The sequence below is a fragment of the Mitsuaria sp. GD03876 genome, assembly GCF_029840635.1.
Taxonomy (GTDB): Bacteria; Pseudomonadota; Gammaproteobacteria; order Burkholderiales; family Burkholderiaceae_C; genus Roseateles.
In genome coordinates this window covers 55,683-107,727 of record NZ_JAOCCU010000022.1, presented here as the reverse complement: position 1 = coordinate 107,727, position 52,045 = coordinate 55,683, and the positions used below count along the sequence as shown (strand labels likewise).

The 52,045-nt window shown below is 69.4% G+C and carries 40 protein-coding genes (1 of these 40 running past the window's edge); 17 read left to right on the top strand and 23 right to left on the bottom strand.

Annotation, left to right across the window (positions count from 1 at the left end):
* Positions 1-1,314: sensor histidine kinase (locus N5D62_RS15505; RefSeq protein ID WP_279758746.1), on the top strand; the 1,314-nt coding region annotated here is incomplete at its 5' end.
* Between the two features lie 201 nt (positions 1,315-1,515).
* Positions 1,516-3,735, top strand: coding sequence for a LamG-like jellyroll fold domain-containing protein (locus tag N5D62_RS15500; protein WP_279758745.1), 2,220 nt, complete (start codon positions 1,516-1,518; stop codon positions 3,733-3,735).
* Positions 3,736-3,769: 34 nt separating this feature from the next.
* On the opposite strand, the gene N5D62_RS15495 is transcribed toward N5D62_RS15500, so the two are convergent.
* Complete coding sequence (locus N5D62_RS15495) at positions 3,770-6,646, bottom strand: diguanylate cyclase (RefSeq protein ID WP_279758744.1); 2,877 nt, start codon at positions 6,644-6,646, stop codon at positions 3,770-3,772.
* A 792-nt stretch (positions 6,647-7,438) separates the two neighbouring features.
* On the opposite strand from N5D62_RS15495, the gene N5D62_RS15490 reads away from it, so the two are divergent.
* The 7 genes from N5D62_RS15490 (at position 7,439) to yhbY (ending at position 15,646) form a co-directional block, all read left to right on the top strand.
* Positions 7,439-7,777: a hypothetical protein gene (locus N5D62_RS15490; protein ID WP_279758749.1), complete on the top strand. Its 339-nt coding sequence runs from the start codon at positions 7,439-7,441 to the stop codon at positions 7,775-7,777.
* A gap of 4 nt (positions 7,778-7,781) precedes the next feature.
* A complete protein-coding gene (locus tag N5D62_RS15485) occupies positions 7,782-8,924 on the top strand; it encodes an ABC transporter substrate-binding protein (RefSeq protein WP_279758742.1) in 1,143 nt (380 codons plus the stop codon).
* 2 nt (positions 8,925-8,926) lie between these two features.
* On the top strand, positions 8,927-10,039 hold the full coding sequence (locus N5D62_RS15480; RefSeq protein ID WP_279758741.1) for an ABC transporter substrate-binding protein: 1,113 nt from the start codon (positions 8,927-8,929) through the stop codon (positions 10,037-10,039).
* A 125-nt stretch (positions 10,040-10,164) separates the two neighbouring features.
* Positions 10,165-10,578: a winged helix-turn-helix domain-containing protein gene (locus tag N5D62_RS15475; RefSeq protein ID WP_279758740.1), complete on the top strand. Its 414-nt coding sequence runs from the start codon at positions 10,165-10,167 to the stop codon at positions 10,576-10,578.
* 35 nt (positions 10,579-10,613) lie between these two features.
* The gene (locus tag N5D62_RS15470) at positions 10,614-13,709 is read left to right on the top strand and encodes a sensor histidine kinase (RefSeq protein ID WP_279758739.1); all 3,096 of its coding nucleotides are present in this window, start codon (positions 10,614-10,616) and stop codon (positions 13,707-13,709) included.
* Complete coding sequence (locus N5D62_RS15465) at positions 13,706-15,109, top strand: ATP-binding protein (RefSeq protein ID WP_279758738.1); 1,404 nt, start codon at positions 13,706-13,708, stop codon at positions 15,107-15,109. Before N5D62_RS15470 ends, N5D62_RS15465 begins: the two co-directional genes overlap by 4 nt.
* 60 nt (positions 15,110-15,169) lie before the next feature.
* On the top strand, positions 15,170-15,646 hold the full coding sequence (gene yhbY / locus N5D62_RS15460) for a ribosome assembly RNA-binding protein YhbY (protein WP_279758737.1): 477 nt from the start codon (positions 15,170-15,172) through the stop codon (positions 15,644-15,646).
* Positions 15,647-15,733: 87 nt separating this feature from the next.
* On the opposite strand, the gene N5D62_RS15455 is transcribed toward yhbY, so the two are convergent.
* The 8 genes from N5D62_RS15455 to N5D62_RS15420 form a co-directional block, all read right to left on the bottom strand.
* A complete protein-coding gene (locus N5D62_RS15455; RefSeq protein WP_279758736.1) occupies positions 15,734-16,171 on the bottom strand; it encodes a DUF4149 domain-containing protein in 438 nt (145 codons plus the stop codon).
* Between the two features lie 11 nt (positions 16,172-16,182).
* Positions 16,183-16,659: a transcription elongation factor GreA gene (greA, locus tag N5D62_RS15450; RefSeq protein WP_279758735.1), complete on the bottom strand. Its 477-nt coding sequence runs from the start codon at positions 16,657-16,659 to the stop codon at positions 16,183-16,185.
* A gap of 84 nt (positions 16,660-16,743) precedes the next feature.
* Positions 16,744-20,010: a carbamoyl-phosphate synthase large subunit gene (carB, locus tag N5D62_RS15445; protein ID WP_279758734.1), complete on the bottom strand. Its 3,267-nt coding sequence runs from the start codon at positions 20,008-20,010 to the stop codon at positions 16,744-16,746.
* Between the two features lie 18 nt (positions 20,011-20,028).
* Positions 20,029-21,189, bottom strand: a complete 1,161-nt coding sequence (gene carA, locus N5D62_RS15440; protein ID WP_279758733.1) for a glutamine-hydrolyzing carbamoyl-phosphate synthase small subunit — start codon at positions 21,187-21,189, stop codon at positions 20,029-20,031.
* 303 nt (positions 21,190-21,492) lie between these two features.
* A complete protein-coding gene (gene parC / locus N5D62_RS15435) occupies positions 21,493-23,844 on the bottom strand; it encodes a DNA topoisomerase IV subunit A (protein ID WP_279758732.1) in 2,352 nt (783 codons plus the stop codon).
* An 82-nt stretch (positions 23,845-23,926) separates the two neighbouring features.
* The gene (locus N5D62_RS15430; protein ID WP_279758731.1) at positions 23,927-24,658 is read right to left on the bottom strand and encodes a lytic transglycosylase domain-containing protein; all 732 of its coding nucleotides are present in this window, start codon (positions 24,656-24,658) and stop codon (positions 23,927-23,929) included.
* Positions 24,655-25,206 (bottom strand): GNAT family protein, encoded by a 552-nt coding sequence (locus tag N5D62_RS15425; RefSeq protein WP_279758730.1) that lies wholly within the window; start codon positions 25,204-25,206, stop codon positions 24,655-24,657. Before N5D62_RS15425 ends, N5D62_RS15430 begins: the two co-directional genes overlap by 4 nt.
* Positions 25,207-25,210: 4 nt before the next feature.
* On the bottom strand, positions 25,211-27,199 hold the full coding sequence (locus N5D62_RS15420; protein ID WP_279758729.1) for a DNA topoisomerase IV subunit B: 1,989 nt from the start codon (positions 27,197-27,199) through the stop codon (positions 25,211-25,213).
* A gap of 279 nt (positions 27,200-27,478) precedes the next feature.
* Here N5D62_RS15420 and N5D62_RS15415 point away from each other — a divergent pair, with 279 nt between their 5' ends.
* The 7 genes from N5D62_RS15415 to bamC all read left to right on the top strand — a co-directional run bounded on the left by N5D62_RS15415 (position 27,479) and on the right by bamC (position 34,028).
* Positions 27,479-28,897 (top strand): amidohydrolase family protein, encoded by a 1,419-nt coding sequence (locus N5D62_RS15415; protein WP_279758727.1) that lies wholly within the window; start codon positions 27,479-27,481, stop codon positions 28,895-28,897.
* 19 nt (positions 28,898-28,916) lie between these two features.
* Positions 28,917-30,161: an MFS transporter gene (locus tag N5D62_RS15410; protein WP_279758726.1), complete on the top strand. Its 1,245-nt coding sequence runs from the start codon at positions 28,917-28,919 to the stop codon at positions 30,159-30,161.
* A gap of 31 nt (positions 30,162-30,192) precedes the next feature.
* Entirely contained in the window at positions 30,193-30,321 is a 129-nt protein-coding gene (locus N5D62_RS15405; protein WP_279758725.1) for a hypothetical protein, read from the top strand.
* A gap of 45 nt (positions 30,322-30,366) precedes the next feature.
* Positions 30,367-31,170 (top strand): SDR family oxidoreductase, encoded by an 804-nt coding sequence (locus tag N5D62_RS15400; RefSeq protein ID WP_279758724.1) that lies wholly within the window; start codon positions 30,367-30,369, stop codon positions 31,168-31,170.
* An 8-nt stretch (positions 31,171-31,178) separates the two neighbouring features.
* The gene (locus tag N5D62_RS15395; RefSeq protein WP_279758723.1) at positions 31,179-31,835 is read left to right on the top strand and encodes a class I SAM-dependent methyltransferase; all 657 of its coding nucleotides are present in this window, start codon (positions 31,179-31,181) and stop codon (positions 31,833-31,835) included.
* A gap of 62 nt (positions 31,836-31,897) precedes the next feature.
* Positions 31,898-32,779: a 4-hydroxy-tetrahydrodipicolinate synthase gene (gene dapA, locus N5D62_RS15390; RefSeq protein WP_279758722.1), complete on the top strand. Its 882-nt coding sequence runs from the start codon at positions 31,898-31,900 to the stop codon at positions 32,777-32,779.
* Between the two features lie 88 nt (positions 32,780-32,867).
* Positions 32,868-34,028 (top strand): outer membrane protein assembly factor BamC, encoded by a 1,161-nt coding sequence (gene bamC, locus N5D62_RS15385; protein WP_279758721.1) that lies wholly within the window; start codon positions 32,868-32,870, stop codon positions 34,026-34,028.
* Positions 34,029-34,243: 215 nt separating this feature from the next.
* On the opposite strand, the gene N5D62_RS15380 is transcribed toward bamC, so the two are convergent.
* From N5D62_RS15380 to N5D62_RS15370, 3 genes are all read right to left on the bottom strand, one after another.
* A complete protein-coding gene (locus tag N5D62_RS15380; RefSeq protein ID WP_279758720.1) occupies positions 34,244-34,444 on the bottom strand; it encodes a hypothetical protein in 201 nt (66 codons plus the stop codon).
* Positions 34,445-34,601: 157 nt separating this feature from the next.
* Entirely contained in the window at positions 34,602-35,126 is a 525-nt protein-coding gene (locus N5D62_RS15375) for a hypothetical protein (RefSeq protein ID WP_279758719.1), read from the bottom strand.
* Between the two features lie 51 nt (positions 35,127-35,177).
* Positions 35,178-36,251 (bottom strand): cupin domain-containing protein, encoded by a 1,074-nt coding sequence (locus N5D62_RS15370; RefSeq protein ID WP_279758748.1) that lies wholly within the window; start codon positions 36,249-36,251, stop codon positions 35,178-35,180.
* 146 nt (positions 36,252-36,397) lie between these two features.
* Between N5D62_RS15370 and N5D62_RS15365 the strand changes: the two genes are divergently transcribed.
* The gene (locus tag N5D62_RS15365) at positions 36,398-36,919 is read left to right on the top strand and encodes a peptidylprolyl isomerase (protein ID WP_279758718.1); all 522 of its coding nucleotides are present in this window, start codon (positions 36,398-36,400) and stop codon (positions 36,917-36,919) included.
* Between the two features lie 89 nt (positions 36,920-37,008).
* Here the strand turns inward: N5D62_RS15365 and N5D62_RS15360 are convergent, their stop codons facing one another.
* From N5D62_RS15360 to N5D62_RS15310, 11 genes are all read right to left on the bottom strand, one after another.
* Positions 37,009-37,293 carry a hypothetical protein gene (locus N5D62_RS15360; protein WP_279758717.1) on the bottom strand — a complete coding sequence of 95 codons (285 nt, stop codon included), beginning with the start codon at positions 37,291-37,293 and terminating at the stop codon, positions 37,009-37,011.
* A gap of 56 nt (positions 37,294-37,349) precedes the next feature.
* Positions 37,350-37,640, bottom strand: coding sequence for a hypothetical protein (locus tag N5D62_RS15355; protein ID WP_279758716.1), 291 nt, complete (start codon positions 37,638-37,640; stop codon positions 37,350-37,352).
* Between the two features lie 158 nt (positions 37,641-37,798).
* Positions 37,799-38,395: a hypothetical protein gene (locus tag N5D62_RS15350; RefSeq protein WP_279758715.1), complete on the bottom strand. Its 597-nt coding sequence runs from the start codon at positions 38,393-38,395 to the stop codon at positions 37,799-37,801.
* A gap of 134 nt (positions 38,396-38,529) precedes the next feature.
* Positions 38,530-42,519: an RHS repeat-associated core domain-containing protein gene (locus N5D62_RS15345; RefSeq protein ID WP_279758714.1), complete on the bottom strand. Its 3,990-nt coding sequence runs from the start codon at positions 42,517-42,519 to the stop codon at positions 38,530-38,532.
* A gap of 1 nt (position 42,520) precedes the next feature.
* Positions 42,521-44,953: a VCBS repeat-containing protein gene (locus N5D62_RS15340; RefSeq protein ID WP_279758713.1), complete on the bottom strand. Its 2,433-nt coding sequence runs from the start codon at positions 44,951-44,953 to the stop codon at positions 42,521-42,523.
* 59 nt (positions 44,954-45,012) lie between these two features.
* Complete coding sequence (locus N5D62_RS15335; protein WP_279758712.1) at positions 45,013-46,182, bottom strand: SpvB/TcaC N-terminal domain-containing protein; 1,170 nt, start codon at positions 46,180-46,182, stop codon at positions 45,013-45,015.
* Between the two features lie 289 nt (positions 46,183-46,471).
* A complete protein-coding gene (locus N5D62_RS15330; protein ID WP_279758711.1) occupies positions 46,472-47,596 on the bottom strand; it encodes a hypothetical protein in 1,125 nt (374 codons plus the stop codon).
* 80 nt (positions 47,597-47,676) lie between these two features.
* Complete coding sequence (locus N5D62_RS15325) at positions 47,677-49,767, bottom strand: hypothetical protein (RefSeq protein WP_279758710.1); 2,091 nt, start codon at positions 49,765-49,767, stop codon at positions 47,677-47,679.
* The gene (locus N5D62_RS15320; RefSeq protein ID WP_279758709.1) at positions 49,760-50,428 is read right to left on the bottom strand and encodes a response regulator transcription factor; all 669 of its coding nucleotides are present in this window, start codon (positions 50,426-50,428) and stop codon (positions 49,760-49,762) included. The genes N5D62_RS15325 and N5D62_RS15320 overlap by 8 nt, the downstream gene beginning before the upstream one ends.
* A gap of 106 nt (positions 50,429-50,534) precedes the next feature.
* A complete protein-coding gene (locus tag N5D62_RS15315; RefSeq protein WP_279758708.1) occupies positions 50,535-50,813 on the bottom strand; it encodes a hypothetical protein in 279 nt (92 codons plus the stop codon).
* A 352-nt stretch (positions 50,814-51,165) separates the two neighbouring features.
* Positions 51,166-52,045 carry the 3' portion of an ABC transporter substrate-binding protein gene (locus N5D62_RS15310; protein WP_279758707.1) on the bottom strand. It continues 269 nt past the right edge of the window, so 880 of the gene's 1,149 nt are visible here — the last part of the coding sequence; its start codon lies off the right edge, out of view — the gene reads right to left on this strand; the stop codon is at positions 51,166-51,168.

Genomic DNA, 52,045 nt, shown 5'->3' with positions numbered 1-52,045 from the left:
GACCGGGGCGTCTTCATGCTGGACGGCGCCGGCGCCTGGCGCGGCCTGCTGGACCGGACCTCCGGGCTGGTCTGGAACGACACCAACAACGACAGCTTCCTGCTCGACGCGTCCGGCGACGCCTGGATCGGCACCAGCGCCGGCCTGACGCGCGTGCGCGCCGCCCGGCCCGTGTCGCCCGCCCCGGCCACGCTGCGCGCGGACCTGCTCGAGTTCGGCACGCTGCGGTTCCACGCGCCGCCCCGCGACCCCGTGCCCTGGGCCGCCCGGCAGCTCCGCGTCACGCTGGGCACGCCGGGCGTGTCGCTCGCCCGTTCGCTGCGGATCGAGTACCGGCTGTCCGCCGACGTTCCCTGGCGCCCCGGCGAAGGGGCGTCGATCGACATCGGCGCGCTGGAGGCCGGCAGCCATGTCCTCGAGGCGCGCGTGGCCGGCCGGGTGCCGCTGGAGCCGCCCGGACCGGTCCTGCGCCTGCCCTTCGAGGTGGCGCCGCCCTGGTGGCGCTCGACCGGCGCGCGGCTGGGATTCGCGGCCGCCCTCGCGCTGCTGTACTGGCTGCTGGCGCTGTGGACGCAACGGCGCGCCCGCGCGCGCCGGCGCGAACTGGAGCGGGCCATCGAGGAACGGACCGCCGAGCTGGAAGCCTCGCAGGCCGCGCTGCACCGCCTGAGCGGCTACAACGCGATGGCGCTCGAGGACGAGCGCAAGCGGGTGTCGCGCGAGCTGCACGACGAGCTCGGCCAGCAACTGGCGGCCTTGCGCCTGGAGATCTCCGTCCTGCGGGCGCGGGCGGCCAAGGCCGCGCTGCCGGACGTGACGCAACTGGACCTGCTGCACGAGCGGGTCGACCGCCTGATCGCCGCCGTGCGCGGCGTGGTCTCGCAGTTGCGGCCGCCGGCGCTGGACGGCGGCTTGACGGCGGCCCTGCGCTGGCTGGCCTCGGAGTTCAGCCGCGACACCGGCGTGCCCTGCGCCGTCACGGTGCCGGCCGAGGCCAACGAACTCGGTGCCGACGCCGCGACGTTGATGTTCCGCATCGCGCAGGAGTCGCTCAACAACGTGCGCCGGCACGCGGCGGCTTCCCATGTCGAGCTCGGGCTCACGCGCCGCGACGCGCAATGGACGCTGACCGTCCGCGACGACGGCCGCGGCTTCGACCCGGCCGCGCGGACCGGCGGCCACGGCGTGCTGGGCATGCGGGAACGCGCGCGGCTGATGGGCGGCACGCTGGACATCGTCTCCGCGCCGGGCGCGGGCACGACGGTCGAATTGCGCGTGGTGCCCGGGACCCCGCATCCGCCGCCCACGTCCTGAGGGGCCGGATCCCGCCTGTCGCGTGGGTCGACGCAGGTTTCGACGATCAAGTCCTCACCAGCTGTGGCGCGCCTCCGACGAGAGTGGTCACAGAGTGAAACGGGGCCCGGGCTGACAACGATGTCGGGACAAGATGCGCGGCTCGCGCCGTGGCGCGGTTCCCCTCCTCTTCTCCCCTTGCGACACCGGGACCCCATCGTGATGGACTTCGACCTTGACGCGTGGCTCGCGTCGACCAGTACCCGCCGCCAATGGATGCGCCGGACCCTCGTGGCCGGGGGCAGCGTCCTCGGGCTGGCGGCCTGCGGATCCGGAGGCGGCGACGCGCCCACCGATGCCCAGGCCGCCCCCGACAACGGCGCCGGCAGCGGCAGCGGCACCGGCGCGGCGACGGGCGGCGCCCCGGCGGCGCCCGCGGGGCCCCGGGTCTTCAAGCATCCGGGCCTGCTGCACACCGAGGCCGACTTCACCCGCATGCGGGCGCAGCTCGCGGCCGGGCGCGAGCCCTGGGCCTCGGGCCTGCGGGCGCTGACCTCGAGCAGCCGCGCGCAGCTGGGCCGCGACCCGCAGCCGGTCGTCACCGCGATCCGCGGCGGCGACGGCGAGAACTTCCGCGCGATGGTCGAGGACGTGCAGCGCGCCTATCAGCTGGCGCTGCGCTGGAAGGTCACCAACGACGCCGCCTACGCGGCGCAGGCGGTGCGCTACGTCAACGCCTGGGTGTCCACGATGACGACGCTTACCGGCAACAACGACCGCGTCCTCGCCGCCGGCATCTACGGCTACCAATGGGCCAACGCGGCGGAGATCCTGCGCACCTACGACGGCTGGAGCGCCGCCGACCGGACCGCCTGCCAGCAATGGCTGCTGACCCACTTCTATCCGCTGCAGAGCGCCTTCCTGAAGGACCACAACGGCTCCAACATCACCAACTACTGGGCCAACTGGGACCTGGTGACCCTGGTGGGCATGCTGGCCATCGGCGTCTTCGCCGACCGGCCCGACGTGTACCAGGAGGCGATCGACTACTTCAACGGCGGGCGCGGCAACGGCGCGTCGCGCCACATGGTCTACGCGCGCCATCCCGGACACGTGGGGCAATGGCAGGAAAGCGGCCGCGACCAGGGCCACGCGACCTTGAGCCTGGGCATGGCCGGCTACCTGTGCGAGATGGCCTGGAACCAGGGCGACGACCTCTACGGCATGGACGACAACCGGCTGCTGGCCGGCGCCGAGTACGTCGCCAAGTCCAACCTGAAGGACGCGACGGGCGCGTTCCACACGCTGCCGTTCTACGTCTACAGCAACCGGCAGGGCACCTTCACCGCCGTGTCCGACGGCGGCCGCCCGAACGGCCGTCCCTGCTGGGAAGTCCTCTTCAACCATTACGTCAAGCGCAAGGGCCTCGCCGCGCCGTGGGTCGGCGCGCTGGCCGCGCAGTTGCGCCCCGAAGGCAACACCTGGGGCGGCGACGACCTGAGCTTCGGCACGCTGACCTTCTCGCGCGACGCCGAGGTCTCGCGCGTCGCGCCCTCGGGCGTGCAGGCGATCGTGCGCGGCGGCGCGGCCCAGCTGTCGTGGTGGGGCAGCGCGGAGGCCAGCGCCCATGCGGTGCTGCGCGCGCCGGCCGGGTCGAGCGCGTTCGCCGAGCTTGGCCGCATCGCCGCGGGCGACCTGAACACCTGGACCGACAGCACGGCGGCGCAGGGCCGCTGGCAGTACCAGATCCGCGCCCTCGACGGCGCGGGCGCGGTGCTGTCGAGCTCGGCCACGGCGACGGTCGACCTGGACGCGCCGCTGCTGCTGAACCTGCCGCTGGACGACGGCCAGGGCACGGTGGCGCGCGACGTCGGCGCGGGCAAGCTGGCGGGCGCGCTCAAGGGCGGCGCGTCGTGGGGCGATGGGCGCAAGGCGGGGACGCGCGCGCTGGCGCTGGACGGCACGTCCGGCCATCTCGAGCTGCCCGCGGGCGTGCTGGCCGGCGTCGGCGACGTCACGATCACCGCCTGGGTCTGGTGGAACGGCGTGGGCAAGGGCAACGCGCGCGTCTTCGACTTCGGCTCCTCCGACATCACCTACCTGTCGCTGCTGGTGAGCGCCGACGCGACGCGGGTCAGCGTGACCAACACCAGCTACTTCGGCGAGCAGACGGTGTCGACCGGTCCGCTGCCCAAGGGGCGCTGGGTGCACCTGGCGATGACGCTCAAGGACCGGACCTGCACGCTGTTCGTCGACGGCGCGACGGCGGCCTCGATCGCCACGATGGACCTGGCGCCCTACCAGCTCGGCGCGACGACGCAGAACTGGCTGGGACGCGCGCGGTACGGGCAGGACCCGTACTTCAACGGCCGGATGCAGGACCTGCGGATCCACGGCGGCGCGCTCACGCCGGCGCAGGTGCAGGCGCTGGCGAGCGCTTGACCCGTCCCGGGCGCAGGCGTCGCGTGCCGGCCCGTCAAGCCGGCACGGCGTCGTCGAACGCGACCTGGTCGCGCCCGCCGTGCTTGGCCCGATAGAGCGCCCGGTCCGCGGCCTCCAGCAGCCGCTCGTCGTCGCAGGCCGCCTCGCTCAGCATGGCCGCGCCGAAGGAGCTGGTCACGCGGCCGATCGCGGTCGGTTCCGCGCTGACCTCGCGCTGCATCCGGCACAGCCGCTCGCGGTCCTGCGGCTCGTTCAGGTCCAGGCCCGGCAGGACGAGGACGAACTCCTCGCCCCCCAGGCGCCCCACCGCGTCGTACGGCCGCACGGTGCCGGCGAGCCGGCCCGCGAAGGTCTTCAGCACGGCGTCGCCCGCGGGATGGCCATGGGTGTCGTTGACCCGTTTGAAATGGTCGATGTCGATGATCGCGACCGTCAGCGGCTGGCCCTCGCGGCGCGCCCGGACGATCTCCCGCCGCAGGATCTCCGTCAGCGCGCGCCGGTTCCACAGGCCGGTCAGCGCGTCGCGGCTGGCGAGCTCCTCCAGCTGCGCCCGCGAGGCCTCCAGGTCGCGCGTGCGCTCGGACACGAGGCGCTCCAGCCGGGTCTGCCGCTCGCGCCATTGGCGGCGGCGCCAGCGATACCACCCAAAGGCCGTGCCGAGCAGCGCGACGACCCCCAGCGTCATCGCCCACGCCGTCTGCCACCAGGGCGGCCGGAGCGTGAAGCCGAAGGTGATCGACTCGGAATGCCGGCCGGTGTCCGGATCCACGAGCCGGACCTCCACCTGGAACGGGCCCGGCGCCAGTTCCGCCAGCTCGATGTCCGCGTTCTTCGCGACGGACCAGCCGTCGTCCCGGCCGGCGATGCGGTACTCGAGCTGCAGCGCGCGATCGGCGAACTGCAGCGAGGCCAGCCGGAGATGGATCCGGTCCCGCGTCCAGGCCAGCGTCTCGCCGTCGCGGACCAGCCGCCGGTCGGTGCCCCGCGTGGCCGACAGCAGCAGCGGACGGGGCATCGGGCTCGCGAAGACGGCGGCGGGATCGATCAGGCGCGACACCCCCCGGCTGGTGCCCACCCACAGCGACCGGTCGCGGTCCTCGTAGAGCGCGGAGCCCGAGGTGTCGTTCCAGATCAGGCCCTGGGACCGGTCCACGAGCTTCCAGCGGGTCCCGTCGTGCACCACCAGGCCGGCATCCGTGCCGATCCACAACCAGCCCCGGCTGTCCCTCAGCAGCGCCACGATCAGCCGCCCCTTGAGCACCGGGCTCTCCAGCGCGTCCAGGGACGGCATGTCGGCATGGGGATCCCGGACCCGCCAGGCGCGGCCGGACTCGCTGGCCGCGAAGACGCTGCCGTCCGCGCCGCAGGCCAGGTACTCCACGCCGCCCTCGACCGCGAGGGGCGGCAGCCAGCGGCCCGCGTGCATGCGGGCCAGCGTGTGACGGCCCGCGAACCAGAGCGTGCCGTCGGATCCCTCGCAGGCATCGGCGAAGGCCTCCTCCGCGCCGCCCGGCGGGGGCTTCACGGGTTGTCCCTCGCCACGGCCATGGTCGGGCCAGCGCCGGATCTCGGTCGGCGTCAGGACCCACAGGGCGCCGTCCCGGGCCGTCAACGCCCGGCTGAATCCGTCGGCGCGGCCGCTCGGCGCGGCAACGGCGCCGGGCACCTCGCGTCCGCCGCGGAACCGGTGAAGCGTGGCGACGTCCGTGGCGGCCCAGATCCCGTCGCCGCCATCCGGCAACACCTGCATCACGTCGCTGCGATGCGCGATGGGCACGGAGCGGAACGTGCCCTTGCCGGGCTCGAACACCGCCAGCCCCCGCCCGGTGCCGACATGCAGCCGGCCGTCGTGTCCCCGGGCGCGCTGGATGGACCAGACGACGCTGCTGGGCAGGCCGTCCTCGTCGGTCCAGCTCTCCCAGCGGCCGTAGCCGCGCCACTGCAGCAGGCCCGTCCCGTTCAGGCCCAGCCAGAGACCGCCCTCGCGGTCGCTCAGCAGCGCGTGGACGCGACCGTCCCCGGGCAGCCCCTGCCGCTTTCCGAAGAGCCGCCAGTGCTGGTCCTGCCAGCGCAGCACGCCGTGCTGCGACGCGGTGAGGATCCGGTGCGCGGCGTCCTCGATCAGCGGGTAGCGATGCATCGGGTCCCCGCGATCGCCCGGGGCCGTCCGGTCGACGAAGGCGGCCGCGCCCTCGTCCAGCGCCAGCACCGCCTCGGTCGACCGCGCCCACAGGCTGCCGTCGGCGGCCTGCAGCAGCGCGTGCCAGGGCTGGCGCGCGACGCCCGCGCGCTCGTCCCAGCGCTGGAGCTGGCCGTCGCGCCAACGACAGATCGCCAGGTCGCATCCCACCCACACGGCGCCGTCGCGGGCCACCATGACGCTGACGATCTGCTTCATCTCCGGATGGCGCGCGAGCTGCTCCGGCGACAGCAGCGCGTCGGCGGACCAGCCGCCGGTCGCCGGATCGACCACGACGCGCTGCACGCCGGCCGTGGTGATGAACCAGGCCTCGTCGCCGCGGGCGGCCAGTGCCGCGGGCGAGTCCGCGAACAGCTGCACGCCCCGCGGCAGCACGTGCTGGAGCTTGCCCGAGCGCCACAGCCAGGCGCCCGAATCCGCCACGATCCACAGGTTCTCGCCCGCGGCGGACAGCGCGAACACCCGCCGCAGTTCCTGCGTGGCGATGCGGTCGATCCGCTGCCCGTCATGGCGGTACAGGCCGTTGTCCGTGCCGATCCACAGGAAGCCGCGCGGGTCCTGCTGCAGCGCGTGGAGCGCGAGGTTGCCCAGGCCCTCGGCCTGCCCGAACTCCAGGAGGTTCATGCGTTCGCCGCGGCCGGTCGACGGCGCGAGGATCGACGCGAGCAGCACCGCCCCGCCCACGATCGCGCGGATCCATCCAGTCGACATGCCATCTCCTCCGGGCCTTGTCCGGGCCTCTTCCGGCGCCGAGCTTAGCCGCTCGCCCCCTGCCGCGGCCACGCGCCGCGCGACGCCGCGCGCCCGTTTCCGCAAGGTTGCACGCCCCGGTCCCCGGTTCGTTCGCGGTGACGGATCAGTGAAGGCTTTTGGCCGGCGAGACGGAAGAATGCCGTCCCGGTCGCCGTGGGATCCGGCGCGACCGATCGCCCCGCGGCGCGCGTCCGACGCGCGCGCCCTCCTGCCCCGATCCGCACTCCGACCTCAGCGATGACCAGACCGGCGATCCGCATCATTGACCTCACGACGCGCCTGGGCGAGCAGGCGCTCAGCCAATGCCGGACGACGCGCGCGGACACCGATCCGGACCGGTCCCTGTGCGTGAGCTTCGCGCCCGGGCTGCCCGCCATCGACTGGGTGCGGCCGCCCCGCCACGCCGACGACCTCTCGCCCGGCGCCGGTCCCGCGGTGCTGTTCCTCCTGGTGGGCCCGGGCTCGGTGCGGACGGCGCAGGCGGTGCTGCTGCGCGCCATCGCCGCGCAGGTGCCCCGCGTGCGCGTGCTGCTCATGCCCAACGCGCTCGTCGAGGAGTCGGCGCTGCAATTGATGCTGCGTCCGGACGACGAGGCGCGGCGCCTGTACCGCCTGCCCGACAGCAGCCCGGAAACGCTGTGGTTCGTGCTGGGCGAGGAATTCAACAAGCTGTCGGGCCAGGTGGGCCCGGCGTTCTCCACCACGGCGCAAAGCCAGAAGGTTCCCATGAGCAACAACCTGCAGCAGTCGATGACCTCGGCCATGACGATCGACGGCGCCGTGACCGCCGCCCTGGTGGATTACCGCAGCGGCATGTGCCTCGCGCAGGCGGGCACCGGCATCAACCTGGACCTGGCTGCCGCGGGCAACACGCAGGTGGTGCGCGCGAAGCTGCAGACGATGGAGACGCTCGGGCTGCGCAAGGGCATCGAGGACATCCTGATCACGCTGACGGACCAGTACCACCTGATCCGGCTGGTGCCCAACAACGTCGGCCTGTTCCTCTACCTGGTCCTGGACCGGGCCAAGGGCAACCTGGCCCTGGCGCGCTACAAGCTGACCGAGATCGAACGCGCCCTGAAGGTCTGAGCCGATGCGATCGCCTGCCCTGCTCCTTGCGCTCCTGGGCGCCGCCGCCCTGGCCCTCGCGCCCGCATCCGCGTCCGCGGCGGACACGCCCGTCACCGGCACCATCCTGCTGGGCCAGGTCGCGCCCTTCAGCGGTCCCTCGGTCAAGCTGGCAGAGGAATTCAACCTCGGCGCCCGCACCTACTTCCAGGCGCTCAACGAGCACGGCGGCGTCAACGGCCACCGCGTCGAGCTGCGCACCCGGGACGACCGCTACGTCCCCGCGGAGACCGCCCGGCTCGCCCGCGAACTGATCGCGCAGGACGGCGTCTTCGCGCTGTTCGGCACTGTCGGCACCGGGACCACGCTGGCGGCGCTGCCGGTGGCGACCGCCGAGGGCGTGCCGCTGTTCGCCCCGTCCACCGGGGCCGAGGCGCTGCGCACGCCCTTCAACCGGTGGGTGTTCCACATCCGCGCCGGCTACCACGAGGAGGCCGACTACATCGTCGAGCAACTGGCCGTCGGCAACCTGCGCCAGATCGCGGTGTTCCACCAGGACGACGCCTATGGCAAGGCCGGCCTGGAGGCGGTGACGCGGGCCCAGGACAAGCGCGGCTTCAAGCTCGCGGCCATGGCCACGGTGGAGCGCGACGCCACCGACGTCGGCGAGGCCGCCCGCCGGCTGACGCTGGCCAAGCCGCAGGCGGTGATCCTGGTGGCCTCGTACACCTCCAGCGCCGCGCTGGTGAAGGCCATGAGGAAGCTGGGCTACGCCGGCCAGTTCGTCGCGACCTCCTACGTCGGCGGCAACGCGCTGGCCGATGCGCTGGGCAACGACGGCAACGGCGTGTGGGTGTCCGAGGTGGCGCCTTTCCCGTGGAGCGCCGGCACGCCGCTGCAGCGCGAATACAACCAGGCGATGGAACGCGCCAGCGTGCCGCATCGCAGCTTCGGCTCGATGGAGGGTTACCTGGCGGCCAAGGTCTTCGCCGAGGGTCTGCGGCGCGCCGGCCGCGATCCCACCCGCGCCAGGCTCGTCAGCGCGCTGGAATCCCTGCAGGGATGGGACGCCGGCGGCTTCCGGATCTCCTATTCGCCGACCGACCACGGCGGCACCCGGCGCGTGGAGATGACAATGATCGGTCCCCAAGGCAAATTCGTGCACTGACCATGGCCCATCCGCGTTCGCTCCGTCTCCTGGCCGCGCTCTGCCTGGCCCTGGCGCAAGCGGCCCATGCCGACATCGTCGTCGGCCAGGTCGCGCCCTTCAGCGGCCCGCAGGCGGTCACCGGCAAGGCGATCCGCGCCGGCGCCCGGCTGTGGATCGACGAGGTCAATGCCCGCGGCGGCGTCCGCGGCCAGCGCATCCGGCTGGTCACCCGCGACGACGCGCAGAAGCCCGACGAGACCGTGCGGCTCGTCAAGGAGCTGATCGCGCAGGACGCCCCGACGGCGCTGCTGGGCACGGTGGGCACCTCCAACCTCGAGGCCCTCAAGCAGGACGGCGTGCTCGAGAAGACCCGCGTGCCCATGGTCGGCGCGATCTCGGGCGCGACCAGCATCCTCACGGCGCGCGAGATGTACCCGGTCAAGGCCAGCTACCGCGAGGAGGTCGAGCGCCTGTTCCGGCAGCTCGCGGAAATGGGCCGCACGCGCGTCGGCATCGTCTACCAGGACGACGGCCTGGGCCGCGACGCGCTGGCGGGCGCGCAGGCGTCGGCGAAGACCCATGGCCTGACGCTGGTCGCCCAGTCGGGCTACGCGCGCAACACCGTCGAGGTCGGCAAGCCGGTGGACGAGATGGTCCGGCTCAAGCCCGATGTCATCTTCCTGGCCGCCACGACGGCCGCCGCGATCGAGTTCACGCGCCGCTACCAGGCCGCCGGCGGCCACGCCGGGCTGTACGGCATGTCCATCATCGACGTGCAGGCCCTGCTCGCCGGGCTGGGCGCCGAGCGCGCCCGGGGTTTCGCCTTCTCCCTGGTGCTGCCGACGGACGACCGCCTGGACAGCGAGCTGATCCGCGAATACCAGCGCCTGCGCCAGAAGGCCGCGGATCCGGAGCTCTCCTCCCGCTCGGTCGAGGGCTACATCGCGGCCAAGGCGCTGGTGAAGGCGCTGGAGCGCGCGCCGCGGCCCGGCCCGCAGGCCTTGAGCGAGACGCTGGAGCGCGGCTTCGAGGCCGACATCGGCGGCCACCGCCTGACCTTCGGCAAGGGCCAGGCGCCTTCGCGCTACGTGGACTTCGCCATCCTGGGCAGCAGCGGCAAGCTCGTGCGATGACTCGTGAAGGATGTCACATCGATTTGCGCAAATCTTCTGTAGAGTTTCAACTACATTGTCGTTACACCCCTACAGGAGGGTCGATGTTTTTCCCCAAGCCCCCCACCGATGCCGTCGGCCGCCCCATGCAAGTCGACATCGAGCTCGAGTTCGATGGCGACGACGAACCCGCTGGCCAGGGGTGGTCCGAGACGGTGTCTCCCGGCCCCGACTGGCGTTTCGGCGCCTGCGCCGTGCGGCCGACCTGCCGTGAAGTCGTCATCGCCGGCAAGGTCCGCAGCCTGCAGCCGCGCGCCTTCGACCTGCTCGTGCACCTGATCGAGCGGCGCAGCCAGGTCGTCACCACCGACGACCTGCTCGACGCCGTCTGGGGCGACCAGGAGGTCCAGCCCGGCGCGCTCACCATGGCGATCGCCCGCATCCGGACGGCGCTCCGGGATGCGATGGCGGACCGCGGGGAAACCATCCGGACCTACCACCGCGTCGGCTACCGCTTCGTGGCCCCGATCGAGGACGACGCGATCGGACGCCAACGGTGAGTTGCGGGACGGGTCGTGCCATGTCCCAATCGGCCATGGCAGCCCCGTCCCTCCCGCCCGCCCCGGCCGGCCTGCTCCTGGCGGCGGCGTTGCTCGCGTCGGCGCCCGCGACGTCCGCCCCCGCCCCCGCGCCCGATCCCCCCTTGCAGGCCAGCCAGTACGCGCACGCCTCGTGGACGGCCCGGGACGGCGCGCTGCTGGGCCTGGTCTTCGCGATGGCGCAGACGCCGGACGGCTACCTGTGGGTCGGCGGATCCTTCGGCCTGTTCCGCTTCGACGGGCTCCGGTTCATGCCCTGGCGGCCTCCCCAGGGCCAGTCGTTGCCCGGCAATCCCTACGCGCTCCTGGTGTCCCGCGACGGCACGCTGTGGATCGGCACCTTCAATGGCCTGGCCAGTTGGGACGGCAAGGCGCTGCGGCGTTATGCGCCGACCGATGGCGGGCTGGTGACCTCGCTCCTCGAGGATCGCGACGGCACGGTCTGGGCCGGCATGCTCGCGAACCCGGGGCAGCTCTGCGCGGTCCGCGACGGGGCGGCCCGCTGCTCCGAGGAGGGCGGCCGGTTCGGCTCGTTCGTCTGGAGCCTAGCGGAGGACGGCGACGGCGCGCTGTGGCTGGGCGCCGACTCCGGCCTCTGGCGATGGCGGCCCGGGGCGCCCGAACGGTTCGTCATGCCCGGCATGCGCGTGGGCGACTTGAGCACCACCGCCGACGGGCAACTGCTGGTCGGCGTGCGCGGCGCGGGACTGATGCGGTTCGAGCGCGGCAGGCTGGTGCCCTATCCCGTGCCCCGCCCCACCCGGCCCGACGACTCGGTCCCGGATCGCGAACTCCGGTCCAACAAGCTGCTGAAGAGCCGCGACGGCGGCCTGTGGATCGGCACCGAAGGGCACGGCATCCTCCACCTGCAGGACGGCCAGGCCGACACCTTCACCCGGGCGGACGGCCTCTCGGGCAACATCGCCTGCAGTCTTTTCGAGGACCGCGAGGGCAACCTCTGGTACGGCAGCGAGAAAGGCGTGGACCGCTTCCACAAGCTGCCCGTCACCACGATCTCGGTGCAGCAGGGACTGCCCAACGAGGGCACGAAGGCCGTGCTGGCCACCCCGGACGGCAGCGTCTGGATCGCGACCGACGAGGGCCTGGCCCGGACGGAGAACGGCCGCTTCTCCGTCTACAGGCAGCGCGACGGCCTGCCCGACGCGCGGGTGCAGTCCCTGTACCAGGATGCCGGCGGACGCCTCTGGGTCAGCACCGCCGGCGGCCTGGCCTACCTCGCGGGCGAGCGGTTCGTCGCCGTCGCCGGCGTGCCCGGCAAGGAGGTCTATTCGATCACCGGGGACGACGCGGGCAATCTCTGGCTGTCGGGCAACGAAGGACTCGTGCGGCTGCGCGACGGCCGGTTCGCCGGGATCACGCCCTGGCAGGCATTCGGCCGCCGGCAACAGGCCAAGGTCATCCTGGCCGACCGGGGCGGGGTGTGGCTGTCCTTCTGGCAGGACGGCGGGGTGATGTACGTCAAGGACGGCAAGGTCCAGGCCACCTACTCCGCCGAGCGCGACGGACTCGGCGCCGGCCACGTCGCCGGCCTCCGGCTCGATGCCGAGGGCGCCGTGTGGGCGGCCACGGAGAACGGCGGGCTCAGCCGCATCAAGGACGGCCGCGTCGCCACGCTCGACACCGGGAGCGGCCTGCCCTGCGACACGGTCCACTGGTCGATGCTGGACGAGCACGGCGCGCTGTGGATGCACGCCGCCTGCGGTCTCCTGCGGATCGCGCCCGACGACCTGGCCGCCTGGATCGCCGACCCGGGCCACCGGGTCGAGCCCCGGCAGTGGGGCGCGGCGGAAGGCGTGCCGCTGTTGGCGTTCACGCCGGCCTACTTCAATCCCCCGGTGGCGCGGGCCCGGGACGGCAGGCTGTGGTTCGTGTCGGGGGCCGACGTGCAGGTCGTCGACCCCGATTACCTGCCCGTCAACCCGCTGCCGCCGCCGGTCCACATCGAGGCGCTCAGCGCCGACCATGACCCCTACCCCGTCGAGGACGGCGTCCGCCTGCCCCCGCTGGTCCGCGACCTGACGATCGAGTTCGCCGCGCTGAGCCTGGTCGATCCGAAGAACACCCGGTTCCGCTACCGGCTCGAAGGCCACGACGACGACTGGCAGGAGGTCATCGACCGGCGCCAGGCCTCCTACACCAACCTGCCGCCGGGGCGTTATCGCTTCCAGGTGAAGGCGGCCAACAACAGCGGCCTCTGGAACGAGGACGGCGCGCGGCTCGAGTTCTCGATCCTGCCGGCCTTCCATCAGACGACCTGGTTCCGCGCGAGCTGCGCCGTCCTGGTCGCCGGCCTGGCGTGGTGCGGTTTCCAGCTGTGGCTGCGCATGCGCATCCGGCGGCTGAGACGGGAGTTCGAGACGACGCTGGACGTGCGGGTGGGCGAGCGCACGCGCATCGCGCGCGATCTGCACGACACGCTGCTGCAACGCTTCCATGGGCTGCTGCTGCAGTTCCAGGCCGCGTTCAACCTCCTGCCCGACCGCCCCGACGATTCGAAGAAGGTCCTGGCCAGCGCCATCGACCAGGTCGCCCAGGCCATCACGGACGGGCGGGACGCGGTGCAGGGCCTGCGCGCCTCGACGCAGGAATCGAACAACCTCGCCGGCGCCCTGCGCTCGCTCGCCGAGGACCTGGCCAACGACAGCGGGCAGGCGGCCACGGCGCGTGTCGACGTGATCGGATCGCCGCGGGCGCTGCATCCGCTGGTGCGCGACGAAGCCTTCCGCGTGGCCGGCGAGGCGCTGCGCAACGCCTTCCACCACGCCGACGCGAAGCGGATCGACGTGGAGATCCGCTATGACGGCAAGGAGCTCAGCGTGCGGGTGCGGGACGACGGCAAGGGCATCGACGCGGAGGTGCTGCGAGCCGGCGAGAAACAAGGCCACTTCGGCTTGAGCGGGATGCGCGAACGCGCCAAGCTCGTGGGGGGCGAGCTCAGCGTCCGCAGCGAGCTCGGCGCCGGCTCCGAGGTGGTGTTCCGCGTCCCCGGCACGCGGGCGTATAGTCGTTCGGCATCGGCTCGGTCGTGGTTCCTCCACAAGAAGTTCTCGCCCAGTGAGATCAGCGAATGACCGAAGAACAGTCCCGGATCCAGGTGCTCTGCGTCGACGACCACCCGATCGTGCGCCAGGGCATCTCCACGCTGCTCGGCGTGGAATCGGACATGACGCTGGTCGGAGAAGCCGCCAACGCGCGCGAGGCGATCCAGCTGTTCCGCGCCCACCGGCCGGACATCACGCTGATGGACCTGCAGATGCCGGGGATGAGCGGGCTCGACGCGATCGGCGCGATCCGCGCCGAGTTCCCAGACGCGCGGATCATCATCCTCACCACCTATGCCGACGACGCCCAGGCGCAGCGCGCGATGCAGGCCGGCGCCTGCGGCTACCTGCTGAAGAACGCGCTGCACAAGGAGCTGCTCGACGCGATCCGCGCCGTGCACGCGGGCCGCAAGACGCTGCCCTCGGAAGCCTCGTTCGAACTGGCCGGGCAGGTCACGCAGGCGGCCCTGTCGCCGGCCGAGATCGGCGTGCTGCGCTTCATCGCGCAGGGCAACGCGTACCGCGACATCGCCGATGCGCTCGGCCTGGGCGAAGTGGCGGTCGAGGCGCAGGTGCGGGCCATCCTGGCCAAGCTGGACGCGCAGGACCAGGCGCAGGCGCAGAAGTCCGACCTCGATCGCGGGATGGTCCAGACCGAACGCGCCGCCCGCCACGCGGCCGAGGCCGCCAACCGCGCGAAGAGCCAGTTCATCGCCGGCATGAGCCACGAGTTGCGCACGCCGTTGAACGCGGTGCTCGGCTACGCCCAACTGCTGTCCATGGAGGGCGGCCTGAGCGAACGGCAGGTCCGCGGCCTGGACACGATCCACCAGAGCGGACAGCACCTGCTGGCGCTGATCAACGACATCCTCGACCTGGCGCGCATCGAGGCCGGCCGCACCGACCTGCACCCGGTGCCGACGCACCTGGGCCCGCTGCTGGCGTCGGTGATGGAGCTCATGCGGGTGAAGGCCGACGAGAAGCGGCTGGCCTTCGTGTTCGAGGCCACGACGCCCCTGCCTGGGACGGTGCTGGTCGACGCGCTCCGGCTGCGCCAGGTGCTGCTGAACCTGCTGGGCAACGCGATCAAGTTCACCGATGCCGGCACGGTTTCGCTGCGGGTCGCCGCCGAGCCCCGGTCGCCCGCCGAGGTGCTGTTGCGGCTGGACATCGAGGACACCGGCGTCGGCATGCGTCCCGACGACCTGGCGCGGATCTTCGAGCCCTTCCAGCAGGTGGGGGACGCCAAGCGCCGCGGCGGCGGCTCCGGACTCGGCCTGTCGATCACCCGCGCCCTGGTGCACGACATGGGCGGCCAGGTGCAGGTCAGCAGCCAGTTCGGGACCGGCACCCGCTTCCGGGTGGAGTTGCCTCTGACGACGGCATCGACGCCCGATGACGATGGCGGCGGGCGGCCCGACGCGGCATGAACACGCGCGCCGCGCGACATCGGGGCTTCAGGATCCGATCAAGTCACGGATAATGCGCGGATGCCTGCTATTCAATTGACCCCTGCCCAGCGCAAGGAAAAGCGCGCCGACGCCCACCATCTGGACCCGGTGGTGATGATCGGCGCCGACGGCCTGACGGCCGCCGTTGCGAAGGAAGTCGACGCCGCGCTGAAGGCCCACGGCCTGATCAAGGTGCGCGTGATGTCGGACGACCGCCAGGGCCGCGAGGAGATCCTCGCCACGCTCGCCGACCAGCTGGACGCCGCGCCGATCCAGCACATCGGCAAGCTGCTGGTGCTGTGGCGCCCGATGCCGGAAAAGGAAAAGGCCGTCAAGGAAGACGCCCGCCCGGCGCCCAAGACGGTGAAGATCGTGAAGTTCTCCAAGAGCGGCAACAACCGCCCGCAGATCAAGAAGGTCACCGTGCTGGGCAACCAGCGCGTCACGCAGGGCGGCGAGGTCAAGCGCGCGAAGAAACCGCGCCAGACCAGCCTCAAGAAGGCCAGCCAGGGCTGATCGCTCCCGGCCCCAACGACAAGACGGCCCGCGGGCCGTCTTTCTTTTTGCGCTCGGTGAAGCGCTCCTCGATGAAACGCGTGCGCCTCAGCGCGCCGCCGGCCGGTTCACCCGCCACGCGAGCGTCAGCACCGCGATCGCCTTCAGGCCGAAGAACACCAGCGACACCGCGTGCAGCTGCAGGAAGGTCCAGCTGCCCTGCCCTTGCCGGGCGGCTTCCATCATCGGCTGCAGCGCGTAGTAGCCCGCGGCGGTGAAGCCGATGGCCAGCAGCGGCAGCAGGAAACCGGGATTCATCGCCGAACCGCCGACCGCGCCGTCGCGATGCAGCCGGCGCTCCATCAGGATCAGCAGGACGCCGGCGGCCAGCGCGACGCGCGCGTCCATCTCGAACAACCGCGCGACGTACTTGCCGGCCATCGCCCGCTCCAGCGTCGCGAACGCGTTCGGCGCCGCCAGCAGCGCGACCGCCAGCAGCTCGCCGGCCCACAACGCGGCCAGCAGCGCCCGGATCCGGAGCAGCATCGGCGTCCGCCTCAGAGATAACGGACGTCGACGATCTCGTAGCGCTTGATGCCGCCGGGCGCCACGACCTCGGCGACGTCGCCGGCTTCCTTGCCGATCAGCGCGCGCGCGATCGGGGAGCTGATCGAGATCAGGCCCTGCTTCAGGTCGGCCTCGTCGTCGCCGACGATCTGGTACGTGACCTCGTTGCCGGACTCTTCCTCTTCCAGGTCCACGGTGGTGCCGAACACCACCTTGCCGCCCGCGTCCACCTCGGACGGGTCGATCACCTGGGCCGACGACAGCTTGCCCTCGATCTCCAGGATGCGGCCTTCGATGAAGCCCTGCTTGTCCTTGGCCGCCTCGTACTCGGCGTTCTCCGACAGGTCGCCCTGGGCGCGCGCCTCGGCGATGGCGTTGATCACGGCGTGCCGCTCGACCGTCTTGAGCCGATGCAGTTCTTCCTTGAGCTTCTCAGCGCCGCGCTTGGTCAATGGGATCGTGGCCATGTCTCTAGAACCTTGAAAAACAAAACAAACCGCCGCTGCCGCTCAGGGTCGCTGAGCAGCGGCGGCGGAATGGGATGGGCCAGTTTAATGCAGTTCGGCGTGCAGTTCCTGCAGCGATTGCACCAGCAGGCCATCCTTGTGCTTCATGCCCTCGACCGCGGCTTCGCAGCCGGCCATCGTCGTGTAGTAGGTCACCCGGTTGGCCAGCGCCGCCTGGCGGATGTGGCGGCTGTCGGCGATCGCGGCGCGGGTCTCGTCCACGGTCGTGAACACCAGCTGGATGTCCCCGCCCTTGATCATGTCGACGATGTGCGGCCGGCCGTCCTTGACCTTGTTGACGACGCGCACCGGGATGCCGGCGGCCTCGATCGCCGCGGCCGTGCCCTTGGTCGCCACCACGCCGAAGCCCAGCGCCGCCAGGTCACGCGCCAGCGCGACCGCCCGGTCCTTGTCGTTGTTCTTGACGGTGATCAGCACGTTGCCCTGGCGCGGCAGGCGCGAGCCCGCGCCCAGCTGGCTCTTGAGCATCGCCTCGCCGAAGGTCCGGCCGGCGCCCATGACTTCGCCGGTCGAACGCATTTCCGGGCTGAGGATCGGATCCACGCCGGGGAACTTGTTGAACGGGAAGACCGCTTCCTTGACGCTGAAGTACGGCGGCTGGATCTCCACCGGCGGCTTGCCGCCGGCGGCGGTCTGGTCCTTGAGCTTGACGCCGGCCATGCAGCGCGCGGCGATCTTGGCCAGCGGCTGGCTGGTCGCCTTGGACACGAAGGGCACCGTGCGCGACGCGCGCGGGTTCACCTCGAGCACGTACACCGTGTTCTCCGACAGCCCCTTGGTCACGTCGCCCTGGATCGCGAACTGCACGTTCATCAGGCCCACGACCTTGAGCGCCTTGGCCATCGCCGCGGTCTGGCGGCGCAGCTCGTCCTGCAGCTCCTTGGACAGCGTGTACGGCGGCAGCGAGCAGGCCGAGTCGCCCGAGTGGATGCCCGCGGCCTCGATGTGCTCCATGATGCCGCCCATCATCGTGTCCTCGCCGTCGCAGATGCAGTCGACGTCGACCTCGACCGCGTCCTCCAGGAAGCGGTCCAGCAGCACCGGCGACTTCTCGCTGACGCGCACCGCCTCGCGCATGTAGCGCTCCAGGTCCTTGTCGCCGTGCACGATCTCCATCGCGCGGCCGCCCAGCACGTAGCTCGGGCGCACGACCAGCGGGTAGCCGATCTCGTTGGCCAGCGCCACGGCCTGGTCTTCATTGCGCGCGGTGCGGTTGGGCGGCTGCTTCAGGCCCAGCTCGTGCAGCAGCTGCTGGAAGCGCTCGCGGTCCTCGGCCATGTCGATCGAGTCCGGCGAGGTGCCGATGATCGGCACGCCGTTGGCCTCCAGGTCCAGCGCCAGCTTCAGCGGCGTCTGGCCGCCGTACTGCACGATCACGCCGACCGGCTTTTCCTTGGCCACGATCTCCAGCACGTCCTCGAGCGTCACCGGCTCGAAGTACAGGCGGTCCGACGTGTCGTAGTCGGTGGAGACGGTCTCCGGATTGCAGTTGACCATGATGGTCTCGTAGCCGTCCTCGCGCATCGCCAGGGCCGCATGGACGCAGCAGTAGTCGAACTCGATGCCCTGGCCGATGCGGTTCGGACCGCCGCCCAGCACCATGATCTTCTTCTTGTCGGACGGGTTGGCCTCGCACTCCTCGTCATAGGTCGAGTACATGTAGGCGGTCTGCGTCGCGAACTCGGCGGCGCAGGTGTCGACGCGCTTGTAGACCGGGCGCACGTCCAGCGCGTGGCGCGTCTTGCGGACCTCGTGCTGGTTGGTGCCCAGCAGCTTGGCCAGGCGCTTGTCCGAGAAGCCCTTCTTCTTGAGCAGGCGCAGCTCATCGGCCGACAGGCCGGCCAGCTCGCGGCCCTTCAGGCTCTGCTCGATCTTGATCAGCTGCTCGATCTGGGCCAGGAACCACGGGTCGATCTTGGTTTCCTCGAAGACCTCGTCCAGCGTCATGCCGATGCGGAACGCGTCGCCCAGGAACAGGATGCGCGACGGGCCGGGCTCGCCGATCTCCTGCACGATCTCCTCGCGGTCGGTGCTGATCTCGGTCAGGCCGTCGATGCCGGTCTCCAGGCCGCGCAGCGCCTTCTGGAACGACTCCTGGAAGTTGCGGCCCATGGCCATCACCTCGCCGACCGACTTCATCTGCGTGGTCAGGCGCGAATCGGCCATCGGGAACTTCTCGAAGGCGAAGCGCGGGATCTTGGTGACGACGTAGTCGATGCTGGGCTCGAACGAGGCCGGCGTGATGCCGCCGGTGATGTCGTTCTTCAGCTCGTCCAGCGTGTAGCCGACGGCCAGCTTCGCGGCGATCTTGGCGATCGGGAAGCCGGTGGCCTTGGAGGCCAGCGCCGACGAACGCGACACGCGCGGGTTCATCTCGATGACGACCATGCGGCCGTCGACCGGGTTGATCGAGAACTGCACGTTGGAGCCGCCGGTGTCGACGCCGATCTCGCGCAGGATCGCGATCGAGGCGTTGCGCAGCAGCTGGTATTCCTTGTCGGTCAGCGTCTGCGCCGGGGCCACGGTGATCGAGTCGCCGGTGTGGATGCCCATCGGATCCAGGTTCTCGATCGAGCACACGATGATGCAGTTGTCCGCCTTGTCGCGGACCACTTCCATCTCGTATTCCTTCCAGCCGATCAGCGATTCCTCGATCAGCAGCTCGTTGGTCGGGGACAGGTCGAGGCCGCGCTTGCAGATCTCCTCGAACTCCTCCGGGTTGTAGGCGATGCCGCCGCCGGTGCCGCCCAGCGTGAAGCTGGGGCGGATCACCATCGGGAAGCCCGCGCCGCCGATGTCGGCGTGGATGCGCTTCTGCACCGCCCACGCCTCTTCCAGCGAGTGCGCGATGCCCGAGCGGGCCGAACCCAGCCCGATCTTGGTCATCGCGTCCTTGAACTTGAGGCGGTCCTCGGCCTTCTCGATCGCGTGCTCGTTGGCGCCGATCATCTCGACCTTGTACTTGTCCAGCACGCCGTGCTTGTGCAGGTCCAGCGCACAGTTCAGCGCGGTCTGGCCGCCCATCGTCGGCAGGATCGCGTCGGGGCGCTCCTTGGCGATGATCTTCTCCACCACCTGCCAGGTGATCGGCTCGATGTAGGTGACGTCCGCGGTGTCCGGGTCCGTCATGATCGTCGCCGGGTTGCTGTTCACCAGGATGACCTTGTAGCCCTCCTCGCGCAGCGCCTTGCAGGCCTGGGCGCCCGAGTAGTCGAACTCGCAGGCCTGGCCGATGATGATCGGGCCGGCGCCGACGATGAGGATGCTTTTGATATCAGAACGCTTGGGCATGAGTCGTCTCCCTCTTCATCAGGCCTTGGACATCAGACCGATGAAGCGGTCGAACAGATACGAAATGTCGTGCGGGCCGGGGCTCGCTTCCGGGTGGCCCTGGAAGCAGAAGGCCGGCTTGTCGGTGCGGGCCAGGCCCTGCAGCGTACCGTCGAACAGGCTGACGTGCGTCGGGCGCAGGTTCGCGGGCAGCGTCTCGGCGTCGACCGCGAAGCCGTGGTTCTGGCTGGTGATGCTGACGCGGCCGTTGTCCAGGTCCTTCACCGGGTGGTTCGCGCCGTGGTGGCCGAACTTCATCTTGAAGGTCTTGGCGCCGGAGGCCAGCGCCATGATCTGGTGGCCCAGGCAGATGCCGAAGGTCGGGATGCCGGCCTCGATCAGCTGCGCGGTCGCCTTGATCGCGTAGTCGCAGGGCTCCGGATCGCCGGGGCCGTTGGACAGGAAGACGCCGTCGGGCTCGAGGTCGAAGACCTCCGAGGCCGGCGTCTGCGCCGGCACGACGGTGATGCGGCAGCCGCGCGAGGCCAGCATGCGCAGGATGTTGCTCTTGACGCCGAAGTCGTAGGCGACGACGTGGAACTTGGGCGAGGCCTGCTCGCCGTAGCCCTTGCCGAGCGTCCACTCGGTCTGGGTCCAGGTCTCGCGCTCGGTGCGGCTCACGACCTTGGCCAGGTCCAGGCCCGCCATGCTGGGTGCGCCCTTCGCGGCGGCGATGGCCTCGTCGATGTGGGCCTGCGTGATGCGTTCACCAACATTCAGCGCCAGGATGCAGCCGTTCTGGGCGCCCTTCTCGCGCAGCACGCGCGTCAGGCGGCGCGTGTCCAGGTCGGCGATGGCGACGGTGCCCTCGTCGCGCAGGTATTGCTGGAGCGTGCGGCTCTTGCGGAAGTTGGAATCAAGGACCGGAGGCTCCTTGATGATGAGGCCAGCGGCATGGATCTTCGAAGCCTCGACGTCCTCGTCGTTGATCCCGTAGTTGCCGATGTGCGGATACGTCAGCGTGACGATCTGCTTGCAGTAACTGGGGTCGGTGAGGATTTCTTGGTAGCCGGTGAGCGAGGTGTTGAACACCACTTCACCGACGGTCCGGCCGGCGGCGCCGAGCGCGGAACCCTTGAAGACCGTGCCGTCTGCCAGGGCAAGAATCGCGGGAGGAGCGGAAAGCAGATCGGGCAGCACGGGGAACTCCGTTGTTGTGCGCGCGCCCGGCTCTGCTTCAGGGCCCTGAACGCCGCCGGCACGCGCCGTGGACGGCTGGCGCGCGGGTGCGACCGGGTCTCCTGCGAGGGAGTCGATCCAGTGGGATCCGATGCGATCGGGGGGTGAAGTGTGCGGGACGCGGTAGGTTGCGGGTAAACCTGACAAGTATAACCCGCCAGGGTATCTACTGACGAATTTTGCGCAAACCGGTCATCAGGCGGACATCGCGGAGCGCCCCGTTGATGTCCGCATGGAACCGGATGGCTGCGCCCCGCGCCCCGCTCAGCCCGCGGTGACCCGCATGGGCTTTTGCATCACGTCGCAGGCCTTGCCCTTCTTGGCGCGCTTGCCGGCGTAGGACGCCAGCGCCACGCCCTTGAGCGGCTCCTCCTTGGGCTTCTGGCCGCGGGCCAGGCCGCCGACGATCAGCTGCGTCGTGAACGCGGCCACGCTGACCAGCGCGTCCTTCGCGTCGAGGTCGATCAGCGTGAGCCCGCGCCCGCCCTTGGGCTGGTGCTTGAGCTCGTCGATCGCGAAGGTCAGCAGGCGACCGGTCATCGACAGGCACGCCACCTGCACGCCGGCGACCTCGCCGGCCGGCACCACCGACGGCGGCAGCGGGCGCTCGTCGCCTTCCAGGCTCAGGAAGCCCTTGCCCGCCTTCTGGCGGCCGACCAGGTCGCCGACCTCGGCCACCAGGCCGAAGCCGCCAGTGCCCGCCAGCAGCAGCTTCTGCGTCGCCGCGCCGGCGAAGTAGTGGGCGATCTGGCTGCCCGACTCGAGCTCGATCAGCGTGGTGATCGGCTGGCCGTCGCCGCGCCCGCCCGGCAGCGCCGACACCGGCACCGAGTACGCGCGGCCGTTGGTGCCCAGCACCACCAGCGGATCGACGCTGCGGCACGGGAACACGCCATACAGCGAGTCGCCCGACTTGAACGCCAGCGCCGCCGCGTCGACCTCGTGGCCCTTGAGCGCGCGCACCCAGCCCTTGAGGCTGACGACCACCGTCACCGGCTCGTCGACGATGCGGACCTCGGCCACCGCGCGCTTGTCCTCCTGGATCAGCGTGCGGCGGTCGTCGCCGTATTGCTTGGCGTCGGCCTCGATCTCCTTGATCACCGTGCGGCGCAGCGTCGACGGGTTGGTCAGGATCTCCTCGAGCTTGCCGGCCTCCTCGCGCAGGTTCTTCAGCTCCTGCTCGATCTTGATGAACTCCAGCCGCGCCAGCTGGCGCAGCCGGATTTCCAGGATGTCCTCGGCCTGGCGGTCGCTGAGCTTGAAGCGCTCGATCAGCGCCGGCTTGGGCTCATCCGAGTTGCGGATCAGCGCGATCACCTCGTCGATGTGCAGCAGGATCTGGTGGCGGCCTTCCAGGATGTGGATGCGGTCGCGGACCTTGTCCAGCCGGTGCTGCGTGCGCCGCGTCACCGTGTTCAGCCGGAAGCCGTTCCACTCGGTCAGGATCTTGCGCAGCGACTTCTGCACCGGGCGGCCGTCGTCGCCGACCATCGTCAGGTTCAGCGGCGCCGAGGTCTCCAGGCTGGTGTGCGCCAGCAGCGTGTTGATCAGGTCCTGCTGCTCGATGGCGCGGCTCTTGGGCTCCAGCACCAGGCGCACCGGCGCGTCCTTGTTGGACTCGTCGCGGGCCTTGTCCAGCACCGCCAGCACCGCGCCCTTGAGCTGCAGCTGTTCCGGGGTCACCGTCTTCTTGCCGGTCTTGACCTTGGGGTTGGTCAGCTCCTCGATCTCCTCGAGCACCTTGGCCGTGCTGACGCCCTGCGGCAGCTCGGTCACGACCAGCTGCCACTGGCCGCGGGCGAGGTCCTCGATCTTCCAGCGCGCGCGCAGCTTCAGGCTGCCGCGGCCGGTGTTGTAGGCCGCGCGGATCTCCTCCGGCGAGCTGATCAGCTGCGCGCCGCCCGGGTAGTCCGGGCCCTTGATCAGGCCGTAGAGCTCGTCGTCGCTGGCGTCCGGGCGCTTGAGCAGCAGCACCGCCGCCTCGGCGACCTCGCGCAGGTTGTGGCTGGGCACTTCCGTGGCCATGCCCACCGCGATGCCCGACGCGCCGTTGAGCAGCACGAACGGCAGCCGCGCCGGCAGCTCCTTCGGTTCCTCGTAGGAGCCGTCGTAGTTGGCCTGGAAGTCGACCGTGCCCTGGTCCAGTTCGTCCAGCAGCAGCCGCGAGTAGATCGACAGCCGCGCTTCCGTGTAGCGCATCGCCGCGGCGTTGTCGCCGTCGCGGCTGCCGAAGTTGCCCTGGCCGTCCACCAGCGGATAACGCTGGCTGAACTCCTGCGCCATCCGGACCATCGCGTCGTAGGCCGCCTGGTCGCCGTGCGGGTGGTACTTGCCGAGCACCTCGCCGACGACGCGCGCGCTCTTGACCGCCTTGGCGCCGGTGGCGCCGGTGAAGCCCAGGCCCAGCCGCTCCATCGTGAACAGGATGCGGCGCTGCACCGGCTTCTGGCCGTCGCTGTAGACGGGCAGCGCGCGGCCCTTCACCACCGACAGCGCGTACTCCAGGTAGGCCTGCTGCGCGTACTGGGCCAGCGTCAGCGCGTCGTCCGACGGGCCTTGGCCGCCGGGACCGCCCGCGCCCTTGGGCGTCTCGAAATCAAAGGTCTCTTGGTTCATTTCTGGTCATGCCGGCCTGGGCCGGGGTTCGAATCTCTGGAATCTTGAAAGTCTGGATCGCGCGGCCGCGACGGCCGCTCGCTCATCCGCCGGGCATCTCGACCATCGTCAGCTGCCGGGCCCGGGCGCCGAGGCTGCGCTGCAGCAGCGCCCAGTACAGCTCGAGCACCAGGTGCACGTGCGCCTGCGTCTCGTCGATGTCGGGCATGTGCCCCCCGGCCCGCCGCACCGCGCCCTCGCCGGCGTTCCAGGCCGCCAGCGCCGCGTCGATGCGACCGAAGCGCCGCGTCAGGTCCGCCAGCATCCGCGCGCCGATCAGCACGTTGGCGCGCGGCTCCAGCAGCAGCGCGGGGCGCCGCAGCTCGTCCGCCGTCGCGTAGCGCTGCGCGGTGACCGGCGTGATCTGCATCAGCCCGGTCGCGCCGCGCGGCGACACCGCGTCGGACTTGAAGCCCGACTCGACCGCGATGATCGCCTTGAGCAGCTCCGCGTCGACGCCGGTGGCCGCGGCCGCCTCGCGCAGGTAGGGCTGCACCGCCTTGACCTCCGGTGCGATGTCCAGCCAGGTCAGCATGCGCTGGCCGTGGTCGGTCTTGCCCGGCACGCGCTGCACGCCCGCCAGCGGCGACATCACCGGCTGGAAGCGGCCGTCGACCCGCATCGGCGCGAAATGCGCGATGCCGTCGGCGTCCACGTAGCCCCACAGCTCCGCGTGCGCCGGCGTCAGCTTGGCGGCGAAGGCCACCGCGATGCCCAGCGCCACGCGCCGGCGCAGCGGCACGCCGCGCGGGGTGGAGCCGCGGCCGTGGCTCATGCGGCCTCCAGCCCCCGCGCCAGGCGCGCCTCGTACTCGCGCTTGAGCAGCGACATCACGATCAGGTCGTCGAAGGCCGCGCCCTCGCCGACCACGCCGTCGGCATCGGGCAGCGGCTCGGCCCGCACGCATTCGCGCAGCCGGCCTTCCTCGACGTAGCCCTCGCTGCGGTACAGCGCCTGCGCCCGCGTGTTGCGGCCCTTCACGTCCAGCCAGAAGCGGTGCGCGCCCAGCTGCGTGAAGGCCATCCGCTTGAGCAGCCGCACGCAGACGCGCCCCACGCCCTGCCCCTTCGGGCCGAGCACGATGCGCTTGAGCTCCACCGAGCGGTTGGGATTGCGGCAGCCCTGCAGGATCACGAAGCCGGCATGCACCGCGTCGAGCTCCACGATGAAATGCCGCGCGTCGGGAAACCGGATCGCGCCCTCGTGCTGCGTGCGCTCCCACGGGGTGATGAAGGGCCGGTTGGCCGCGTCCTGCTCCACGCCGACGACGAAGTCCAGGTCGGACAGCATCGTCGGGCGCAGGGTGACGCGGTGGTCGTCCATGGCATCAGACGTCGATCTCGATGGCGTCGCCGTGCAACTCCATCAACTCGCGGCGCGCGGCCGCCTCGCCCTTGCCCATCAGCTTGTTCATCGCGCCCTCGGTGTCGCCGATGTCCAGCTCGCCATAGCGCACCTGCAGCAGGCGCCGCGTCTCGGGATTGAGCGTCGTGTCCCACAGCTGCTCGGCGTTCATCTCGCCCAGGCCCTTGAAGCGGCTGATGCTCCAGCTGCCTTCGCGGGCGCCTTCCTTGCGCAGCTTGTCCAGGATCGCGGTCTGCTCGCCCTCGTCCAGCGCGTAGAGCTTGGCCGCGGGCTTCTTGCCGCGCGCCGGCGCGTCGACGCGGAACAGCGGCGGCCGCGCCACGTAGACGTGGCCGGTGGCGATCAGCTTGGGGAAGTGGCGGAAGAACAGCGTCAGCAGCAGTACCTGGATGTGGGCGCCGTCGACGTCCGCGTCCGACAGGATGCAGATCTTCCCGTAGCGCAGGCCGGACAGGTCCGGCTCGTCGTTCTTGCCGTGCGGGTCCACGCCGATGGCCACCGAGATGTCATGGATCTCGTTGTTGGCGAACAGCCGGTCGCGCTCGACCTCCCAGGCGTTGAGCACCTTGCCGCGCAGCGGCAGGATCGCCTGCGTCTCCTTGTCGCGGCCCAGCTTGGCGGAACCGCCGGCGGAGTCGCCCTCGACCAGGAACAGCTCGTTGTGCAGCAGGTCGGTGCTCTCGCAGTCGGTCAGCTTGCCGGGCAGCACCGCCACGCCGGAGCTCTTGCGCTTCTCGACCTTCTGCGCCGCGCGCTGGCGCGTCTGCGCCTGCTTGATGACCAGCTCGGCCAGCTTCTTGCCGTGCTCGACATGCTGGTTCAGCCACAGCTCCAGCGCCGGCTTGACGAAGGCCGACACCAGCCGCAGCGCGTCGCGCGAGTTCAGCCGCTCCTTGGTCTGGCCCTGGAACTGCGGGTCCAGCACCTTGGCCGACAGCACGAAGCTGGCGCGCGAGAACACGTCCTCGGCCATCAGCTTCACGCCCTTGGGCGCGAGCGCGTGCATCTCGATGAAGCCCTTGATCGCGCCGAACAGGCCGTCCTTGAGGCCCGACTCGTGCGTGCCGCCGGCCACCGTGGGGATCAGGTTCACGTAGCTCTCGCGCATGACCTGGCCTTCCTCGGTGAAGGCCACGCACCAGGCGGCGCCCTCGCCCTCGGCGAAGTTCTCGCTCTCGGAGGCGGTGGCGTACTGCTCGCCCTCGAACAGCGGGATCAGCGGATCGGCCGGCAGCGACTGCATCAGGTAGTCGCGCAGGCCGCCCTTGTAGGTCCAGGTCTGCGTCTCGCCGCTCTTCTCCTGCGTCAGCGTCACGATGACGCCGGGCATCAGCACCGCCTTGGAGCGCAGCAGGTGGACCAGCTCGTTCCTGGGCAGGTCGGAGCTCTCGAAGTACTTGCCGTCGGGCCAGACGCGCACCGTCGTGCCCTGCTTGCGGTCGCCGGCCTTGAGGTCGGCCTTGCGCACGGCCACCGGCTCGACGACGTCGCCGCCGGCGAAGGCCAGCGTCGCGACCTGGCCCTCGCGGTAGACCGTCACCTGCAGCCGCTTGGCCAGCGCGTTGGTCACCGACACGCCCACGCCGTGCAGGCCGCCGGAGAAGCTGTAGGCGCCGCCGGCGCCCTTGTCGAACTTGCCGCCGGCGTGCAGCCGCGTGTAGACGATCTCCACGACCGGCACGCCCTCCTCCGGGTGCAGCCCGAAGGGAATGCCGCGGCCGTCGTCCTCGACCGTGATCGAGCCGTCGGTGTGCTGGATGACGGCGATGCGCTTGCCGTGCCCGGCCAGCGCCTCGTCCGCCGCGTTGTCGATCACCTCCTGGATGGTGTGCAGGGGGTTGTCGGTGCGGGTGTACATGCCCGGGCGCTGCTTGACGGGCTCCAGTCCCTTGAGGACGCGGATCGAGCCTTCGCCGTAGCTGCCGGGAGAAGTGACTGCTTTGGTTGCCATGGGGCGGGATTCTATGCAGCGTCGATGACGCTCCCGGGCGCCTGCGGGCAGGGGTCGTTCCCATGGGGGAATCCCCGCGGTCCCGGGCCGTCCTTCAGGGGAATCCCGAAGTCCCGCGCGCGCCCTGCGCACGCGCGCCGCGCCCGGCCACGTCCGGTTACCGATCGGGCGCTGGCACGCCCGGAGCGCTGTCGTAGCATCCGCCGCTTGTCCGCCCGATCCCCGGTCAATCCCCCCGTCTAGCGCCCGTTCCCCGCCTGCACCGGTCCGATGCCCTCCTTGTTCCGCCCCCTCTCCCCCGTCCTGGGCCCGCTGGTCCTGGCACTGATCGCCCTCCTCGGCGCCGGTCCGGCACGCGCCGAGGACTACAAGGCCAGTCCCGAGATGGCGATGGAGCTGCGCCACGCCCGCTGGTTCGACGGCGAGAAGCTGCAAAGCGGCACGCTGTACGTCGACGACGGGCGTTTCGTCGAGAAGCGGCCCCGCAAGGTCAACCGGCTGCTGGAGCTGCGCGGCCAGACGCTGGTCGCGCCGCTGGCCGACGCCCACAACCACAACCTGCAGAGCGCCTGGGGACTGGACAAGTTCGGCCAGGACTACCTGCGCGACGGCGTCTTCTACGCCGCGATGCTGTGCGCCGACCCGGCCGCGATCGACCCGATCCGGGCTCGCGTCGCCCAGGCGGAGACGCCGGACGTGCTGTTCGCCACCGCCTGCATCACCTCGTCGGACGGCCAGCCGCTGGCGATGCTGCAGTCGGGCACGCCGCCGATGTCGCTGGACCAGATCGTCGACAAGGCGGTGCTGGTGATGGACACGCCCGAGCAGGTCGCGCAGAAATGGCCGCTGGTCGCGGGCCGGCACAGCGACCTGGTGAAGGTCATCATGAGTTACCACGACCGCCCCGAGCTGCGCCAGCAGCCCGAGCAGCGGGGCCGGCTCGGCGTGACGCCGGAGGTGATGGCCGAGGTGGTGCGCCGCGCCCACGCGGAACAGCGCCGCGTCGTCGTGCACATCGAGAGCGCCGCCGACTTCGCCGCCGCCGTGCGCGCCGGGGCCGACTTCATCGCCGAACTGCCGGGCTACTTCCCGCAGCACGGCGAGGACCCCGAATCCCACCTGATCCCGCCCGAGGTCGCCGCGCTGGCCGCGGAAAAGAAGATCGGCCTGATCACCGCGACGGTCGCGACGCGGCTGTTCCAGCCCACGCCGGAGCTGCTGGCCCGCATCGAGGCGGTCCAGAAGCAGAACCTGGAGCGGCTGAAGGCGGCCGGCGCGCGGCTGCTGGTCGGTTCGGACCTGTTCACCGGCAATGCGCTGAGCGAGCTGCACCACCTGGACCAGCTCGGCGTGCTGGACAAGGCCGCGCTGCTGCGCCTGGCCAGCGTCGAGACGCCGCGCGCGCTGTTCCCGCAGCGCAAGCTCGGCTGCTTCCAGCCCGGCTGCGAAGCGAGCTTCCTGGTGCTGGCCGGCAATCCGCTGGAGAACCTGGACGCGCTGGACAAGCCGCTGCTGCGCATCAAGCAGGGCCGCGTGCTGACGCAGCTCGAGGACGTGGCCGCGACCGCCGGCGAGGAGGACAACGCGCTGAACTCGTCCGCCGCGTCCAAGAAGAAGGCGACCGGCAAGAAGGCGGCCGCGAAATCCACGAAGAAGAAGCCTGCGGGGAAACCCGCATCGAAGGCCGGCACGCGGTAGTCGCCGCTACATTGACCGGATGAGCGCGATCCCGATCTCCCCCTCTCCGGCCCGCGGCCTGTCGATGCGACAGGTGCTGATCTGCGGCGCCGCCATCGTCACGCTGTCGATGGGCATCCGCCACGGCTTCGGCCTGTGGCTCACCCCGATCACCATGGACCGCGGCTGGACCCGCGAGGCCTTCTCGCTGGCGCTGGCGGTCCAGAACCTGGCCTGGGGCGCGGCCGGGCCGTTCGCCGGCATGCTGGCCGACCGCTTCGGCGCGCTGCGGGTACTGGTGGCCGGCGCGCTGCTGTACGCGGCGGGGCTGGCGCTGATGGCGGTCTCCGCCACCACGGCCGGGTTCCTGGGCAGCGCCGGCGTGCTGATCGGGCTGGCGCAGTCGGGCACGACCTACGCGGTGGTCTACGGCGTCATCGGCCGCAACGTCTCGCCGGAGCGGCGCTCCTGGGCGATGGGCGTGGCCGCGGCGGCGGGGTCCTTCGGCCAGTTCCTGATGGTGCCGGTCGAGAACTGGCTGATCGGCTACACCGGCTGGCAGAACGCGCTGTTCGTGCTGGCGATCGCCGCCTGCCTGATCGTGCCGCTGGCCTTCGGCCTGCGCGAGCCGGCGCGCGACGCCGCCCACGGCGCTCATCACCAGAGCATCGGCCAGGCGCTGCGCGAGGCCTTCGGCTACCGCAGCTTCCAGCTGCTGATGCTGGGTTACTTCGTCTGCGGCTTCCAGGTCGTGTTCATCGGCGTGCACATGCCGAGCTACCTGAAGGACCACGGCCTGACGCCGCAGGTCGCCACCAACGCGCTGGCGCTGATCGGGCTGTTCAACGTCTTCGGCACCTATGCCGCGGGCACGCTGGGCCAGCGGCTGCCCAAGCGCTACCTGCTGTCGGCGATCTACCTGCTGCGCTCGATCGCGATCGTGATCTTCCTGAGCGCGCCGCTGACGCCGGCCAGCGTCTATGTCTTCTCCGCGGTGATGGGGGTGCTGTGGCTGTCCACGGTGCCGCCGACCAACGCGATCGTGGCGCAGATCTTCGGCGTGCAGCACATGTCGATGCTGGGCGGCTTCGTGTTCCTCAGCCACCAGGTCGGCAGCTTCCTGGGCGTCTGGCTGGGCGGCAAGCTCTACGACGCGACCGGGTCCTACGACGTGGTCTGGTACCTGGCGATCGCGCTGGGCGTGATGGCGATGCTGGCCAACCTGCCGGTGCGCGAGACGGCCATCGCGCGGCAGCCGGCAGCGGCGGCGGCGGCGGCGGGCTAAGGCGCGGCGCCTCGTGGACGGGAGCGGCGGCATGCGGCGCGGACTCTGGCGGATCGGCGGCTGGCTCGCGGCCGCGGCGGTGCTGGGCGCGGTGTTCCTGGCCTATGCGCAGCCCTCGCTGATGCAGCAGCTCGGCGACGCGCTGTGGGCCTGCTTCTGACGGGTTGGCAGACGGTGCGGTAGACACAAGGAGAACGGAGACAACATGGTCGTGATCATCACCGGCGCGTCCGACGGCATCGGCGCCGAACTGGCCCGCCAATGGGCGCGGCGCGACGGCGTCAAGCTCTCCCTGGTGCTGGCGGCGCGCAGCGTCGACAAGCTCGAGAAGGTCGCCGCCGACTGCGAGGCGCTCGGCGCCCGCACGCTGGTGCAGCGCTGCGACGTCGAGTCGCAGGAGGACTGCCAGGAGCTGGTGCGCGCGACGCTGGGCGCCTTCGGCGCGATCGACGTGCTGGTCAACAACGCCGGCATGTCGGCGCATGCGCTGTTCGACCAGGTCAAGGACCTGGCCTGGTACCAGCGCCTGATGCAGATCAACCTGTGGGGCTCGGCCTGGTGCACGCAGGCCGCGCTGCCCGCGCTCAAGTCGAGCAAGGGGCGCATCGTCGCGGTCTCCAGCCTGGCCGGGCTGCTCGGCATCCCGGGGCGGACCGCCTACAGCGCCAGCAAGTTCGCGATGACCGGTTTCTTCGAGGCGCTGCGCACCGAGGTCGCCTCGCACGGCGTCAGCGTCACCATCGCCTATCCCGGCGTGGTCGACACGCAGATCCGCTACCGCGGCTTCAACGCGCAGGGCCAGGCCTCGGGCCTGAGCAGCCTGGACGAGCGCGGCGCGATGACGGTCCAGGCCTGCGCGCGCCTGATCCTGGACGGCGCGCTGCAGCGCGAGCGCGACATCGTCATGACCACCAAGGGCAAGCTCGGACGCTGGCTGAAGCTGCTGGCGCCGGCGATGGTCGACCGCATGGCGATGAAGGCCCTCAAGAAGGAACAGCGGCCGGCATGAACGTGGGCATGAGCTTGAGCATCGGGGCGGGTGCCGGCGGGCACGGCGCCGGATTCCCCAGCGACTGGGTGCTGCGCTGGTCGCAGGCCTGGCGCGACCGCGACGGCGCCACGGCGCTGGACCTGGCCTGCGGCGCCGGCCGCCACCTGCGGCTGCTGGCCGGCGACGGCGTGGCGGTCACCGGCGTCGACCGGGACGCCCAGGCGCTGGCCGGACTGGCGGGGACCTCCGGCCGCGTCGAGCTGATCGAGGCCGACATCGAGCACGGGCCCTGGCCGCTCGAGGGGCGCGCCTTCGATGTCGTCATCGTCACGAACTACCTGTGGCGGCCGCTGCTGCCGCGCGTAGTCGCGTCGGTCGCGCCCGGCGGCTGGCTGATTTACGAAACTTTTACCGATGGCCAGCAGAGCATCGGACGGCCCGCGCGGCCCGAGTTCCTGCTGAGGCCCGGCGAGCTGCTCGCGGCGGTCGAGGGGCTGCGCGTGGTGGCGTACGAGGACGGCTTCCTCGAGGCGGACCTCGCCGGCGACGCCGCCGCGACCGTCAACGGCCGCTACGTGCAACGCGTTGCTGCCGTTCGCCCGCGCGCGGGCGCGGACACGGCCGCCGACGCCGCCGCCAACGGCGCGGCGCCTGGGGTCTACCCGCGGTACCGGCTGCGCTGAACGCGGACGGCCGGAAGCGCCCCGGCGCTTCAGTAGAATCCGCCGATCACGAGGAATCCTCAATGAATGCAATTGTTGGCAGCATCGTCGCGCTGGTCACGCCGATGCACGAAGACGGCCGCATCGATTTCGATGGGCTGCGCAGTCTGATCGACTGGCACATCGACCAGGGCACCGACGTCATCGGTGTCGTCGGCACGACGGGCGAGTCGCCCACCGTCACGATGGAAGAGAACCGCGAGGTCATCCGCGTCGCGGTCGAGCACGTCAAGGGCCGCAAGCCGGTCCTGGCCGGCACCGGCGCCAACGCCACCACCGAAGCCATCGAGCTGAGCCGCTTCGCCAAGCAGGTCGGCGCGGACGCCACGCTGTCGGTCGTCCCCTACTACAACAAGCCGTCGCAGGAAGGCATCTACCAGCACTTCAAGGCGATCGCCGAGGCGGTCGACATCCCGATGATGCTGTACAACGTGCCCGGCCGGACGGTCGCGGACATGGCCCCCGAGACAGCCATCCGCTGCGCCGCGCTGCCCGGCGTGTTCGGCATCAAGGAAGCCACCGGCAACATCGAGCGCGCGGCCTGGCTGATCAAGCACGCGCCCAAGGGCTTCAACATCTACTCCGGCGACGACGGCACCGCCATCGCGCTGATGCTGCTGGGCGGCCGCGGCCATGTGAGCGTCACCGCCAACGTCGCGCCCAAGGCGATGCACGAGATGTGCGTGGCCGCGATCGAAGGCCGCGTGCGTGAAGCCACCGCGCTGCACTTCCAGCTGCTGGGCCTGCACAAGCAGCTGTTCTGCGAACCCAGCCCCGCCCCGACCAAGTGGGCGCTGAACCGGCTGGGCCGCTGCGGCAATCACCTGCGCCTGCCGCTGACCCCGCTGACCGACGCGGGCCAGCCGCTGGTCGAAGGCGCCCTGCGCGAGGCCGGCCTGCTCTAATCACCGCCGGCCGGCATGACCGGCCGCTCGATCCCCCTATCCCTTCAGCGGCCGCGGGCCGCCGTTTCCTACCTCGGAGATCTCCAGCGTGACTCGTCCCCTTTCTGAAACCGGCGCCTCCACCCCGGTGCGCGTGGCCTGCCTGATGGCGGTGGCCTCGCTGACGGCGTGCAGCACGTTCGAGAGCATCACCACCAGCGACAAGGTCGACTACCGCACCCAGGCCAAGCAGACGACCGGCCTGGACGTGCCGCCGGACCTGACCCAGCTTCCCAAGGAAAACCGCCCCACCGGCCCGATCAGCGCCGCGCAGATGGCCGCGCAGCCCAACGCGCAGCGCCAGGCCGTGGCGACCGCGGGCTCGCCGGTCGCGCTGGACAAGGCCGGCACCGTCGAATACCACCGCCTGGGCAACGCCCGCTGGCTGCACAGCACGCTGCCGCCCGAGCAGGTCTGGCCGCAGGTCAAGAACTTCTGGCAGGACCGCGGCTTCACGCTCGAGACCGAGGACCAGAACGTCGGCCTGATGGAGACCAACTGGGCCGAGAACAAGGCCAAGCTGCCGCAGGACTTCATCCGCAAGACGCTGGGCACGCTGCTGGATTCGCTGTACTCGACCGGCGAGCGCGACAAGTTCCGCACCCGCCTGGAGCGCAACGACCAGGGCGGCACCGACATCTACGTGACGCACCGCGGCCTGGTCGAGGTCTACACGAACTCCCAGCGCGACGACACCGGCTGGCAGCCGCGCCCGTCCGATCCGGAACTGGAAGCGGAAATGACCTCGCGCCTGATGCTCAAGCTCGGCGGCAAGGACGAAGAAGCCAAGACGATGGTCGCGACCGCCCAGCAACCGGCGCCGTCGTTCGCCGAGGCGCCGCGCGGCAACGCGCCGCGCTCGCTGGCCGACGTGCCGGACCAGCTGCAGATCAACGAGGACTTCGACCGCGCCTGGCGCCGCGTCGGCCAGTCGCTGGACCGCCATGGCTTCACCATCGAGGACCGCGACCGCAAGCAAGGCCTGTTCTTCCTGCGCTACGCCGATCCGAACCAGGCCGGCAAGGAAGAGCCCAACTTCTTCCAGCGCCTGTTCGGTGCGAAGAGTGCCTCGAGCGCCGTCCGCTACCGCGTGTCGGTCAAGTCGGAGGCCGGCAAGTCCACCGTCGCGATCCTGGACGACAAGGGCCAGCAGCAGACCAACGAGATGGCCAAGCGCATCCTGCAACTGCTGATGGAAGACGTTCGCTGAAGTCACGAATGGCGTACTGCCGTACGCCATCAGATTTGTCACTTTGCGCAAATAGAAACGCCACCCTCGGGTGGCGTTTCTCATGGCGAGTTTCGAGAAGAGTATCCAGTCAAATACCAGCGGGCAGCGTGGCGACCGGATCCCTCAGAAACATTGCAGCAAAGAAAAAGCCGCATGGGCGAACCCATGCGGCTTTTTCAGGACGAGAGATCGTCTTAGTTGCTGGCGGCCGAAGCGGGAGCAGCAGCGTCCGAGGCAGCAGCCGAAGCTTCAACGGCCGGGGCCGAGGCTTCAACGGCGGGAGCCGAAGCTTCCGGAGCGGGGGTCGCCACGGGAGCGGCAGCTTCTTCCTTCTTGCCGCAAGCGGTCAGGGCAACAGCGGCCAGCAGGGAGGCCAACAGGATCGACTTTTTCATACTTGTCCTCAAGTAACTTTTAGACGAACAATCAATTACCGGTAATTAATGAAGTCGTACCAGAGTACGAGTACGAACTTCAGCAGACCAAGACGCGAGAAACCTCGAGCGCTTCCCTCGCCTAGCCAGCAATTATAGCCACCAGTTTGTAATCTCCTTACAAGCCTAGGGTGCTGCTGGCGAACGAGTCGGCAGACCGTTGCTCAATAGCGTCAAACCACTCGCGCGCCATGGCTTCTTCGCGGGCATCTCCCAGCGAGAGCGACGCCCGCGAAGGCGTCCACAACCTCAATGTCAGCAATCCGGGTGCCAGCAGCAGCGCCATCGGCGCCGGCGTGCTGCGCTCGAGCAGGTCGGCCGGGTCATAGGCGCGCGGCTGGACGACCGGATCGTGCAGTTGCCGCCACTGGACGAAACGCGGATGGACGCGGCGCAGCGCTTCGTAGTCGACGGCGGCCAGCAGGCGGAGCTTGCGGTGCGGCAGCGCCCAGCGATGCAAGCCCTCCAGCAGCGCCGGATCCGACAGCGGCCAGGCCGTGAAGTCCGGATCGAGCCAGCACAGTTCGCGGCCGCCGCGCTCGGCCGCCAGCAGCAGCGCTTGCCGCAGCATTTGCCGGACCGCCTCCGCCGTCTCGACGAGGCCGGTCTTCAGGTTTTCCGGAAGCGGGGGTGGCGAGGACATTGGAAGCTCCTGGGGCGGATGACAAGGGATCGACGCGGAGATCGACGCGAATCAGGCGGGCAGCACCCAGCCGTCCTCGGTCCACTGGTCCAGCAGGTCGCGTGCCCCGTCGCTCAGGCGGGCGACGTCGGCGGCCGACAGGACGCGGGCATCGGCCAGGCGGCGCATCAGCGTCGCGTCGCGGCCGCCGGCCCGGAACGATTGGCCGTTGATGAACACATGGGCCGCGTCATACATCATGCGGCTGCGCGGGCTCAGCCGCGCGCCCTGCCCGGGCGGCAACGCCTCGCCGGTGTCGAAGAACACCCGTGGCTTGGGTTCGGTCAGCGCCTCGCCGAGCGCCCGTTCCAGCGCCAGCGGCTGGGCGACCGCCTTCAGCACCGCCTCCCGCGCGAACGTGGTCAGCGCCTCCGGAATGCGGCCGGGTTCGCCGGTGGCGGCCTGTCGCGGATCGACGTACATCCGGTCGCCGCGCGGTGCTTCCTCGTCATCGGTCAGGCGGACCAGCAGCTCATTGGCCAGTTCGCTCCGCCAGGGCGAACGGAAGCCGACCGACGCCGTCATGCAGTCGCCACCGACCGCCACCCCGTCGTGCGCCCAGCCCGGTGGCAGATAAAGCATGTCGCCGGGTTCGAGCACGAAGTCCTCCTCCGGCTCGAAGTCGGCCAGCACCTTCAGCGGCACGTCGTCGCGCAACTCGCCGGTGGTGGCCACGCCCAGCCGGCCGATGCGCCAGTGGCGGCGGCCGCTGACCTGGATCAGGAAGACGTCGTAGGAATCGAAATGCGGCCCGACGCCACCGCCTTCGCTGGCGTAGGACAGCATCAGGTCGTCGAGCCGTGCCTCGGGCACGAAGCGGAAGCGGCTCAGCAGCTCGTGGGCGGCCTGGACATGCAAGTCCAACCCCTGCACCAGCAGCGTCCATTGCGGCTTGCTCCAGGCCGGCAGCTTGGCGATCGGTCCCTGGCGCAGCGACCAGCGGTCGCCGTCCTGCTGGGAGACGAGACGGGATTCCACGTCCTCGCTGGCCGCCAGCCGCGCCAGGCCGGCGCGGTCGATCGGCGGCTGCGCGCCGGGCAGCGCCTGGCGCACCAGCAGCGGCTGCTTCTGCCAATGGCCCTTCATGAACTGGGCGGGGCTCAGGCCGCCCAGCAGCGGCAGCGGGACGTCGATGTCGAGGCCGGCGGGGCGGGCCGGAGAAGCCTTCGCGGCCGGCTTGGGAGTCGTGGACTTGGAGGTCATGGTCGCGCATTGTCTGAGAGAATCGCGCGATGCAAATCACTGCCCCCTGCGTCGTCTCCCTGACCTGGAGACTCGAGGACGCCCAAGGCCAATCCGTCGAGGTGCTGGACCCGGCGATGGAGTTCTTCTACGGCGGCGAGGACCTGTTCGCGAAGGTCGAGGAAGCGCTGGCCGACAAGGTCGCCGGCGACGAAGTCAGCGTGGCGCTCGAGCCCGAGGACGCGTTCGGCGACTACGACAGCGACCTGGTCTGCTTCGAGCCGCGCGAGGTCCTGCCCGAGAACGTCGATGTCGGCATGCAGTTCGAGGGACTGCCGGAAGGCTCGTCCACGCCGGACATGCCCGCGGACCGCATCTACACGGTGACCGAGGTCTACCCGGAACACGTGGTGCTGGACGGCAACCACCCGCTGGCGGGCGTCGGCCTGCGCATCCACGTGACGGTGCACGACGTGCGCGAGGCCACCGAGGAAGAGATCGAGGCCGGCACGCTGGGCGATTCGGGCCTGAGCATCGCGGCTGGACCGGGGCCGGACGAGCCGATTCACTGACTGCCGGCGCCTGGCGCCGCCCAATGAAGAAGCCCCGCGATGCGGGGCTTTTTGCTTTTGGCGTCCACGCTTGGTTGCCGTGCCCGGGCTCAGGACGCCCACTGCTTCAGTAGCTCATCGGGCAGCAAGGCCAGGAGGCCAAGCGCCAGGAGAAAGGCGCTCCCCCATGCGAAGTAGCGTTTGACCGCTCTGACCAACGCCCTCTCGGCCTCGTGCTCCCAGAGCCCTTCGACCAGGAATGCGAAGGGACCCATCAAGCCCATCTTGATGCGCTTCTTGAGAGGGAGTTCCACATTCATCAGCCGGACCATGTGATAGATCCCGAGGCAGATGAAGATGAACCCCACCGAGAAGAGCATCACCGCGGTGATCAACAAGCACATCGACGCAACGTCCGCTTCAATCGATCGACCCCGAGCGCAAGCGGAGGTCAGATCCGGGTGGTCACATGGATCGCATGCACGGACCCGACGTGGAGATAGAGGGACAGTCGCATGCCCGCGTGCTCAAAGGTGTTGGCGTCGCCATTCTCGGCGGGCGCCCATCCGAGTTCCGCGATGACGGCCTCGACCCGCGTCTGGGGCGGCGGTCCGAAGCGGCCAGCCAAATCGACCTTGCCGAACCACCGATGCTTTCCCTGCCAGCTCACCGCGCCGCAACGCCCGACATCCCGACGCTGCAACTCGTCGCACAACGAGTCCAGCTCATGGGAAATCTTCACCTTCGACTCAGGCCGGAATATCCCCAACACCTCTCTGTTGCGTGCCGGGCCGGTCACGAAAATGACAACGACATACACGCCCAACGCGACGGCACACAGCACTTGAAACGAAGAGCGCCATCTCATCTCTTCCGCCTCCCCTCTGCATCGGCAACGGCTCAGCCGACCTGGGCGCGAAGGTCGATCAAGAACGCCTTGTCATTCGACACCTTGTCCGCGAAAGCCGAGAAGGCCTGCAGGCGCTCGTTGACCTGGACATCGACGTCCATGCCGCGCGTGAACTGCGCGATGGCTTCCCACTTGGTTCGAAGGTCCGCTTCCAGATGTCCGAGCTCAGCCTGGATCAACCTCACGGGCGACGCTCGCGGATCCGTGGCCAGTCGATAGAGCACGCGACGCACGGCCCATGGCATCGGCGCGATCCACTTGGGATTCAACCGCTCGTCGTCGAGCAACAGCTGACCAGTGGCCACACGATTCGCGAATGGCAGGCCATGCGTGATCAAGGCCTCTTCCAGGAGATCGGCGGACCCTTCATCGCCCAGCGGGAACCCTCTTCCAAAGCGATTCCCTTCCGGCACCAGGCGATGCAGCGCAAGCTCGAGGGTCTCTCCCCGGTCACTGCTGCGATATCGATCGCCCAACCGCGTCTCGATGAAGGTCTCGAGTGCGTCGAGGCGCACCCGGATCTCGACCTGGACCCGGTCCCCGGTTTTCCATTGAGATTGGTCCAGCAAGGACCAGATGGACAACATCTGCGTCGCGCCTGCGATACCGACGTTCGTGAAGCAGAAAATGCCCCGGTCCTCGGGGGCCAATTCCCAACTTGAGAGAGGAGAACGATGGAGGCTGTGAATGGCCTCGACAAGGAATCGAGATGACATGCCGCTCAGTCCAGCCCGCCTCGGGCGTTGACACCCTTCTTCAAGGCGTCGTTCATGATCTTGCTTCGCGAGGGTGTCGGGGCACCCTGCTGCGTAAAGGTGAACACCTCGATCTGTAGTTTGCCAGCAGGCACCTTGTAAACGCCCTTCGCATCCGGCTTGAGACCCAGGCGCGCACCCAGCTTGTCGGCGCCGGTCCCCCACATTTCGATGTCCTCGCCCTTGGCCAACGCCTTGTAGACAATACGCTGATTCTTCGTGAAATCGCCTTCCCCGAGCTTCACCTCCGCCACATGGAAGAAGTCGGCACCCTTGAACTGGAACACGCCGTCAGCGATCGCGTGAACGCCATTCGCGCGCAGGTGGAGGTTGCTGTGGATGGGTTCGGCGCCAGCCTCAAGCAGGACATCGGACAGGTACTGGGCCCCCTTTCCCGCCAACCTCGCAAGGGACCGGCCATGCTTGCTGAGGTTGTTGAAGAGGTAGGCAAAGCCAGCCTGGGCGGCGCCGCTCGCGAACTTTCCTCCGCCGACCACGGAGGCGGTTCCGCCCGCCACCATCGTCATGGTGCCTTCGACTGCCCAGTGCAGGTCCAGGCCACTCGTCGCTTCGCTGAAGCCCTTGCCAACTACCCCCGATAGCGCGCTTGGACCACACGAGCCGCCAGTGGCCGCACCCTGCAGGCATCCCACCACAGCGTGGGCAAGCATCTTCGCGGGAATGGACTTGTTCAGCGTCTCCGCGCCGACCACGTTGAAGGCCGCGGCGAAAAGCATCGACTGCGCGATCGATTCCACCGTCGCACCCGGCGTCAATGCAGTTGCGACACCGGCTGACACCACGGCATTGCCAAGCCCACCGTGCGCGAAGGTCTGGCTCACCGAGCCCAGACCGCTCTCCACCAAGCCTCCGGCCTTCCCCGCCCCTGACAGCGCGGCCATCATCATGATCTGACCGGCCATGCGCCAGTACTGGTTGCCCTCCTGGGCCAGCACGAAGCCCACGACGAAGACCGGAATCTGCCACCACTCGCCCGTCGGATCGCGGTAGATCAACGGGTTGTTCAACACGTAGCTGTAGCGGTTGTAGCCCTGCAGCAGCGTCGGATCCTGGATCAGCGGATCGGCACTGATGAAGCGACCGAGCAGCGGGTCGTACAGGCGCCCGTTCATGTGCACCAACGCAAGCTCGTCCAGGTGCTCGTGGCCAGTGAAGCCTCGGTCGCCATGCGCCGGCCCATCCGTCAGGGCCATTTCCGCACCGGTCGACGCCTGACGCCGTCCCCACGGGTCGAACAGCGCGCGCTCGATCACCTGGCCGTTCGCATCGCTGACGGCCACGATCGAGCCCAGCGCGTCCTTGTGCCAGTAGTTCAGCAACTTCGGATCGGCCTGGACGGCGCCGGCGCCGGCGCCTTCACCCAAGGTCTTCACGACGGCGACCACCTCGCCGCCAATGCTCACGTAATGTCGATGCTCCGTCCGTGCATTCGGGCCCGCGACGACGTCCTCACGCTCGTACGAAAGGCCGCCCGCGCTGTCCGGATGCAGCTGGAACACGCGTCGCTGGAGCATCCCGGCCGAGTAGAAGTCCTCGCGCAGTCGTTTGTAGTCGCCGTCATACAGAAACGTGACCTTGTTGCTGCCGTAGCTCATCGTCGCGGGCCGATTGAACGCGGTCCACGTGTTCGTGCGCCGCTGCACGCCCGTCACCGAGGTCAACTGCCCGTTGTCGTCGTAGAAGTAGTCGCTACCGCCCGCCGACTTCACTGCGAAGGGTTGCGACGCGCCCGCCGCGTTGTAGCGGTAGCCGCCGACGTCTTCCTTGCTCAGGATGCTGCCCAGCGCGTTGTAGGTCACTCCAACCGCACGCGTCGCGCCCGCATCGCTGCCCGAGCGCAGCTGATGATGCGTCAAGCGATTCAGCCGGTCGTACTGGAACTCGTCCATCACGGCCCGCCAGGCTTCCTCCCTTGTCACGATGTTCGCGACTTTGTCGTACGTGTAGCGATGATTCAGGACCCAGTCCCCAGCGCCATTCGTCGCGAACAAGCGGAATGCCTTGCCCGACAGCGGGTCCATGTTGTGGGCGGACTCGACACCGTTGCCCAAGCGGGACTTGAGCAACTGGCCACGTGAATTGAACACATCACTGCGCGCCAGGCCGTCGATCTGCCAGAACACGCGAGCCGCATTCGCCGCATCCGCAACACGCACCAACACACCTGGCACCGGATCGCTGGGGCCGGCGTAGCCATAGCTCACCGCGAAGCCGGTCGGATAGCTCTGCCGCGCCACGCGGCCCAAGCCGTCGTATGCCGCGCTGCTGACAAAGGTCCGGTCGCCGGTGCCCAGGGCCGTCTCGGCGAGGCGTGCCAGCGAGTCATAGCTCATCCGGTAGTGCGCGACCTTTGGCAACGCCGGATTGGCGGGATCCGCCCCCGAAGCGACTTCACAAAGGCGGTTGTGCCCGGAGGCGCAGGGCTGCCCTGCCGAAGTTCGATCGTGGTACCAGACGGTGTTCAGGTCCGCGTTGCGCTTGGCCGTCATCCGGCCGAGTTCGTCGTAATCGAGCGAGGTCGGTTGTCTCTTGCCGTCAATCTGCCGGCGCAGCTGACCCAACCCGTCGTACTCGTACTTCCAGGTGCCGATGCTGGGATCGCTCATCTCGACCCGGAAGCGCGCATGCCCCGGCGAATAGGCGATGGCGGTCGTGTTGCTCATCGCATCCACGATGCGCACGGGATTGCCGACCGCGTCATAAGCAGTATTCAGCGTCGCGCCGTAGGCGTCGACGGTCTGGACCACGAGGCCCTGCGCATCCTTGCGCGCGATCGTCTGCCTCGACACCTGGTCCGGCGTCGATCCAGCGGGGATTTCCGCGATCGACTCGAGCCCACGGAAGATCGTCAGCTGGTCACGCTCGAGCCGCGATCCGTTCTCGGCCCCTCGCCAATAACCGCGCTGGTGGACCGCGCGATGCATCAGGTCGAACGCGACCGTCCATTGCCGGTGGTCGTCCGCGTTACCCGGCGTCACCGCTCCGGATACGTCGCGCCCGTAGAAGTTGTTCCATCCCGCCACGACCAGACCCAGCTCGTCATAGGCAGTCAACTCCATCACCCACTTGCCGCTGAAGTGACGGATTTCCTTGGCGACCTCGCGGTGCAGGCTGTCGTAATGCACACGGGAAGGCGGACCGGCCGCCTCGCCCGACGGCCCGTAGGACTGCGTCTCGAGGTAGTAGGCGGAGACGATCGTCGGCGCCACCGTGGCCACCGGATTGCCCTGGCCGTCGGTGTTGAGCCGCGATCGGTAGTCCACCGGGATCGTGCCGAGCGAGCGGATGTCCAGGCAGGCGGCCAGCTCACCAGCCTGCGCCGTCTTCATGGGCCCCAGGCAATAGACCCGGCGCGTGTCCACGTAGCCATCGACACTAGCACCCGAACCGTCGCGGCTCACCGGCGTGTACTGTCGTTTCACGCGACCGAAGCCGTCGTACTCGACGCGCGTCGTCAGGTGGCGGCCGGCATCGGCCTCGATCGTCTTGTCCAGTGGCTGCCCAGTGCCCGGATCGATCCGATTGGATGCACGGCTCATCGCCAGCGCCGGGTTGGCGTCCAGGCCCGGCTTGCCAACCCGCAGCGCAGTAACAAACGCGCCCTCCCCGTGCCCGTTCTGCGCGGCATACACGTACTGCGTCGCGCGCGGCACGAAGTTCGCGCCGGACGGGCTGCACGAGCTGGTCGTCGTCAGCTTGCGGTTGCCGTAGGCATCGAGCTGGTGCTCGGTCAGCACGCAGTCGGTCGAGCCGGGTTCGACGGTCTCCTTGATCAGCTGTCCGGTGATCGGGTGGTACTCGTAAGCGACGGTGCGCGTCACCTGGCTCTGCGCCAGCGCGGCGGACACCGACCAGGCCGGCAGCGTCGCGGCGATCGCGCGCAGCACGCCGCGCAGGACTCGGTTCATGGGCATCGGGACATCCTTGCGGCTCATGTCAGTCCTCCAGCAGCAGTTGGAGGATGGCCGAGAGCACGGCCGGCGAGATCTGGCTGGGCGGCGGCGTCTGACCCTTGGGCGGCATCGTCGAGAACACCTCCGCCGCGTGCGGCGAGGTGCCCACGTTCGGAGCGCCATGCATCTGGAGCTGCTGTTCCGGCGTCGGCGCCACGCTGGTCACCGTGCTGCGCGTCAGGCGGCCCAGCATCCACGCGTCGAGGTTGTCCTGGTAGGTGTTGACCGTCGACTTGCGCCAGGTCAGGCCGGTCCCGGCGCCTTCCAGGATCTTCGTTTCCTGCACGACCTCGGAGACATTGCCGTAAACGTCGACCGTCGTGCGCACCGTCTGCAGCGGCAGCCGCACGCGCGTCGCGCCATCGAGGTCCCATTTGTCGGTCGTGGTCGTCGTGGCGAAGCGCATTCGCGGATTCGCCGGCACGGTGTCGCCCAGCCGGTTGACGGTGAGCTGGGTCAGCAGGTAGTCGGCGGTGTTCAGGTCACCGCCGCTGGGCGTCGCCGCGATGGTGTTCAGGATGTGGCCCAGCGCCGTGCCCAGTTGGCTGCCCGGCACCTGCCCGGGCTTGCTGCCCGTCATCGCGAAGCGCCGCTGGATGCGCATCTGGCCCACCTCGCGGTAGTCGCCCTTGGTCGAGCCATCGACGTCGTCGTTGCCGCTGGGGCCGGGCCCCAGGCCGTTGCGGTTGCCCAGGCCCTGGAAGTAGGCCAGGTGCTCGATCGAGTTGGTGCCCTCGGTCAGCATCCAGCGCTCGGCGAAGCCCTGCGAGCCCAGCAGCGGGCTGTGGCGCAGGTCCTTGTAGTAATAGCGCGCATTGCCGGTCAGGCGCTGGTTCGTGCCCTCGCGCCAGGCGCGGGTCTCGAACACCACCGGCTGCCGCGGCTGCAGGATCAGCGAGCCGTCCTTGCGCGCGACCGCGCTGGCCTCGCCATAGCCGCTACGGTAGTACACGCGGCTGCTGCTCATCGGGGCATAACCAATGCGCGTCTCCGCGCCGACGCCATCGCTGAACTGCGTCAGCAGCGGCGGTTCGGGCAGGCGCTGGTCGGGGAAACCGGCGATCACGCCGTAGACCTCGCGGGTCTGGTTCCAGCAGCCGTTCTCGTTGCAGGTCTCGGTGTTCGGGATCTCCTCCGTGCGCATCGTGATGCGGCAGAAGGTCGACACGCCGTTGCCGAACATGTCGCAGAAGCCGCGCCCCGTATCCGGGATGCCGAAGTTCTGCCAATGCAGCTGCACGTCCGAGTTGGCGAAGACCTGCGCGTCGCCCGAGGTCAAGCGGCACAGCATCGAGTTGGTCGAGTTCTGCCACTCGTTCTCATGCGGATTGCCGCCGCCGACGGCTCGGCAGTAGTCCGGGTTGCCGTCGCCGTTGACGTCGACCCACCAGCGCGCGAACCAGCCGGTGTCGGTCGGTTCCGTGACCACGTCGCTGCCCAGCCAGCCCAGGCCCATCGACAGCCGGCAGGCGATGCGGCGCTGGCCCGAGGTGTTGGTCGCGCGGCAGTAGTCGGTCTTGCCGTCGCCGTTGATGTCGATGAAGGCGGAGCCCGACTCCTCGTTGCCGGGACCGAGGTCGGTCGAGCGCGACTCGCCGCCGGTGAACGGACCGTTCTTCGTGCCCAGCAGGCAGCGCGTCGCGTTCTTCCAGATGAAGCAGTAGTCCTGGTAGCCGTCGCCGTTGACGTCGTGGAAGCCGCCCTTGCGCAGGTCCTCGATGGAGACGTCGGACAGCGCCACCGTGCCCCAGTTGGGCAGCAGCGTGAAGCCACCGGTGCTGGCCATCGTGCATTCGATCCGGCTGCTGCCGCCGCCGGTCTTGATCAGCACGCAGTAGTCGGTGCGGTTGTCGCCGTCGAGGTCGGCGAAGGTGAAATCACCGCGCTCGACAGGACCCGGACGATTCACGAACGGCATGTAGCGCACGTGGGTCGGACCGACCGGATCGGACACCGTGCCCCAAAGGAAATCCGTGCCCAGCCGGCATTCGACGGCGAAGCCCGCGCCACCCTCGCGCTCGGCGACCTTGCAGAAGTCGACCTTGCCGTCGCCGTTCTGGTCGACCCAGCGCACCGTCTCCGGGAAGGTCCAGCCGACCTGTCCGAAGCTGACCGGCGAGGACGCAAGCACCGCGCCGTCCGACAGGTAGCAATCCAGCCGCGTGTTGTCGACCAGGAAACACAGGTCGTCGCGGGCGTCGTTGTTGATGTCGACCCAGTAGCGCCCTTCCTTCGCGCCGACGTTGTTGAAGCCCTCGCGCACGTAGGACTGTGGCGACTGCGCCTGCGCGCCCGGCGCGGACAAGGCCAGCACCAGCATCAGCAGCGGCGCCATCAGCAGCGCGGACAGCCATGGGAGCGAGCGCCGCATCGCGAGCGGCGACAAGCGCTGGAGAAGTGCGGAAGCGATGGCCATGAGGGGACTCGCGGACGAGGAAGGGACCGGGAAGGCGGGAACGTGAACCATGGACGTCCTCACGGGCAGAGCAGCCGGCGGCCGGTGCGCGGATCGACGCCGCAGTCGTTGCCACCGACCGGCGGCCGCACGACGCCGCCGTCGCCGGCGGGTTGGGTCGTCGCCTGGCCCCAGACCTGGTCGGCGGTATGGCTGAACTGCAGCGGCGGCAGCCGCGAACCGTCGCGGCCGATCTCCTGGAGGCTCGCGAGACGGCTGGTCCGCGTGGCGCGGACCGGCGTGGCGCCGTTGGACAGCGCCTCGTAGGTCAGCTCGTAGGTGCGCACGCGGGTGCCGCGGTCCGCGGCGGCGGGACCGGCGAAACCCGTGTAGGTCTGGAGCGACTTCAGGCGCTGCGACTGCTCCTGGCGCGAGCCGGCGTGGAAGCTCAGCAGGCGATCGCGACGCGTCTCGTAGGTCAGCAGCACCGCCGAGTTGCCGGGCGCGCCCGGCCGGTTGGTGTAGCGCACGTAGTGCAGCACGTGCGAGCCGGACCAGGTCGACTGCGTCGATTCGGTACAGCGCGCGCCGTCGTCGAGCACCTCGCCGGCGCAGTAGACGAAGTCCACGCTGTTGCCGTTGCGGTCCTCGATCCGTCGCAGCATCCAGCGCACCGCGTACTGCGCCGACGGGATGCCCGAGCCCATGTTGCTGCGCACGATGCTGTTGGCGTCGCCGCCGAAATGCATGATCAGCCCGGACTTGCTCTCGACGGTCCAGGACTGCGGCGCGTTCGAGCCCACGGCGTAGGCACCGACCGCGCGGACGCGGGAGAAGCTCTCGCGCTCGGTCCGGTATTCGCTGCCGCCCAGGCCGTAGCTGGCGTCGGTGCTGGCCGCGCTGACCAGCAGCAGGCGCTGGCCGTCCAGGCAGTAGCGGTCGCCGGGACCGAAGGTCACCGGGCCGCGTTCGCCGTCATGCAGGTCGGTCTTGGGACAGCGCGTGACCGCCGACGGTCCCGTCAGCAGCCAGCCCAGGCCGACCATGCCGTTGCCGTTCTGGCTGCCGTAGGACAGGCTCAGCTGCGGCTCCATCCCGGCGATGCCGGGCACGACCTTGATCGGCACGTTGATGCTGGCCGCGCCGCTCGAGTTCACCGAGAACTCATGCGGCGTCGTCATCTCCGCCCGGACCCCGCCGGTCGTCAGCAGCGCCAGGATGGCGACGGCGGCGAGCCTCGCCAGGGTCATGGTGTGAAATCGCGTGTCGTGTCGCATCGTCTGTGTCCGCCTCGTGCCGCGTCCGAGGTCGGATCGAGCACGAGCAGGCACGACGCACACCGTCCGATCAGCGGACGCGCGTTTTCCTGCGAATGACTCTCCCTCTCCCCGACGCGGCGTTGCACCGCGCGTCAGATCCGGCGGAACGTCTTCGCGTCTCACCTAGACCTGCTGGTTGGGCGCGGAGTATACGCATTCATCACACCTTCTTAACTCAATCTTGACGATTGACGGCGGCAGGAAAAAGCCCGCCGGCCTGTCATTCGGATGACTTGCCGGCAGCCTCCGGCCGTGGGGTGGCCAACGCCAGCATCAAGGGCGACGGCACGGGCGGCTCGAACGTGCACAGGCGCCGATAGAGGTCGAAGACCTTGGCCTCCAGTTCCGCCGGGCTGGCGCAGATCCGGGCGCCGATCAACCGCGCCCGGTAGTTGTGGATCTGCTCGCGCACCGCCTGCGACCAGCTCTGGCTGGCCGGCGTGAGGTCGAAGGTGCTGGTGCGCAGCACATGCAGCCAGCCGGTCAACACGGCTTCCGGAAGCGCGGCCAGCGTGTCGGTCAGCGTCGTGGGCAGCGCCCTGCCCGTCTGGAGGCGGTACAGCATCAGCAGCCGGATCACCAGCGCCGGGTCCGCCGCCGCGGTCATCGCCAGCGCCTCGTGCGGCGCGCCGTGGCGCACCAGCCGGAACAGCCGCTGCAGCGTGTCCAGGTCGCAGCACGGCAACGCGCGCGGGAACTCCTCCTGCGGGACCATCAGCAGATCGCCCTGGAAGTAGCGCAGGCCCAGCGCCTTGAGCCGCAGGTAGTCGGCCGGTTCGGTCAGGCGATCGGCGATCAGCGTGACACCGCCCTGCCGCGACAGCGCCTGCACCGGAGCCCAGGCGCTCACCGGCGCCAGGGACACGTCCAGCTTCACGAAGCTCATCATCGGCAGCCACTCCATGCGCGGGTCGTCGGGCGAGGTGACGCCCGCCATCGCGAAGCGATACCCCCGCGCATGCAACTGCGCCAGGCGGCGCGTGACCGGCTCCTGGACCGGCATGTCGGCAGGCAGCTGGATCGCGCCCAGCGGACCGCACAGCACGTCGGCGATCGGGCTCAGCAGCGTGGCCGCGTCCATGTCGACGAACACGCAGCCGGGCCGGCGCTGCATCAGGGCGCCGTCCAGCAAGGCCTGGCTCAGCAGCATGCTGGTGGCGTAGGGACTCGGCGGCGGCGGCGTGCGGCGCAGGCCCTCGTTCCAGCGGAAGCGAAGTTCGGTGCCCATCGGCTCGACCGATCCGTCGATCACCGATTGCCGCGCGAACCGGACATTGGCGACATCGGGCTGGATCAGCAGCCGGGCGAGCGTGACGCCGTTGCGAGGGGGACGGGAGGAATGCATGGCGGCCTGGAGAACGTCGACTGACCCGGGTGTCGGGGTGGGACGTCAGTATTTCCAGGAACCGTCCGATGTTCGATGACTCAGCTCAGTGCTCTTGCGGGCGCTTCCGACTGGGACCAGTCGGGCGCCGACTCGTTTGCTGGGTGTTCGACGTCCGCTGGCGACAGCGGCAGCACCAGCACGGTCCGCGCCCCTTGCGCGGTGCGTTCGAAACGGAAGTGGGCGCCGATGCGCTCGGCGCGGCGCCGCAGGCCCTCCAGGCCGGTGCCGCCGGACAGCGGCGATCCGCCGCCCGCCGGCGCGTCGCAGGCGCCGCCGCCGGACCGGCCGTTGTCCTCGATCAGCACCTCCAGCCGCTCCCCGTGGAACACCGCCATGCGGATCGACAGGCGGCTCGCGTTGGCGTACTTGATGGTGTTGGCGACCGATTCCTCGACGATGCGCATCACCTGCTTGGAGAGATCGTCCAACAGCACGATTTCGGACCCTTCGAGAATGTCGTACTCGATCTGGAAGTCCCCCCGGGTGAGGGACTCGTCGAGACTGCTGCAGTAGGTGAAGAGGACGTCGTGGATCGTCCGGTGCTCCCGGACGTCGGTCACCGAGATGATCTCGCGCAGGTCGGTCAGCGCGTCCATCAGGCGCCCCTCGAGCCGGTCGTGGTCGATCTCGCGGTCGCGCACGCTGAACAGCGTCGTCACCAGCTTGGAGCCGATGCCGTCGTGCAGGTCGCGGTAGATGCGGTCGCGCTCGCCCTGGGCCGCGGCCTCGTTCTCCATCTCCCGCTGGCGGTTGTAGCTGACCAGCAGTTCGCGCTCGCGCTGCTGCAGCGTGTCGGTGAGGATGCGGTTGTGGTCGCGGATGCGCTTCACGTTCGCCTGGAAGGTCGTCAGCAGGATCTGCGCGACGACGAACAGCAGCAGCGGCACGCTCAGGTGGCTCAGGAAGATCGGCGTCACCAGCAGGTGCGCGAGCGACCAGCCGGCGTCGGGCATCGGGAACTGGACCAGTTGCAGGATCGCGTTGTGGTCGCGCAGCGCGAACACCTGGGCCAGCACCGACTGGAACAGCAACGACATCGCCGTGCGCGAACGCGTGCGCGCGACATGCAGCGCCACGCGCGAGCACGCGTAGAGGTGGAAGACCAGCAGCGCCGGCAGCCAGTAGGCATCGAGCCATTCCCGCCCGCGCAGGCCCAGCAGCGGATAGGCGATGGCCGCGAACGCCGCCGCGCCGAACAGCGCGATCCGGCCGCCCCGGCCGAGCGGCTCGCCGACGAAGGCGAAGAGGAACAGGGTCAGCACCGCGACCACGCCTCCCATGCAGGCGTACTGCACCCAGACCCACAGCGGCACGAGCGCCGCCGGCTTGTAGGGCAGCAGGACCAGCGTGAACAGCACCGACCACAGCACGGTCGTGGCGCCGGCATGCAGGAACACCGCGCCGTCCTTCTTGCTCGCGAGCCAGGCGCCCAGCATGAACATGCCAGCCAGCAGGCAGAAGACATTGGAGGCGTTGGCGAGCGACGAGCCGATGAACGCGGTCAGCTCGTAGATGTACGAGATGGTGCCGAGATCGCCGATGTAGATCGGCGCCAGGTGGACCCGCGCGTCCCAGGTCGTGAGCTCCACCGTCAGCTGGTTGCCTTCGGGCTTGACCAGGCGACGCGCCAGGGGCGCCTGGAGCGGCCGGTACCACTTGTAGCGGCTCTTCGCATCCGACTTCGGCAGTCCCGCGATCCAGACGCCGTTGAGGTAGATGTCCATGCCGTCCAGCGCCTGGCTGACCAGCAGGCTGGCGCCGGGAATGCGCGATTCGCCCGGGGAGTCCTCCGGCGACCACTCGTCGCAGCAAGGCGCCGGGCGCGCCAGGTAGCGATCCAGGTCGATGCGGAATCTGGCCCGCTTCAGGCCCACGACCTGGCTGAGGTCATGGGCGTAGGGAAGCCCGATGTGGCGCTCGTCGACCAGGGACAGGCCACGCAGGCGCGGCGACTCCGGGCCGGCGTCGCGCGAATCGGGCGGTGCGGCGACGATCTCGAGGTCCTGGGCCGCCTCGATGCGATGGACCCGGGTCGCCAGGCAACTCGTGGCCACGATCAGCAGGGCCAGGATGAGGAAGGTCAGCCAGAACAGCACCCCCTTCAGCGACCGCCGGGGCCGACTACTCATCGATCAACCCATGCAGGCGCGCGGCGTTGGCCGCCATCGCGCGCGACTTCACCCCCAGCTTGCGATAGACGCTGCGCAGGTGCTGGTTGACGGTGTGATGGGAAATGCTCAATCGGCGGCCGATCTCGACGATCGGCAGGCCCTCGACGAGGTGGCGCAGGACCTCCCACTCCCGCTCGCCCATGCCGAGTTCGCGCAGCACTTTCTGGCGGTCGACCTGCGGGCGCTCGTTGTTCTCGAGCATCGTGATCCGGTCCACCACCAGTTGCGCCACCGACGGGCTGAGCGGCGCCTGGCCGTTATGCGCGCTCACGAGCTTGTCGACCATGGACGGCTGGATCTCCTCCTTGAGCAGATAACCGCTGGCCCCGGCCCGCAGGCTGCGCATCACATGCTTGCTGTCGCCAAAGGTGCTGACGACGACGCTGCGCGATTCGGGGCACTTGTCCTTGATCAACCGGATCAGTTCGACGCCATCGACGTCGGGCAACCCCAGGTCGACCACATACAGGTCGGCCCGATTGGCGAGGATGGCCGCGACCGCCTCGCCGCGATTCTTGGCCACCCCGACCACCTCGCAAAAACTGCTGTTCGAAATCACGTCAACCAGCCTTTTCATGACGGCCGGATCGTCCTCGATGATCACGACGGCAATACTCATTCGTTAGCTCCTTCTCACTCGTTTTTCCCATGCCCGGAGGCGGGCACAGTTTCGCGAGCGATGGAAAAGGAGCAATCACCGAAGCAAGTAAAGCAAAAAACACGGCCTAACAGGATTCAGTGGTCGTCGAGGAGGATCGGCGCCATCGCCGCCGCAGCCCGGAGATACATCGCAAACCCCGCCGCCATTGGCGTTTGAGGTAATCATCCGCACTGGCGACCAGACAGACCACCAGCAGCATCAGGCCGCCGATCGCCAAAAGACAACCCATCCCAGTTAGTTCAAATGAGGGATAACCGAGACCGGCTGAATCGATCCGCTCGATCAGGAGACATCCGGTACCCGCGACGGTCAGGCCGATCGAGATCGCGTACATGTTTTTCATCGCACAAATCCATCCGCAAACTCCGGTGGCAGTGTCATCGACTGCGATCAGCTTGCTAATCACTCAAACCTGTATCGATCGACTTCGAATTGCTATCAGCAATAAATTCTTTTGATGAATGGCGTATTTTTCGAACTTATGGTTCGAGTAATGAAATGCCAAAGCTCTTTCTGGCCATTTATTTATCGCCAAAGGGCCATTGACCATTTCGTGATCAGCCACCACGACAACTGCCGCATGAACTCAGTCGCTGAAATCGCGCCGGCGACGAGCCGTTCGACCGGGGCGGCCGTCAGGGAAAACAAAACGGGCGCCCGAAGGCGCCCGTCGTGGGGAGGGAGCGGTGGCGCGCTCAGCGCAGGAAACGCCCCCGGGGGTCGATGATCGCGATGTCGGCGTAGTTGGTGCCGGTGTGATCGGTGGGGCTGAAGTTCAGCTCCATGCCGCCCAGGTCGTAACGCGTCATGTTGTTCAGCGCCCGCAGCAGGCTGGCGCGCGTCTGGTCCTTGCCGGCGCGCTTCAGGCCCTCGACCAGCACCTTGGCGCTGGCGAAACCTTCCATCATGGCCGGCGTCACCAGGCCGCCGCTCTCGGCCGGCTTGGCCTTCACCAGGTCGGTCAGCTCGCGCACCATCGGCAGGTTGGTGCTGCGCTCGCTCGGGAAGACCTGCGAGACGATGACCCCGGCGGCGTTCTGGCCCAGCAGCTGGACGAAACCGTTGGAGGCGTTGTTGGACAGCGTCGCGCCCAGGATGCGCGAGCCGGCGGCGCGCAGCGCGTTGATCGTGTCGGCGGTGATCTGCTGCGAGGCCACCAGCAGCACGACCTGCGGATCTGCCGCGACCAGCTGCTTGACCATGCCGGGGATGTCCGGCTTCTCGCGGTCGTAGGTGAAGTGCGCGATCGGCTTGGCCTTGCGGTGCTCGAACCCGGCCATCGCGCCAGCGACGCCGTCGGCGCCGAAGGTGTCGTTGACCTGCACCAGCGCGATCCGCGTGTTGCCCATCTCGAGCAGCAGCTGCACGGCGCGCTCGGCCTCGCGCTGGTAGGTCGAGCGCACGTTGAAGACGTAGGCCGGCACCGGCTTGTGCAGCAGCATCGCGCCGGTGGACGGCGCCACCAGCGGCACCTGCGCCTTCTCCAGCAGCGGGATCACGGCCTGCGTGTGCGGCGTGCCGCGGGTCAGGAAGAGCGCCACGGCGCCCTTGTCGATCAGCGTCTGCGCATTGGCC

Excerpts from the sequence above, each read along its gene's own strand:
- N5D62_RS15495 (WP_279758744.1), bottom strand. The coding sequence starts at position 6,646 with ATGTCGACTGGATGGATCCGCGCGATCGTGGGCGGGGCGGTGCTGCTC.
- N5D62_RS15380 (WP_279758720.1), bottom strand. The coding sequence starts at position 34,444 with ATGAAAAAGTCGATCCTGTTGGCCTCCCTGCTGGCCGCTGTTGCCCTG.
- N5D62_RS15480 (WP_279758741.1), top strand. The coding sequence starts at position 8,927 with ATGGCCCATCCGCGTTCGCTCCGTCTCCTGGCCGCGCTCTGCCTGGCC.
- N5D62_RS15315 (WP_279758708.1), bottom strand. The coding sequence starts at position 50,813 with ATGAAAAACATGTACGCGATCTCGATCGGCCTGACCGTCGCGGGTACC.
- N5D62_RS15330 (WP_279758711.1), bottom strand. The coding sequence starts at position 47,596 with ATGCATTCCTCCCGTCCCCCTCGCAACGGCGTCACGCTCGCCCGGCTG.
- N5D62_RS15500 (WP_279758745.1), top strand. The coding sequence starts at position 1,516 with ATGGACTTCGACCTTGACGCGTGGCTCGCGTCGACCAGTACCCGCCGC.
- N5D62_RS15400 (WP_279758724.1), top strand. The coding sequence starts at position 30,367 with ATGGTCGTGATCATCACCGGCGCGTCCGACGGCATCGGCGCCGAACTG.
- N5D62_RS15340 (WP_279758713.1), bottom strand. The coding sequence starts at position 44,953 with ATGGCCATCGCTTCCGCACTTCTCCAGCGCTTGTCGCCGCTCGCGATG.
- dapA (WP_279758722.1), top strand. The coding sequence starts at position 31,898 with ATGAATGCAATTGTTGGCAGCATCGTCGCGCTGGTCACGCCGATGCAC.
- N5D62_RS15335 (WP_279758712.1), bottom strand. The coding sequence starts at position 46,182 with ATGACCCTGGCGAGGCTCGCCGCCGTCGCCATCCTGGCGCTGCTGACG.
- parC (WP_279758732.1), bottom strand. The coding sequence starts at position 23,844 with ATGAACCAAGAGACCTTTGATTTCGAGACGCCCAAGGGCGCGGGCGGT.
- N5D62_RS15420 (WP_279758729.1), bottom strand. The coding sequence starts at position 27,199 with ATGGCAACCAAAGCAGTCACTTCTCCCGGCAGCTACGGCGAAGGCTCG.
- N5D62_RS15370 (WP_279758748.1), bottom strand. The coding sequence starts at position 36,251 with ATGAAGGGCCATTGGCAGAAGCAGCCGCTGCTGGTGCGCCAGGCGCTG.
- N5D62_RS15365 (WP_279758718.1), top strand. The coding sequence starts at position 36,398 with ATGCAAATCACTGCCCCCTGCGTCGTCTCCCTGACCTGGAGACTCGAG.
- carB (WP_279758734.1), bottom strand. The coding sequence starts at position 20,010 with ATGCCCAAGCGTTCTGATATCAAAAGCATCCTCATCGTCGGCGCCGGC.
- N5D62_RS15465 (WP_279758738.1), top strand. The coding sequence starts at position 13,706 with ATGACCGAAGAACAGTCCCGGATCCAGGTGCTCTGCGTCGACGACCAC.
- N5D62_RS15325 (WP_279758710.1), bottom strand. The coding sequence starts at position 49,767 with ATGAGTAGTCGGCCCCGGCGGTCGCTGAAGGGGGTGCTGTTCTGGCTG.
- N5D62_RS15470 (WP_279758739.1), top strand. The coding sequence starts at position 10,614 with ATGGCAGCCCCGTCCCTCCCGCCCGCCCCGGCCGGCCTGCTCCTGGCG.
- N5D62_RS15430 (WP_279758731.1), bottom strand. The coding sequence starts at position 24,658 with ATGAGCCACGGCCGCGGCTCCACCCCGCGCGGCGTGCCGCTGCGCCGG.
- N5D62_RS15485 (WP_279758742.1), top strand. The coding sequence starts at position 7,782 with ATGCGATCGCCTGCCCTGCTCCTTGCGCTCCTGGGCGCCGCCGCCCTG.
- N5D62_RS15410 (WP_279758726.1), top strand. The coding sequence starts at position 28,917 with ATGAGCGCGATCCCGATCTCCCCCTCTCCGGCCCGCGGCCTGTCGATG.
- N5D62_RS15395 (WP_279758723.1), top strand. The coding sequence starts at position 31,179 with ATGAGCTTGAGCATCGGGGCGGGTGCCGGCGGGCACGGCGCCGGATTC.
- N5D62_RS15375 (WP_279758719.1), bottom strand. The coding sequence starts at position 35,126 with ATGTCCTCGCCACCCCCGCTTCCGGAAAACCTGAAGACCGGCCTCGTC.
- N5D62_RS15345 (WP_279758714.1), bottom strand. The coding sequence starts at position 42,519 with ATGAGCCGCAAGGATGTCCCGATGCCCATGAACCGAGTCCTGCGCGGC.
- N5D62_RS15320 (WP_279758709.1), bottom strand. The coding sequence starts at position 50,428 with ATGAGTATTGCCGTCGTGATCATCGAGGACGATCCGGCCGTCATGAAA.
- N5D62_RS15490 (WP_279758749.1), top strand. The coding sequence starts at position 7,439 with ATGACCTCGGCCATGACGATCGACGGCGCCGTGACCGCCGCCCTGGTG.
- N5D62_RS15455 (WP_279758736.1), bottom strand. The coding sequence starts at position 16,171 with ATGCTGCTCCGGATCCGGGCGCTGCTGGCCGCGTTGTGGGCCGGCGAG.
- greA (WP_279758735.1), bottom strand. The coding sequence starts at position 16,659 with ATGGCCACGATCCCATTGACCAAGCGCGGCGCTGAGAAGCTCAAGGAA.
- N5D62_RS15405 (WP_279758725.1), top strand. The coding sequence starts at position 30,193 with ATGCGGCGCGGACTCTGGCGGATCGGCGGCTGGCTCGCGGCCGCGGCG.
- N5D62_RS15350 (WP_279758715.1), bottom strand. The coding sequence starts at position 38,395 with ATGTTGTCCATCTGGTCCTTGCTGGACCAATCTCAATGGAAAACCGGG.
- yhbY (WP_279758737.1), top strand. The coding sequence starts at position 15,170 with ATGCCTGCTATTCAATTGACCCCTGCCCAGCGCAAGGAAAAGCGCGCC.
- N5D62_RS15425 (WP_279758730.1), bottom strand. The coding sequence starts at position 25,206 with ATGGACGACCACCGCGTCACCCTGCGCCCGACGATGCTGTCCGACCTG.
- N5D62_RS15475 (WP_279758740.1), top strand. The coding sequence starts at position 10,165 with ATGCAAGTCGACATCGAGCTCGAGTTCGATGGCGACGACGAACCCGCT.